Origin of the sequence: Nonomuraea sp. NPDC049625, assembly GCF_040675285.1 — a bacterium.
In the GTDB taxonomy this organism is placed as follows: Bacteria; Actinomycetota; Actinomycetes; order Streptosporangiales; family Streptosporangiaceae; genus Nonomuraea; species Nonomuraea angiospora_A.
Genome location: NZ_JBFAOQ010000023.1, coordinates 1 through 56,788 on the forward strand (window position 1 = coordinate 1; position 56,788 = coordinate 56,788).

Sequence of the window (56,788 nt, forward strand, 5' to 3'; positions counted from 1 at the left end):
TCCGACCCCAACGGCTTCCGTGATCACAGAGGGTGAAGTCCTACGGCACACCGGGGAGGAATACAGATCAATGGATCAATGAAGCCTGCCAGTGTGGCACCCGTAGCGATCTGGGTAGCAGCCCTTAGGACCGGAGGTCGTTGGACAGGTTGATCCGGATCTCCGTGTTGCGGTATCCGGCGCGTCCGAACGCGGCCGCCATCGGCGCGTTGCCCACGTCGGTGGTGGCGGTGATGCGAAGCTCTCCGTTGGCCGCGTGGATGCGGGTGATCTCGGCGAGTATCTCGTCCACGTAGCCGCGCCCCCGGAACTCCGGGACCACCCCGAGATACCCGACGTTCACGTTGTACGGCGTTGCCGAGGGGATCGCCATTCCCGCCACCTCGCCCTCGTGCGTATAGGCGATCCGCCACCACTCCCGCTTGCCCGGCGCCCTGAGATAGAAGTCCATTTCTTCGCGCGCGGTCGCGTCCACGCCCTTGGCTGCCAGGTTCGCACGAGTCTGGGCGTCCAGGCTGCCGTCGGCGATTCTCGTGAATACCGTCAGGAACTCCTCGTCGGAAGCCTCGGCGAACCGCAGCACGCCGCTCACCGGAGGCACCCCGTCGGCGGGTGCCCACTCGAACTGCAGCCGCTCCACTTCCCGGGTGAGGCCGGCCGCGTGTGCTGCCGCCCGCCGCCATTCCACTGCCATCGAGGTGGCCGGATCGTCGCGCCAGCCGCCGGCTGCCTTGATCGCGTACTGCACCGGCTGCGGGAATCCGGTCAGCGCGGCCCTGATCAGTTCGGCGGCGATGGCGGCGCGGTCGCCCATGGCGGGATCCACGTCGAGGCAGTCGAGCGCGACCGGGTGCGCACTGTCCTTCGGCCCCCACCACAGCGCCCGTCCCACGACCTGGTCGTCAACCTCGGCGATCCACGTCCATTCCGGCCGGTACATGTTCTCGGCCAGATCTGCGAGGTAACGGTCGGCGGGGATCCAGCCGACGGGCTCGGCCACGCTCCACCTGGTCACGTGGTCGAGGTCGGCCGGAACGGTAGGGCGGTAGGAGATCATCTGCATAAACTAAAGTCCTTTTGTCATCATTTGAGCCAAATATTCGGCCGTTCCTTGAAGCCCGGCGCCGCCCCGCTCAGGGGCGGCGCCCAGGCCCTGGGCAGGGCGATCATGTCGCCGTATGCGCGAGGATCGCCGTCGCCAGTTCCTCGTGCACCTCCACCGGCAGCGTATGCCCCATCCCCTCCACCATCATCAGCCGCGCCCCTGGGATCCGCTCCGCGATGAGCGCGCTGTGACCGGGTTTGGCGGGCTCGCAGGTGCCCTCGACGGCCAGGGTCGGCGCCTTGATCTGGTCCAGGACGCCCACCGGCTCGAAGTCCGGGTTCGCCGCCGCGGCCCGGCGGTGATTGGCCACGGCGGACAGATCGCGGGCCCGGTCGTAGATGTGTTCTTGCAGCAGGCGGGCGGCGTCCTCGTCGAAGGGCAACCCCGTCCCGTGCAGGACGCGCTGCTCGGCGATCATGAGGTCGATCTGCTCGCGCCGGCCGGCGGGCGGCGGGCTCGTGACCAGCGCACGGAAGAACTCGACGAACTCCGGCGCCGGCGGTGGCAGGCTGCCTTCGGGCTGCGGCTCGCCCATCAAGGCCCGCATGATCACCGCGCCTTCAGCGCCGCCGAGCGGCGAAGAGCCGATGACGGTGAGTGTGCGCACCCGCTCCGGCCGCTCCACCGCGATCAGCTGGCCGAGCAGCCCGCCCGCCGAGTGGCAGACCAGATGAGCGCTGTCCAGGCCATGCGCGTCCATCACCCGCAGTACGTCGTTCTTGATGTCGTCCCATGTATAAGGCTCCTTGTCGAAGTCGATGGTGTCCGAGCGGCCGGTGTCGCGGTGGTCGTATCGGATCACGCGCCGGCCACCGGCCGTCAGCCTGCCGATAAACGCGTCCGGCCACAGGACGCCCTGCGACATCGAACCCATGATCAGCAGGATCGGCGCGTCCGTGGCGGCGCCGAACTCTTCGCTCCAGATGTTGTTCTCAGGCATGTTCAAAGCATGTCCTGTCCCGCTACGGGTGCCTTCTGTAGAACTACTAGGGACGTCAGTTCAGTACGGGTGCCGACGCCTACCTTCGGATAGATCCTGTAGAGGTGATACTCGACCGTCCGCCAACGGGACAGAATCCAAGGTCTGTCTGGTCAGTGCTCCTGCGCGGCCCGTACTCGGGCGCTTATGTCCGAGCTGTGTACGCTCGCGTCTCCCCCGAGGCCCTGGCTCGCTGGCAGCAGGGCCGCGACCCCGCCGCGCGCCGCTGCTGACGGGGCGCAGGGCGAGCCCAACCCTGCACAAGGGTGTCAGAACTCCTCATTTCTGCGAGCACGACCCCACGAGCGGAAGGATGCTCTGGGAGCGAGGCAGTCACATATCGTCAGCGGCCAGAACCGAGGTCTGGCCGCTGACGCGATCCCCTAACGGTCGCTGATCATCATTGACGGTTATGCGCTGCCGGTCTTTGCCCGATCACGATGACTTTCGTGCAGGAGCGACCGCAGTTCGGCGGTGTCGATGATGTGGGCCAGTCTCGGGAAAACGCTGGTCATCAGGGTCTGGTGGACTTGTGGGTCCGGGTCGGTGACGCCGTCGGAGAGGACGTAGAGCCGGTAGTCGCGGTCGGCGGCATCAGCGACGGTGGACAGTACGACGCCGCTGGTGGTGATGCCGGCGATGACCAGGGTGGTGATTCCGCGATCCCGCAGTTGCCGGTCTAGGTCTGTCGTAGACAGCGCGCCGTAGCGGGTCTTGCGGACGGTGATGTCGCCGGGCTCCGGGGCAAGCTGATCGTGAAAGGCGCTGTCGGGCTCCTCGTGGTGCATGAGGTGCTGCTGGCCGAGGAAAGAGAAGGTCTTGTTGGCCGGTGGGATCGCCGCCCAGTCGGCTTCGGTGAATCCGACCCGCACGTAGGCGATGGCGGCGCCGTGCGCTCGCATGTCGGCGATGGCACCGGCCACTCGTGACAGGAGCGCTTCCGGGTTGGCCAGGCCGGGGAGCGAGGCCAGGATTCCCTGCTGGTAATCCATGATGAGCAGTGCGGCCGTCCGGGGGTCCAGCGCCGGGGGTGTGACGGTCATTTTTCTCTCCTTGGGTGATGAGGGGCGCCCTGGCACGCGAGATCGCGTGCCCGGGCCGACTACACGTTGGGCACGTGAGCCACGATGTGCCGCACCGCGACCCCATCGGCCACGGCGCGAAGGCCGTCACGCTCATCTCCGAGCTGTACGCGGAGGGGCGAACCGCTCCGAAGGGGCCGTGGCCCGATCGCGGTGACGGCTGTGGCGGCCCGTTAGGTGCGACTGGGTGTCGGCTTCGGCTCGGCGAGTGGCGCCGCGGCGCGCCGGGGAAGCAGCAGCGGGGTCGTCAGCAGGAGTACGCCGGCCAGGCCGATGGCCGTGCGCGGGCCGAGCAGGCCGCCCAGCACGCCCCAGGCGGCCGTCAGGAGCGCGGTCGAGGCCTTGGTCGTCACCGTCCAGGCGGACAGCGTGCGGGTGATCCGGTCGGGCGCGGTGCGATCGAGGCGGTAGGTGGCGTAGACGGGATTGAAGACCCCGCAGCAGAAGATCAGCCCGAGCTCGACGCCCATCACCAGCAGCAGCCCGCCGGTCCCCGGCCCCAGGAAGACCAGCCCGGCGGGCCATAGCGCGCGCAGCGTCCCGGCCACGACCAGGACCCGGTGCTGCCCGAACCGGGTGACGAGCGGCCGGGCCAGCCGCGCACCGAACAGCCCGCCGATCGCGGGCGCGGCGAAGGCGAGGCCGTACTGCCACGGTGTGAACCCGAGCCGGCCGAGCATCAGGACGGCCAGCAATGCGTCGGTGGCCATCAGCAGGCCGTTGAACAGGGCGGTGTTGAAGAACAGCGGCCGCAGCGTCGCGTCGGCGAGGATGTACCGCCATCCGTCGAGCAGGTCCCCGGCCCGCATGCGCGCGGCCTGCCTGCGCTCGGGCCTCGGCTCCTTGCCGCCCGCCGCGCGGATGCTCAGGGCCGAGAGCAGGTAGCTGACCGCGTCGGCCACCACCGTCACCACCGGACCGAGCAGCCCGATCGCGGCACCGCCCAGCGGCGGTCCGATGATGGTGGTCGTCCAGGTCGTGGACTCGAAGCGGGCGTTGGCGACGAGCAGGTCCTCGGCCGGCAGCAGCGTCTTCAGGTACGCGCCGGAGGCGGCGCGGAAGGTGATGTCGGCGGCCGCGACGACGACCGAGACCAGCAGGAGCTGGACGAAGGAGAGCACGCCGAGCGCGAACGCGGCGGGAATCGTCAGCAGCGCCGCGAACCGCACCAGGTCCATCCCGATCAGCACCGGCCGCTTGCGGCGGAACTCCACCCACGGGCCCAGCGGCACCGCCACGGCCGCGCCCACCAGAGCCCCCACCGAGGACAACGCCGCGATCTCGGCCGGCCCGGCGTGCAACACCTGGAGCGCGATCAGCGGGAACGCGCCGAAGGCGAGCCACGTGCCGAGCGCGCTGGTCCCGAACGCTCCCCAGAGCCACCCGAACTGCCGCCCCAACAGGTTCCCGCTGCGCATGCCCGCCGCTCCTCGCCACTCGCTCGCACAACTGATTTGTGATCGCAAGCATCAAAGCGCGCGCCGTACCAGGGGATCAAACAACTTCAGAGCCTTCAGCTACAACGAACGGTTGTATCTGTAGAGTGTGTCCGCATGGACCTCGACACCGTCCGGACCTTCGTCGCCGCCGCCGACGCGGGGCAATTCCAGGAGGCCGCCGCCGAGCTGGCGGTCACCCAGCAGGCCGTCTCCAAACGCATCGCCGCGCTGGAGCGCAACCTCGGCGTGCGGCTGTTCACCCGCACGCCGCGCGGCGCCGAGCTCACCATCGACGGGCAGGCGTTCCTGCCCCACGCCCGCGAGCTGCTGCGCGTCGCCGAGCGCGCGGTCGCCTCCGTGCGTACCGACAGCCGTCCGCTGCGCGTCGACATGATCGCCTCACGCAGCGCGGCATCGGGCCTGATGCGCGGCTTCCACCGCGCGCACCCCGAGATCGACCTCGACGTGGTGATGCTGTTCGACATCGAGACGGCCCTCGCCGCCATCCGGTCCGGTGCGATCGACGCGTCCTTCCGCGCCGTCGCCATGCCCGGCCGGCCACTTCCCGAGGACATCGAGTCCGTCCGGGTGCTCGACGAGCCGCTCCAGCTCCTCACCGGGCCCGCCCACGCGCTGGCGGGCGCCTGGTCGGTGACCCTGACCCAGCTCGCCGGGCACCGGATCTGGATGCCCGGCCTCGTCCCCGGAACCGAGTGGGCCGCCTACTACGACGATCTCGTCGCCGAGTTCGGCCTCACCATCGAGGCGACCGGCCCCAACTTCGGCTCCGACGCGCTCCTCGACACCATCGCCGACACCCCGGCCCTGGCCACCTTCATGGGCGAGCAGACCCGCCTCGTCTGGCCCGCCGGCCACGGCCTGCGCCGCATCCCAGTGGCCGACCCCACGCCCGTCTACCCGCACTCGCTCCTGTGGCACCGCGACAACCCCCACCCCGCGCTGGCCACCCTCCGCGCCCACCTCGCCGCCACAGCGGCCGGCCACGGCGCCGCCGGGACCTGGACGCCGGACTGGGCAATCCCGCGCTGAACGCCGCCTCGGCGGGCCGGACCGCCAAACCGAAATTCAGCACAGCTCGCCGCAGATGGTCTCACGCTGGCCCCGCAGATCATCGACACAGCCACCGGCACCCTGAATCGGCTGGCCGCCGACCCCGCAAGGGCCGGCCACGTCCGTGTCAATGCCGCGAGGGCACCGGCGAATATGAGCGACGGGCAAGGCCGCAATTTGCTGGCCCGCCTGGCCGTCGACCCAGCCCTGAACGGTGAGAGCCGCATCACGGCGGCATGGAAGCTGGCCGAGTTGGACGACCCGCGAGCGGCCGAAGTGTGGGCCGCGCTGGTCGGCGACCCTGCTCTGCACGGCACCACCCGGGCCACGGCAGCGCGCGAACTGGCCGAACTGGATGATGTACAGGATTCTGCCCACCTGGCCGCGCTGGCGACCCAACTCCGCCCTGGATGATCTTTACGGCATGGCGGCGGCAGAGGCACTGATCGAGCGGGCTGATCAGCGAGCTACCCAGCACAGCCTGCCCGGCCAGCACCCAGCTGACGAGATGCGGCACCTGACATATGGGCGCCGCTGGCGCACCCGAGCCATCGCCTGGATCATCAGGCGGACTGGCGGAGTCCCGCGGCGGTTTCTCGTAGAGAACGGCTCTTCCACGAGGTAATGAGGACGACGGTAAGTGCCCAGGCATTAAGGCTGGGCTTCTCCCGGAACCTGGCCGAAACCGAACCAGGTCCCCACCGCGAGCAAATCGACGCCGTTATCGGCACGATCGGCGTCTGGCTCATCCCCGGGCTACCCAGACCGAAATCCCGGGCCGTACCGAGGACTTCTCACGCGCTGTGACCCGCGGAAACGCTGATCCTTTGGGCCATATGACGCAATTCTCACCAGCGGGCCGTCAAATGCGCTCTCGCAGAACACGAGACGGCCCAGCGCTACCCCGACGCCGTCGAACAGGCCCACGCGGAGCACGTCGCCCGCCACGAAGGACTCCAGCTCAAGTAGCCGGTGCGAGTGCTCTTCCGCCTCGGCAGAAAAGCCACGTCACCGCAGGTCAGGGTTGGGTCCGTTGGATTCTGCTCTGTTGCTGCCGGGACCCCGGTACGTGATGCCGGTGATGGTCGGCCACCCCGACACCACTGGCGAGGGCCAGGCGCCGGCCTCGCGCTGAACGCACGCAAGAGGCCCGCCGGATGTCAGCGGCGGCGTCAGGACGGCGACAGCCCCATATCAGAGCGGTCGGCGATCGTAGGGGCATCGAAAGAACACCGCACAAGGAGCACATGATGCAGAAGTTCGACACCCCCGCCCCGATCGCCGCCGTCCTGCACATCCCCGCGGGACGCGTCCAGCTCATCGCCGCCGACCAGGCCGACACCACGGTCGAGATCCAGCCCACCAACCCCTCCAAGAGCCGTGACGTGAAGGCGGCCGAGGAGACCACGGTCGCCTACGCCGACGGCGTCCTGCGGATCGAGACCTCGGTGAAGAACCAGTACCTCGGCCCGTCCGGATCCATCGACGTGACCGTCAAGCTGCCCACCGGCTCCCGCATCGAGGCGAAGGCGGCCGCCGCCGAACTCCGGGCCCTCGGCCGCCTCGGCGAGGTCGCCTTCGACGGCGCGTACCGCCAGATCACGCTCGAGGAGATCGCGAGCCTGCGCCTGACCGCGACCGACGGCGACGTCGAGGTCGGCCGCCTGGCCGGCCCCGCGCAGATCAGCACCGCACGGGGCGACATCCGCATCGCCGAGGCCGCCGGCGGCAAGGTCGTGCTCCGCACCCAGTCCGGCGACATCGCGATCACCGCCGCGGCCGGCGTCTCGGCCGCGCTGGACGCCGGCACCGCCTACGGCCGCATCACCAACGCCCTCAAGAACAACGGCATCGCCGAACTCGACATCCACGCCACCACCTCCAACGGCGACATCACCGCCCGCAGCCTGTGACCCGCAGCCTCCCAAGGAGAGGCAGACCAAGCCCGCCGACGACGAACGGCCCCGGTCCATCCACGCGGACCGGGGCCGTTCCAGGCGCGGGTGCCAAGAACTCGGCTACCCTATGCGACCTGCACGTATTCGTGGATCAGTCCACCGAGACGGTCACGTCGGATGACCTTGCTGTCGCCCTCAACAGGATCGGGAAGGGCTCGCGGCGGAGCGGCCTCGCCCAGGGAGCGATGCTCATTGAAGTGGGCCTCGTAGGTCGCCAGCACGCGCCGTAAATGGCGGACGTTGACGATGAGGATCCGATCGAGGAGTTCTCGGCGCAGGCCGCCGATCCAGCGTTCGGCGAACGCGTTGGCCCGCGGAGCGCGAGGTGGCGGCTTGAGGACGCGGATGCCTGCGGCCGTGAAGACTTCGTCGAACATCGTGTCGCCACCTCCGACGCCGCAGCCGTGCAACGCGTGCTCCGCGACGCCCGCATCGAGGGTGGGACCCTGGCCACCACCGAGCTGGGCGAGGCCATCGACGGCCACACCTTCGTCCTGGTCGGCGCGCTGACCGCCCTGGCGGTGCTGATGGCGATCGTCGGCGTGCTCGACGTTGCCGCGTGCCTTCTCACTGCTGGCTCTCGGCCTCTGGGCCCTGACCGCCGTCGCCGGCTCGGCCCTGGCCGGAACGGCCCCCGCCCGCCGAGCCGCCCGGCTGACCATCCGCAAGGCCCTGGTCTACGTCTAAAGGAGTCCTGATGCGTAAGACGCTGTTCATCCTGCTCGCGCTCGCTGCCGTGATCGGTGGCCTGGCCGTGGCCGCTCATCAGCTGGACCTCTCGGCCCGAGCGTCGCGGCGTGGACGCTCACATCGGCTCAGGTCCATGGCGGCCGGACGTAGCAGGGCAAGGGCAGATGCGGGCCGGCAATACATCCGGCACATCCCCGGCCGACAGCCCGCAGCTGCCGTAGGACCAGCGAACGCAGTCACACCGACAGCCCGGCCCGTGCTTCATCGCCGTCCTGGCCGCCCTCAAGCGGACAAAGGTCACACTTGCGGGCTCTCCCGAGCCTGCAAGTGTGACCGGCGATCATCGCCGCGCAGCACCGCGGCATAGGTCCGGAAGTGTGGGCTCAGCCGTAGTAGTCGCGGATTTCCCAGAAGCGGGAGGGGTGGCCGTCGCAGGTGTACTGGACGGCCTCGATGTTGTTCTCGGTGCTGACGCCGCCGGCGATCGTGAGGCATTTGCCGGTCTGGACGTTCCGGAATTGGATGTGTTGGCCGACCTGATTGCCAAGCGCCCAGTAGCGCGAGGGGTGGGTGTCGCAGGTGTACTGGAGGGCGACGACGTTGTTCTCGGTGCTGACGCCGCCGGCGATCGTGAGGCATTTGCCGGTCTGGCGGTTCCTGACCTGCAGGTACGCGCTGGAGTAACCCCAGACGTCCCAGCGGCGGGAGGGGTGGCTGTCGCAGGTGTACTGGACGGCGTGGACGTTGTTCTCGGTGCTGACGCCGCCGGCGATGGTCAGGCACTTGCCGGTCTGCCAGTTCACGAGCTGGACGTTCGACGCCGCCCAGACGGCCGTGGACGAAGGCGCGGCGGATGCCGGAGTGGCGGTGGTCGCGCCGAGGGCGAGGAGGGGAGCGATGACGGCTGCCCTGCGAAGAATGTAGGACTTCATAGGACCCAGCGTGCGGGCGCAGGGCCGGCATGGCCTGAGTACCTCGTACTCAATGTGTGCCCTGGGGCGGGTTGCTCCGGAGAGGCTGTGGCTTGGGCAGGAACAGACGCGCGGCCAGGGCAAAGCCGGCAATGGAGATCCCGAAGGAGGGGCTCGCAACGCTGACCACCGCCAGGAGCCACGGTCTGCCTGCCGCTATGAAGACGGAACGTCCCCCCGTCCTGCCGGACAGGGGGACAATGGACCGCCGCGCGTCACACCGGGCGCTTGGCACCCGATTCGCCGTCGGCCAGCACCATGGCCCCTGGCGGTGATGGTTGTTGCGGCTTGCGGATCACGGTATCCGCATGCGCAGGAGTGATACCCAGCACCAGCACGGCGGCCATGCCGACGGCCGAAGCGGCGGCACGGCGAGTCCAGGTACGGGTCTTCATACGGCTCTCCCAGTCGGCCGATGATCACGACAGTACTGTCCACCAGCATCAGTGCCACATCCCCGCCCGTCCACCCCAGAAGGGCCGGGTGGCCACAAGCGGACAGGCCCTCGCACCCGCAGACGTTCACGACGGCTACGGGCTCGACACTGGATCAGCTGAGCGACGGCCGTCTCACCCTCGGCGTCGGACTCGGAAGCGACCGGTTCGGCGGCGAGCTGTCCAAGACCGGCGAGCAGCTCGACGACCGGCAGCGCGGGCGGATGCTCGACGAGTCCTTGGCGATCCTGGCCGCCGCCTGGTCCGGCGAGCCGGTGCGCCATCGCGGCGAGCACTACACCGTCGACGACATCACGTTCCTGCCGCGGCCGGTTCAGCGGCCCGGCGTGGCCACCCTCACCGAACTTCGATATCGCCATCAGCCTGCCCTCCGACGCCGACTTTGAAGCGGTACAGGGACGCCCGGACGGGTAACGGAGTCTACGGCGATGTCCGGTCCCCCGCTCTCAGCGCCCCGCTCGTAATGGAGCGGGGTCGGCAACGCCTGCCAGGTGCCGTCGGCCGGCCGGCGATGGAGCCGCAGAGGGCCCTCATCGCACGCACACCGATCCGGTGGCAGGCAACGCGCCGGTCACCAGGTAGGTGTCGATGCGTTCCGTCGCGCAGGCGGACCTCCGGTATGCGGTGTGGCCGTCGCCGTCGTTGATCAGCAGTCCCGAGCCCTGAATGCGTTCTGCAAGGCTGCGCGCCCAGCGGAGTGGAGTGGCGGGGTCGTGAGTGTTACCGATCACGAGAATCGGCGGCACGTTGCTGATCGTGCGTTGACGCCGCGAGTGAGCCGGAGGGATCGGCCAGCCTACACACCCCGCGGTCATGTCCCAGAATTCAGACGTGCCGAGCATATGAGGGGCTACGCTGCGGACCTGCCGCGTACGTTTGCGCATGTCGGCAAAGCTGTGGATCCCGGGATCGATGTCCTGGCAGAGGATCGACCGGTAGGCGGCTGTGCTCACCGGATCGTCCAGCGCTTGGGCCCGCATGGTCGCGAAGAGTTGGGCGTCGCCCTGCTCAGCCTGCGTGATCGCGGTTGCGAGGCCACCCGCGAACTCCGGAGTCATGGTGAGGAAGGCATACGCGGAGTAGCGCAGTTCCTCGGCGGTCAGGGGCCGGCCGCCCGATACGCCGATCGGCGCTCGCTCGGCCGCGGTGACCAGGCGGTCCCACACCTGGCTGACGTCGCGACCGTGCAGGGCGCACGTCGCGGTGCGGTCACACCAGGCGGTGAACCGGTCGAAGGAGTCCTCCACGGCCGTTGCGGCGTCGGTGACCAGCCGTGATGCGGGTATGGCCTGATCGACGGCACCGTCCAGTGCCATCGTGCGTACCCTGCCGGGGAACAGGCGGGCGTACTGTGCTCCGAGCATGCTGCCGTAGGATTTGCCGAAGAAGATGATCTTCGTCTCGCCGAGGGCGGCCCGCACCGCGTCGAAGTCGCGCGCGACGTTCGCCGTGTCCAGGTGTGCCGGCAACGGTCCGGTGGAGGTGAGGCAACTCCGGCCGGTGGCCGCGTTCCAGTCGACGAGCTGGTCGTATCCGGCCTTGTCCTTCGGGAACTGGCTGATCTCAGGATTGTGGACCGGCCGGCCGCATCGCAGCGCCGGGATGCTTTCCCCCACTCCACGCGGGTCTATGCCGATGATGTCGAAGCGGCGGCGTAGCTCTTCGGAGAAGGTGTCGGCGGCGTAGTCGCGCACCAGCAGAGCGGCGGGCACTCCCGGCCCGCCCGGGTTGTAGAAGAGGGTGCCCACCCGGGCCGAGGGATCCGTGGCCTTGCGGCGCACGACTGACAGCTTGATCCTGGCATCCGATGGGGCGTTCCAGTCGAGCGGCACTTCGACCACGCCGCACTCGGCTCCTGGCTGGTCCGCGCAGGCACGCCAGGACACGCCGGCTCTGCCGGAGTCCGAGGCGGAGGTTCTCCCAGAGGCCTGGGCCGAGGCGAACGCGCCGCTCGCCAGGACCGGTATAGCGACAGACACCACAATGCCGATCGTCATGTATCGCTTCACGACAGAGTATGGTTCCCGGCCGCTTCGATGAGGTCATCGACCGGAAGTACGATCCCGGTCGGCCGAACGGCTGAACCGGATACCGCCCTCGAAGAAGTCATACGCCGGCGCAGGATCGTGTCAGGGCGGATCAGCAGTGACCTCGCCTGCACACATGACGAGTGCAAAGGAGCTCTCCGCTGGGCAAATGGCCGCTTTATGTCCGGTAGATGCCCTGGTTCGCAGAGATCGCGAATCCCACAATCGTGCCGTGAACCTCCAGCGAATGATCCGGTTATTACACATCACAGCCCTCTCGTTCTTGATGGCCATCTCCTCGGCGGTGCTCTGGGCGGGGGCGACGCCGGCGTATGCGGTGCGGGGCGGGAGCCCGGTCGCCGACGGTACGTGGGGTTTCGTGGCGAAGGTGAACGTCGGCGAGAAGCACGCATGCACAGGAGCCCTGGTCAGCCCGCAGTGGGTCATCACGGCCACCAGTTGTTTCGCCGCTGAGGGGCAGCCCGTCAAGAGCGGGGCGCCTACGGAGGCCACGACGGTGACGGTCGGCAGGACGGACCTGTTCGGCTCGGGCGGGCGGGTGCTGCCCGTGGAGTGGATCCACCCGCACCATGACCGGGATGTCGTGCTGGTCCGGCTGTCGTTGCGGGTACTCGACGTGACACCTGTCGCGGTCAGCGCCACCGTTCCTGCCGCGGGGGACGCGCTACAGGTCGCCGGCTATGGCCGGACCGCTGAGGAGTGGGCGCCCAACCGGCTGCATGCCGCGCCGGTCACCGCCGGGGCCGTGGCCGCCGGCTCGTTCGGCTGGACCGGAGCGAGCGGCGGCGAGGCGAGCGCCTGTCAGGGCGACGCGGGTGCCCCGGTGTTCCGTACGGGCGGGAGCCGTCCGGAGCTCGTCGGGCTCAGCATCGGCGCGGGGCAGGGGGGCTGCCTCGGTGCGGCCGGCGACGGGCCGCGCGGCGCCGACGCGGTGCGGGTGGACGACCTGGCGAGCTGGATCAGCCTGGTCGCGGCCGAGCCCACCGCCACCTTCCGGACGTACGGCCCCAGTTCGACCGGGATCGGCGGCTACGACCTGAAGGACGCCCGCGACCAGGTGGTGGCGTTCGACTATGCACATTCGGGGAAGCTGGATCACCTGCTGTTGTACCGGCCGGGAGCCGGGATGGTCTCCATCGTCAAGCGGGGCGCGGACGGCACCTACGCGCCGGTCTACTCCTCGGCCGACGGTGGGATCGGCGGCTATGACCTGAAGAGCCCGGCGGACCGGATCACCGCGTTCGATTACGACGGCTCCGGGAAGCTCGATCATCTGGTGTTGTACCGGCCGGCGACCGGGATAGTGCACATTCTCAAGCACGGCAGTGGTGCCACGTTCACGCCGGTCTACTCCTCGGCCGACAGTGGGATCGGCGGCTATGACCTGAAGAGCCCGGCGGATCAGATCATCGCCTTCGATTACGAGGGCTCGGGGAAGCTCGATCATCTGCTGCTCTACCGTCCGGGCGGGCACACGGCCTGGATCCTCGAGCACGGCGCGGGCAACACGTTCAGAGCGGTGTTCCACAGCTCGACCGGCATCGGTGGCTATGACCTGCTGAACACGGCGGACCGGATCACCGCCTTCGATTACGAGGGCTCGGGGAAGCTGGATCATCTGGTGTTGTACCGGCCGGGGGCCGGGATGGTCTCCATCCTCAAGCGAGGCGCGGACGGCACCTACGCTCCGGTCTACTCCTCGGCCGCCGGCGGGATCGGTGGTTACGACCTGAAGGGCACGGCGGATCAGATCATCGCCTTCGATTACGAGAATTCGGGGAAGCTGGATCATCTGCTGCTCTACCGTCCGGGCTCGGAGACGGCCTGGGTCCTCCAACACGGCGCGGGCACCACGTTCAGAGCGGTGTTCCACAGCTCGACCGGCATCGGTGGCTATGACCTGAAGAGCACGAGGGACCGGATCATCGCCTTCGATTTCCAGAGGTCGGGCGGGCAGAGCCATCTGCTCCTCTACCGGCCGATGGACGGGATCGCGTGGGTCGTGGGCCGGGCCTATCCGCCTGGGCGGCCGATCCTGGAAACCGTGTGGCCCGTCATCCGCCCGGACTCCATCGTGGAGAACTTCGCCTATCCCGTGGACTTCCATCACGAGTTCGCAGGTACGTCCGGTCAGGACGACTGGGGTACGGACGAGGCCGAGGCGAAGAACTTCCAGCTGCTCTCCGGGAACGGCGGGATCATCTGGGTCTCGTGCACCGCGTCCCCGGAGAACGGGGTCGGCGTGATCAAGGTGTTCCCGGGCCTGTTGAACGGCCAGACCGAGGTCGGCGAGCCACACCTCGGCGTGACGGCGGTGTGCTTCAAGGTCATCGGACCCGCGGGATACGTGAAGCTCCGGATCCCGAACGTCTACGAGGTCCAGGGGGACAGCCGCTCACCGGGAGCCGGCCATGACGTGGACGCGACTGTTGTGAACGTGACGTCCGGCGCGGAGCGCACCAAGCGCGTCGAGCGGGACGAGAGCGAGCAGTTCGGACGTACGGACACCACCTGTGACGAGAACCACCCGGATTATCCGGACAACTGCCGAGAGACCCTCCTGGAACTGCGGGTCGTCAGCTGAGAACGGAACGGCCGACCGGCTTGTGACAGCCGGTCGGCCGTCCAGCCCATTCCTTTGGAAGCATCGACAGGACAGGTGGAGAGACTGCGATGAAGGCGATTCGCGCGTGGCGCGGCAGGGCTTTATGGCAGACGACGAGTGTTGTCGGCGCCGTGCTCTCGCTGCTTCTCGTGAGCAGCCCGATCGTCGAAGCACGGGCCGCGGCGGCGGAGGCGGACCCACCTCGCGCGCCGGCATGCGAACGCCAGGTGGTCCTGGAGGCCTGGGTCACGGGCGGTGTGAACGTCCGTCCGGCCGCGGAGGATGCGCTGCTCGGAGGGCAGGCGGAGATCTGCGCCTTCCTCGCCCAGCTTCCCCGGCTCGCGACGCAGGACGATCGTGAGCAGGTCGGCCGCATCAAGGCCCACGGAGGCCCCGAGGTGTCCGCCGCTGCCAACGCCGCCCTGGTCTCGGACAGCTCCGGTGCCGTGGTGGCGTTTCTCGACGGCGGCTGGGAGACCGCTCGGGAGATCGACCTGCGCGCCAGCGTGAACGAGATGAAGGCGGCCGGCGGACCGGAGGTCAAGGCTGCCGCGAACGAGGTGCTACGCAACGGGTCGCGTACGGCTTTGGGGCAGTTCATCGAGTCGGGATGGCGGCTGCCGTACAGGCTGGACCTGCGGGCGATCGTCAATCGTGCGATGGCTGACGGCGGCCCGGAGGTGCAGGCCGCGGCGAACCGGGCGCTCCAGGACGGCAGCCTGGACATGCAGGAACGATTCATCCAGATCGACTGGGGGGTGGCCCAGGCCCGGGACAACGAGAACCAGACCTTGGGCGATCTCCGGGCGAGCGCCACAGAGGCGACTCGCCGTGCGGCATTCGAGACGATCTCCGCGGTCGCGCAGGCGGAGCGCGCGAAGGCCGAGTCCCTGGCGGCCAAGAACGACGCGCTGGAGGCACAACGCCTCGCCTCGCTGGCTGGACAGGAGTCGGCGGAGGCCAAGCGTCAGGCCCAGCGTGCGGCTGAGGCGGCCGACCGCGCCGCGGTGGCATCCAGCGTCGCCGTACAGGCCGCGCGGGCGGCGGCGGACGCCGCGCGCGCGGCCGCCGGAGCCGCCGGACGCGCGGCGACCGCGGCGGCGCGGGCGCATACGAAGTCCGACGAGGCGTGGGCGGCCGCGTCGGCGGCGGAGCTGAACGCGACCGCCGCCGCCACGGCGGAGATGCACAACCGCATCATGCAGCAGATCGGTCCGCAGATCTCCGCCTGGATCTCGCCCATCAACCAGATCACCGCCGTGACGCAGCAGGCATATGCCGCGGTCGCCGCCGCCGATTCGGCGCGGGCGAACACCGAGGCCGCCGGACGCGCGGCCGAGGCCGCCGGCCGTTATGCGGGGGCAGCCAGCGCCGAGGCGCGGGCCGCGTTCGCCGCGGCCGCGCGGGCGGGAGCAAGCGCGGAACGGGCGAAGCGCGCCACCGCGGAAACGGTGCGTCAAGCGGACATCGCCCAGGACGCGGCCGGCAAGGCGCGAGATGCCGCGACGCGAGCGGTGTCCTATGCGGAGGCGGCGGCGAGCGCCGCGGCGAGCGCGGCCCAGCATGCGGGCAGCGCCGTCAACGCGGCCGAGCTGGCGACGCAGCACGCGAACAATGCCTACCGTGCGGCGGAGGACGCGTTGCAGGCGGCCGAGACCGCCCAAGCCGTCTACAAGTCGGCGCGCGAGGCAGACGCCGAACGGCTCAAGAACGAGCTCGAGCTCGAGTTGTCCTTCGCCCGGCACATCAGTGCGGAAGCCGCCAAGGCCAAGTTGCAGGACGCTCGCGGCTTCGGAGTGCCGATGGGCCGCTATCACACTCCGCAGATCGATGCGCTGATCGCCGAGGCCGCCGACACGCGGACCGATCCCGCACTGGCGGTCGGCAAGGCGCGGGAAGCGGCCCGATACTTCGCGACCGTGCCCGGTACGTGGACCAGTTCGGCGGCCATGTCCGCTCTCGGCGAGGACGATGACGTCCTCGTCCTCCAGTTCGTCAGGAGCGGGCTCGCAGCCGCCGAGGAGCAGGACGACCGCACAACGCTGACCGGTCTCATGGTCACCGGCACCCCGGCCATGAGAGCCGCTGCCCAGCACGCTCTCGATGGCGGGTGGCCCGGCGTCATCGCGTTCCTCAACGACCCGGACTACCCCGAGCGAGCCGCCGAACAGCGGGAGCAGGTCGGGCGGATCCTCGCCGACGCCCGCAGCGCCGGCAACGCCGAGACCGAGAAAGCGGCGAACACCGCCCTGCGCTCGGACGATCCGGACGCGCTCGAGAAGTTCCTGGAGGTGACGCACAACACCACGTACACGATCGACATCCGGTCGAGGGTCGGCGCGATCGCCGGGGATGACTCCTACGGCACCGAGGTGCGGAACGGCGCCCAGATCGCGCTCGCCGGCACGACGGCGATGCAGGTCGAGTTCCTGGAGGTGGATCGGCACCGTGCGGCCGAACGCGACTACGCCACGGCCACACACAACTACATCGCCACCTCCTTGATGATCGAGACCTCGCAGATCGCGGAGCGCGCCGTCGAGTTCGCGCGCACCGCGCAGGCCGCGGCGGCAGAGGCCCGCGGTGCGGCGGAGGAGGCCATCGGTTACGCGGACGACGCCGGCAAAGCCGCCGACCAGGCGCGGACGTACGCAACCGAGGCCGTCGCCCAGGCCCGCGACGCCGCCGCGTCCGCCGAACGAGCCGCGCAGGCCGTTCGCACCGCCGCCGCCGCGACCAAGCAGGCCCAGCAGTCGGCCGGGAAGGCGTCCCTCTCGGCCCGCTGGGCACGCGCCTCTGCTGCTTCGGCGGCAAAGGACGCGGCAAGCGCCTTCGCCGCCTACGACACCGCGTACAAGGCGCAGATCCTGGCCGGCCAGCGCGCGTCAGAAGCGGCTCGCATCGCTGCCGAGGTCTTCGAAGACTATCGGGAAGAGGCCAAGGCCCGGCTGAGCGAACTCAAGGCCGAGTGGTACGGACACTGCAAGTGGGGGCCCGAGGACGGCCTGCCGGGGTACAACGACTGCAACGCCTACGTCGAAAAGATTCTCAACGATCCCAAGGGGCCACTCCACGACCCGGACGGCTACGCCCAGGAACGGATCCAGCACTGCAGGAACCAGTTCGTCGGCAAGGCCCTGGACGCCTGCATGTCCGTCGTCCTGAGCCCGCTCTTCACCTTCGCGGCAAGGGGGATCTCCGACCGGGAGACCGAAACCCATCGCCTCGCCGAGGAGTACATGGCCCTGACCGGACTGGACCTGCTCAACGGCGCCTCCCAATGGTCGTTGGCGAACAAGTGCAAGAACGCCGCCAAGGGAGGCGTCGTGACCGGGGGGGAAGAAGTTCTCGGACTGCATCACCGGCGCCCTGGACCTGTCCGAAGATCCCGACTGGGACAAGTATTCGAGCCAGTGGAAGGGCACCTTCGTGGAGTCGCTCGTCCCGGAGGAGCTGCGGTTCGCCGAGTACAACTCGGAATGGGGAACGATGTACCTGCGCGAGCACCTGTCCGACCGGACCATTCTCTCGGCGATTCACGAGTCCGACCTGGCGACATCACTCCTGCGCATCCTTCCGATCGGATGCGTTCAGGACGGCGGGCAGTGCCCGTACGCGGATGCCGCGCAACAGCTCAGGAACGTGAGCGAGTCGATCAAGCTGGTGAACAACCAGGGCTATATCGTCGACGAGTCCGGGCGGGTGCTCGATGCGAGCGGACTGCCGATCGCGAGCCTGCCACCGATCGATGATCTCGAGAAATGGGCGAACTATACGGTCGAAAGCGGGCTGCACGACGACCTGGCGGCCCTCGAAGACCGTCTCGGCCTGCTGTACAGGCAGGAGTTCGGGCTGCCCATGGCGCCCCCGGCATGGCACCTCGAGACACAGCTCGCCTATCGCGTCGCCACGCGGGAGGTGAAGCTACGCGAGAACACGCTCCGGCTGGTCATGAACAACCGTGGCGGTGTCTGTGACGCGGTGCCGATCAACGGCACCGCACTCGACCAGCAGCGACAGGTCGTGGCCGGGTGCGTCCAAGCCATCAAGATGTTGCTTCCGGCCGGCACGACAATGATCATCCACTACCCCGACCCGGCGAATCCGGCAGAGCTGCTTGAGGTCACCGTGCGTGGCGTCGGCCGCTGGCTGGACTGAACCCGTCACCGCGCGTTGACCCGGTAGCGGGTCAACGCGCGGTCGTCGAGGCCGGTGGCCCGTGCGAAGGTCGGTCCCGGCCATGCCGGCATCCTCCACGAGCAGATCGACGGCGCCTGTCCGGTGCCAAAGCTCGCTCGTAGCGCCGGCCTTCAGAACGGGTGCTTCGCGCGCCTTCTCGGGGGCTGATGCTCCCATCGGAGCGGCTGCAACACGGGGGTTCCGTGTTGCAGCCGCTCTTTCCCAGGAAGGCGGGCGGAGCGCCGTCACCGGGCTCATGTCCTTCAGGTCTTTTGCTAAAGCTTCCCGGGACGGATCGCCACGTCATCGATCTGGAACGCGGGTCCGGCGGTGCTCGCGTTCCAGACAAAGGTCCAGTCGACGCGGGTCGTGCCTGCGGGCGCGGTGAACGTGCCGGCTGCTTCGGTCCAGGCGGTCTTCCGGGTCATGGAGATGGCGTCGGTACGCAGCACCGTGCCGGACTCGTCGCGCCACCGCACATTCCACGTGACGGCAGGCATGGTCGCCACGGCCTCCCGGTACCACAGCGACACCTGGTAGCTCGTACCGGCGACCACACCGCTGTATCCGGGGAAGTTGTCAAGCGCCACCGCGCTGCCAGACGCCTGGGCGCTGGTCATCTGCAGCGAGCCCGTGCCACCATGCGCGCCGCCGGTCTGGTGCGCCAGGCTGGCCCCGTACCACGGGGCGTAGGGCGCGACCGTCGAGCCGGACTCGAAGTCCTGCTCGGCGATCGCCGGCGGGACGGGCGTGCCGCCGTCGAACGTGCTGCCGGCGTCCTGGCCGTACTGGGGGCCGACCCACAGCCCGGGCACGATGCGATTGCCCATGTCGGTGACCCTGAACTGCCACGGTCCTGTGTAGGTGTTGTCGTGCCAGGAGTTGTGCGAGTCGTGGACGATCGACTGCTGGATCACGGCGCCCTTGTACGGGGACCAGTCCGGGTACGTACCCCAGTTGGACAGCAGGGCCATGTGCCCGCAGTACTGCGTCGGGCAGCCGCCGTTGACGGCGCTGGGGTCGAAGGCGAACGTGTTGTGGTGGATGTCGACGTTCTTCGTCCACCAGCGGCAGTTGGTGTAGAGCGGCTCACCGGCGATGGCAGGAGCCGAGCACTGTGAGGTGTTGGTCGGTCCGACGATCAGCGTGCAGTCGCCGGTCGTCGAGGCCGGGCTGTTGCAGAACCGGTCGGCGTTCGCCCATGCGGTGATCCCGCCCCAGTTGTTCTCGAGCCGGTTGCCGGTGATCTCGATCTTGCTGGTCCGCGCTTGCACGCGGGGCTCACCATCCGCCTCGGACAGGTAGATCGCCGCTTCGGGGAACGGGTCGCCCTTCGCTGCCCGCTCGGCGCCGGAGGCCCAGGCGTTGCGGCGGATGGTGTTGTTCCGGATCACGACGTTGTAGCTGATCTCGTAGAAGATCGCGAGCGACTCGTTGTCCTCGATGAGGTTGTCCTCGATGAGGAAGTCGTTGTTGTTGGTGTCCGCCCAGACCCCCGGCCCGTGGTTGCCGTGGACCCAGTTGCCGGTCACGTCGGCACCGTTCACCGCCCAGAACTTCATGCCACCGGTACATCCGCACCCAGGTTCCTGGTGCTCCCAGTCGTCGGTGTTGTTGCCGGTGAACTCGTTGTCCGCCACAACCAGGCCGGTGATGGTGTTGCCATCTTTGTACGCGTTCAGGCCGTACTGCCCGTTGTCCTTGAGGCAGTTGCCACGGATCTTGTTCGTGGCCCCGGCCATCAGCCCCGCGCCGGAGTTGTTGCGGATCGTGTTGTGCTCCACGACCCAGCCGTCGCCGGAGTCGTGGTTGACCACACCCTGATCGCGCGGCGCGACGAATCCGGTGATGGTCAGGTACCGGATCGTGACGCCGGTCGCCTGCTGAGTGAACGCGTACCGGTTCAGCCGCTGCCCGTCCAGTACCGCGCCGGGCGCGCCGATGAACGTCGCGCCGTTGCCGGGCATGATCTGGGCGTACTGGTCCGTGCCCAGCGTGTGTGTGCCGGTCTCGAAGTAGTACGTGGTGTTCGCCTGGCGTAAGTTCACGCCGCTGTTGTCGCCCGCAGGGACCACGACCGCGCCGGAGGGCGGTGTGGTCGGGCCGTTCAGCGACGAGCTGCCGCAGACCGCTGCCGTTGCCGTTGCCGTCGTCGTTGCCGTTGCCGTCGTCGTTGCCGTTGCCGTCGTCGAATCGGCTGCCGAATCGACCGCGTTGCCACTCGCCGGCGTCGCGCCGCCCATGACAACCGTGGCTAGGGCCACCAACGCCACTGGCCAGGTTCTTCGCATTCCTGTTCTCCTCCAGGTTTTGACAGCCTTGGCCGCACTCGACCGCCGGCCGTCGCCGCTGTAGACAGCGCTCGCGCCTACCCTCAAGATCAAACGCTGAGAGAGTACTGCAGGGCCGATGACGGCGTCCTGCCGATCAGGGACAGCGACAGACATCACTGTCCCTGTTTGAGCCCCGGGCGCGCCCTACCACTCCGACCTGCGGTGTCGAGTCATCAGCCGCGAGGTCGTCCGGGCACTGTCGTGATACAGGTGCGGCAGCACCGAGACGTAGGTGTCGGCGGTCAGCACGACGCCGTCATGCCTCAGCGTGCGCTGCACCACCTTGAGTCCCTCAGCCGCGAAGACGCCTCACCCCTGCAGACCTCCCAAGCCGAGCGCGCCGTTCCCGTTCAGGCCGACGATCCGGGTACGGGGCCAGAGCCGCGGGAGGCCAGGAAGGGTGCCGCCTGACCTGCGGAGTTGGCACCTCCGACCACGGTGACGGACTGCGACTCGCAATCGCGCGCGGCACTCGTGGCTCGCGCCTTTCTCCGGCCGGCATCCAGGGCGCCAATCGGCACACCATGAAGTTCGAGGGGTTCAAGCCGCCGCTGCTGTCGTCTCGACGCGCCGCGGCGGCACCGCATGACGGACGGTGATGGCGAACAGGAGGAGACCGGCGGCCGTCAGCACCAGGCCCGCCCATGCCGTCGAGAGGGTGCCGAGGCCCGCGCCGAGCGTGATCGAGCCACCGACGGCTCCCAGCGCGTTGGCCAGGTTGAGCGATGCGAGGTTGAGCGCCCCCATCAATGTGGGCGCCTCGGGGGCGTTCTTGGTGAGCAGCACCTGAATCGTCGGGATGGCGAGCATCATGGTCGCGCCGACTCCGAAAAGGGCAGGCATGAGCAGCCAGATCGTTTCGCCTGTCGCGGCGATCGCGATGAGGAACAGCAGGACGCTCCCGTAGCCCAGGACGAGACCCCGGTACGCATAGCGGTCAGCAAGGCGGCCACCGACCTGGTTACCCACCGCCATGCCGACGCCGAACACGGCGAGTGCCACGGGGATCAGCGATTCATCGGCCCGTGCCGCGTCCGTGACATAGGGACCGATGAAGGTGTAGACGGCGAAGATGCTGGAAATGCCGAGCGCGGCGACGACCATGATCACCCAGACCATCGGTCGGCGCAGGGCGCCCAGCTCTTGCGCGATGGGCCCGCCGTCGAGGTCGGAGGTGGCGGGCACCCAGAGGAGAATGGCCGCACCGGCGGCCAGGCCGATCACCGCGACCACGACGTACAGCGCCTGCCAGCCGGCCTGCTGCCCGACGAAGGTGCCGAGAGGCGAGCCGACGATCGTCGCGATGGTCAGGCCGGCCATGACGGTCGCGAACGCCTTTCCGCCCTTGCCCGGACCGTAGACGTAGGCGGCGACGACGGCGCCGGCACCGAAGTAGGCGCCCTGCACCGTGCCGGTGATGAACCGGGCCGCGATCAGCATGCCGACGTTCGCGGACAGCGCCGACAGCAGGTTCCCGACGATGAAGAGAAGGATGAGTGCCAGGAGTAACTGCTTGCGGTTCAGCCGGGCGGCCACGATCGTGATGACAGGGGACCCGATCATGACGCCGACCGCGTAGGCGGTCACGGCGTACGTCGCCTGCGGGATCGAGATGCCCATGTCCGCGGCGAAGAGCTGGATGATGCCGTTGCTGCCGAATTCACCCGTGCCGATGGCGAAGGTGCCGAGCGCGAGAGCGAGCAGAGTGAGCTTCGTGTTCCTGGTGGCGCAGTCCGGCGTGTGGCGCGCTTCCTCGGCTTCGCACTGCGCTCGATAGGCACTGTTGAGCACGGGGAGCCCTCCTTTCGGGCGAGTGTGGTGGTTCCGTGCGGCGATATGTCATAGGTCGGTCAGGCTCGGTGGCCCCTCGCGCGCGTCGTCATAGCGGATCAGCGCTGTTCCCGTGAAGTTACGCAGGATCACTTGATGAAGAGTGAACGATCACTGGATCCGTTCTCGAGCCGGTCCAAGGCGGATCACCGCCATCGACGTCTGAAACGTGGGTGCGAGCCGGCCTTCCCGAGCCCCCAGGACGCCGGCCCACACGGGCTTCGCCTCGTAGAGATCGGTCTACCAGCGGCCGCCCTTGTGGAGCTGGCCGCGGACCGCGCCATCGGGGAACTGGGAGGTGTGCAGGTTGGCGTACCAGTTCTTGGGCTTGTTCTTGATGTCCCTGAGCAGGCTGCTCTTGACGCGAACGGAGCCGGAAGCGGTGTTGCCGCGAATGCGGCCGTTGGACAGCAGGTCGATGACGACGGGGCTGTTCACGCCCGCCTTGCCCCGGTGGATGTGGAAGGCGGTCGGCCTGCCGGTGTTCCTCCACTGCACGAAGAAGTAGAAGCGGTCGCCGCTGATGCGGAACTTGGCGACGGCCACGCCGTTGGGGTCGTTGACCTTCTTGCCCCGTTCGGGCACCTCGTTCCGGCCGAGGAGCCCGGCGGCGAAGTAGTACTTGGGCGAACTGGTCGTCCGACTGTGCGCGGTCACCCTGGTGGTCTGGGACGCGGCGGCCGCGGGGGTGGCGATCATCGAGCCGGCGAACACCACGGCTACCGCCCCTGCCGCCGTCGCGCCCGCAAGCACGCGCATGGAAAGCGCGGGATTCCATTTTCCGTCCAGTTTCTGTCAAGTACGCCCGGGTGACATTGGACGCAAGATCCCCTCCGACGCGGCAAAGAACGGTTGCTCCGTGAACTCCGACTTCTTCGACGTGCCGGCGCGCTCCCACCTGCGCTTCGTCGGCACCCCGCTGGCAGGCCCCGAGGCCACGGCGGCTCTCGGCGGAGCCGGACCGGCGGGAGGACCGCCAGGCGCTCCTGGACGCCGTACGTCGGGACGGCTTCGCGACCGGCTATCGGGGACAGCGCATCGCCAAGTCCGGCCGCCGGTTCTGGATCGAGGACGTGACGATGTGGAACCTGGTGGACGGCGACGGCCTGCTCGTGGGCCAGGCGGCGGCCTTCCGACTCGGCCCGCTCAACGTGGCCGAGGTGGCCGAGATCGTTCGTGGCGGGACCGGCCAGTTGCCCGGTCCCGCCGCCGCGCGGCATCTACGCCCGCACCGCCGGCAACCCGTTCTTCGTCCGGGAGCTGTCCCGGCTGCTCGGTGGCATGGGCGTGCTCACCCATGACGCGGTGACCCGGACGGAGGCGCCGTCGACCGTGCGCGACGTGGTCCGCGACCGGATGGCCGGCCTCGACGACGGCGCCCGGGACCTGCGGGCCGACATCGAGGAGGGGTTCGGCCCGGTCGCCTCGCCCTACCGGGTGGCTGACCCGGTGGTGACCATCACGGCATTCACGAAGAGGGAGCCGCATGAGCTCTGAGGACGGCCTGCGCGCCACGTTCCGTCAATCGATCGTGGTGAACGTGATGGCCGCGGCGAAGTAGCACGGCTGGAGACGCGGGAGCGGATCACCTCACGTGATGCTCTGACCGCTTGAGCCGCCCTGGGAGACCGCGGCGAGGAAACCGCCGACGAACGCGTCGCCGAGCCCGATGGTCGTGGGCGCGGCGACGTCAAGCTCGAAACCGGGCAGGCAACGAACAACCCCGCCCATTCGGCGTTCCAGAGCCGCGGCGAACTCCACCGCCTCCGTTCGCCTCGGCCGGTTCTGCATGAGTTCGTACTGGTGGTTCGTGTACTCGTCGCCGTGGCAGTAGCGGGTGCTGGCGATCACGATGCCCTCGTTCAGTGGCTCCGCGTACTCGCCGGCTCTTTCGCCGAATGCCGCCGACCAGTACTTGGTGTGCACCACCAGGGTCTCCACGGGGATCAGGGCCTGCAGCGATTCGAGGGCACGTGCCACCTCCGTCACGGAAAGCAGGTTGACGGCGTAGCCCAGGTGCGACTGCATCTCGTCTTCGTTCAGCCCGTAAACGTCGATGACTTCCAGAAGCGCGTCGCGGACCCGTTGGCTGAGGCCCGGCTCGTGGAATCCGGCATCCTCGTAGTAGACGACCGCCTCGGCCGGAAGTTGTCGCATGTGGCTTCGCAGCGTGGAAAGACGCCGGTCGAGTGTTCGCCGGTCCCGTATCGCGTTGAATCCCGAGATCAGAAAGACCCGTGCGTCGCCGAGCAACGAGCCCAGCTCATCACTCAGCAGCATGGACTCGTTGTCCGGGTCGTTGACGTAGATCAGTCTGTTCGGAAACGGCGTGTCGATGTCGATGTCACCTGCCCGAACCCGCATGCCCTGGTCGTACTGCACGATCAGGTGGGGATAGAGCGTGTCCTGGTCGCCGCTGCAGATGTAGTCGCAGCTTGCCGGCAGCAGGCGGCGGACGATGTCGTTGAGGCTGACCAGGTGCAGGGTGGACGGTACGCCGAGCCGGCTCATCTCCATCGCCGCCCGAACGGAGGTCCCGCCCAGAGTCGTTCGTTTGGGGAACCGCCCGGCGAATGCGTCCAGGCATTCGGAGGAGGCGACGAAGTGCTCGCCTCCTCCGCCCTTTTTGAGGTAGGTGAGAATCGAGATGACCAGCTCACGCTCGTTGGTCACGGTGACCGACGAAGTCAGCTCGGCATCGCGGATCTGATACTCGCCGACCAGTTGCTCCAAGATCGACGAGGACAGCTTGAGTTCGTAGTCGACGCATCCCCCCAAGCCCAGGACCACACGGCTGGTCATGTCAGTAGAGAGATGCCTTGCCGGCCGCTTCGAAGAGGTCGATCTTCTGCCCGGCCACCACCTTCATCGCCTCGATGCACGGCGGCTGGATGGAGTTCGGCTCACGCAGGCCCTCATCGGCCAGGACCTCGCGCATCTTCAGGTGGTAGGCGGCCTTGATGTCACTGGAGATATTGATCTTGTTGATGCCGAGCTTGACCGACTCCGCGATCTCGTCGTCGGGATTGCCCGAGCCGCCGTGCAGCACCAGGGGGATCTTGACCCGGTCCTTGATCTCCTTCAGCAGGTCGAGCTTCAGCTCCGGCTTCAGGTTCTTCGGGTAGAGGCCGTGATAGGTGCCGATGGCCACGGCGAGGCTGTCCACCCCCGTCGCCTGCACGAAGGTCACGGCGTCCGCCGGGTCGGTGTAGATGATCGCGTCGCTGCCGTCTTCGGCCTCGCTGTCGGTCTTGCCGATCGTCCCCAGCTCCGCCTCGACCGACAGGCCGACCGCGTGCGCGGTCTCCGTGACCTTCTTGGAGATCGCGATGTTCTCCTCGAACGACTTCATCGAGGCATCGATCATCACCGAGGTGAAGCCGATCCGGATCGCGGTCAGCATCTCCTGATAGGTCGCGCCGTGGTCCCAGTGAATCGCGATCGGCACGGACGAGCGATGGGCCCGCTGGGTCATCGCGGCGATCACGTCCACTCCGATGTGCCGCACCTCGTCGGGGTGGATCCCGATGAAAAGCGGCGCGTTCTTCTCCTCGCTGATGTCCACGATGCCGTTGAACATGGCGTAGTCACTGATGTTGAAGGCGGGCACGGCGAAGTTTCTTTCATTCGCGACAGCCAAGAGCACCTTGCCGGTCGTCAGCATTGCTGTATTTCTCCTTCTGATCAATTGATTGTCACTCGGGACGGGGACGACGTTTCAGGACTTGACCGCGCCGGAGGTGAGGCCGCCGATGAATCGCCGCTGGAAGAGGAGGAACAACACGAGCACCGGGATGGACCCCAGGATGCTCATGGCCATCATCTGGTTCCACTCGTAGGAGTGCTGGCCCATCAGGAGCTGGATGCCGATGGGAACGGTTCGCATGTCGTCGGTACGCGTGAGCGTCAGCGCGAACAGGTATTCGTTCCACGAGATCATGAAGGTGTAGACGCCGACGGCGACCAGCCCGGGCACCGAAATGGGCACCAGGATCCGCCAGAGAGCCGTCCAGCTCGACGCCCCGTCCACCTTGACGGATTCATCCAGTTCTCGCGGCAGGGTGTTGAAGTACGCGGTCATCATGATAATCGCATAGGGCAAGGTGAACACCATATGCGTGAGGATGAGCCCCGGATAAGTATTGTACAGGCCGAGCGCCACCACGAGACCGAAATAGGGAATGACGAGTGTGATTGGCGGCACAGCCTGGACGGTGACGATCACGGCGTTGACGGATCGTTTCAGCGGGAAGTTGTAGCGGCTGAATCCATACGCCGCGAGAATCGCCACGAACAATGTCAGCACGGTCACCGACAGCGCGACGATGTAACTGTTGATGAAAAACCTCAACTGGGTCGCGTCGGCCAGGATCACTTTGTAGGCGTCGAACGAGAAGTTCTCGGTGATCAGCCGCGGCGGAACCTGGAAGACTTCGCCGTTGGTCTTGAACGACGTCGACAGCATCCACACGACCGGAAGGCCGGCGAAGGCCGCGCCGACGCACAGGCCTGCGAGCACGGCGATCTTCGCGCCGAGGCGCCGCCTTTTGCGGGTGAGCACGGTGATCACCTCTCCTTTTGCAGGCGAACGTAGAAGAAGGCCAGAACCATCGTGAGCAGCAGGACTATGACGGCGGCGGCGGACGCGGTGGCGAACTCGTAACTGCTGAAGGCCTGCTTGTAGGTGTACGTGCTGAGCATCTCGGTGGCATTCAGCGGGCCACCACCGGTGGTCATCCAGATGAGGGCGAACTGCTGGGAGGTCCAGATGAGATCGAGCACGGCCATGCTGAGGAGCACCGGTTTCAGCTGTGGCAGCGTCACGTTGCGAAACTGGCGGAAAGTGCTTGCGCCGTCGACGGAGGCCGCCTCGTACAGAACGGGCGAGATTCCCTGCAACCCGGCGAGGATGCTGATCATGAAGAAGGGGAAGCCGGCCCAGATGTTGATGAATGTCAACGCCCAGAGCGCCGTGTTCGGCTCGGAGAGCCAGCTCACTTCCTCGCGCATCACGCCGATCGTGGTCAGGATGTAGTTGACCACCCCGGACGGGTCCAGCATGAGCCGCCAGATGACCGCGATCACGGCGACCGTGAACAGCCAGGGCAGGATGTAGACGATGCGGAAGATGGCTTTCGTCACTCCGCCCAGCAACGGGGTGTTGAGCATCGTCGCGAAGGCCAGTCCCAGGCCGAGGTGAGCGACGGTGCTCACGGTGATGAAGATGAACGTGTTCTTCAGCGCTGCCAGGAAGTCGGGATCGGTGAGCACCGTGGCGTAGTTGGCGAGCCCGGCGAAGACCGGATTCTGCTCGACGATCACGTTGTCCTTGAACGAGTAGCTGACCACCATCGCGATGGGGATGATCATCAGTACAAAGATCAATATCAGCGTCGGCGAGAGATAGCCGTACGGGACGACACCCTGCACGGGGAAAGGCCGCGTCCTTCTCCGTCGGCCCGCAGAGGATTCCGATGCCGATTTTGCGGCTCCCGGGGAGGCCGCCGGATCGAGTTTCGCGGTTTCCATCGATGTCTCCTTGGTTCGGGGGCCGCGCCGCACGGTCGGCGCGGCCCACGAAGTACGGAAGGTCAGAGCACCGGTGCCCAGGCCTGTTGCGCCTTGTTGAGGGCGTCGTCGACACTTTGCTTGCCGGTGAGCGCGAGCTGCAGCTGCTCATCGAAGCTGCGCATGAGGTCTTCGGACTTCGGCAGCCCCACGAACTCGTTGGCGGGATAGCCCGCCTTGTAGATGTCGAAGGCCGTCTTGAACAGCGGGTCGCTCGTGCTGAAGTCAGGCTCGGCCGTCTTGTTGCCGGGGAAGCCGTTCGCCAGCGTGCTCAGCTGCGCATTCGCCTTCTTGTCCATCAAGAACTGGACCAGTTTGAACGCCTCGGCCTTGTGCTCCGAGGACTCGGCGACGCCGATGCCCCAGGACGCGTACGGGATGCCGCGCTTGCCGGTGTAGGCGTCCTCGGCCGGGATCGGCACGACCGTGAAGTCCAGCTTCGGATTGTTCTTCTTGATCAGCCCGATGTGCGCCAAGGAATCGATCACCATGCCGACCTGACCGGTGGAGAACTTCTCCACCTTGTCCTGCTCTTTCATGGTCAGCGCTCCGGGCGCGATGACGCCCGCGTCGTTCAGGCTCTTGACGTACTCCACGGTGCTCTTGACGCCGGGGCCGGTCAGGTCGGGCTTCCCGTCCTTGGTGAGCATGCTGCCGCCCGATGCCCACAGCCATGACATCACGTCGTTCTGGACGCCGTTGGGAACGGCGGTGTCGAGCGGCAGGGCCCAGCCCTTCACGTTGCCGCCGAGCGCGCTGACCTTCTTGGCCGCCTCCAAGAACTCCGTGCGCGTGCTCGGAGGCGTCTTGACCCCCGCCTTCGCGAGCAGATCATTGTTGACGAACAGAGGGTAGACGAAGTTGACCACGGGGATCATGTAGGTCTTCCCCTTGATCTGGATCTGGCTCGCGAGCTGGCTCGAGTCGTACTTCGCGGTCGTCATGAGCGCGGACAGGTCGGCGATGGCGCCCTGCTTGGCGAAGTCGCTCACCCATGCGCCGTCGAGGCCGACGACGTCAGGCAGCGTCCTCGACGCCGCTCCGGCCACCAGCTGCTGCTTCGTGGACGCGTACGGGCCGCTCAACAGCTTGACCTTGATGTTCGGGTTCTGCGCCGTGAATTCCGACATAAGCTTGTCGAACGATCCCGCCGGCAGCTCCGGCGCCCACCACTGCGCAAACTCCAGAGTGACGGTCCCGTCGCCGCTCGATCCCGCGCTCGCTCCCGAGCCGGAACCACACCCCACGGCCGTGGCGCCGATCATCGCCACCGCCATCACCCCGAGTAGTCGCCTCGTCCGGCCCTGCAACCGGGTGCTGCCTCCGGTCATCGCGACCTCCTTGCTGTACAGGTGTTACCGGTCTTTGCCGGTTTCCGCCACATTAACAACGCGTGTCGCTACCCCACAAGACCTAGTAACGCAAAAACCCGCTAGGAACCGCACAGTCCGGCATTCATGCGGAAGAGTCGTGCCGGATCACGGGACTTCCAGCGCCGGAATCCTCGGAGTAGGCGGCATCTCGCCTGAAAGAGGCAGCGTTGTGCGGTAGTCTGCAGTTCTAGGCCTGTATCACCCCTCTGTTGCGTTGATCAGTAACGCAACTACCGCAGAGATGGGAGGGTCAGTGACCCTTGACGAAGACGACCGGCAGCGTCGTCTACCTGCAGGACGTAAGGCCCAGCTGGCGGCATACGTCGCGGAGGCCGGGCAGGTCACGGTCAGCGCACTCGCAGAGCGCTTCGGCGTCTCCATCGACACGATCCGGCGGGACCTGGACCAGCTCAGCGCCGACGGTGTCCTGGTCCGCACCTATGGCGGAGCGGTCAGTCAGGCCACTCTATCTCGGGTCGACCGGGCCGTGGACGTGCGGCTCAAGATGGAAGAACGCGAGAAGGAGAAGATCGCGGTACTTGCCGCGTCGCTGGTCGAAGATGGGTCGATCATCATGATCAACGGCGGTACGACCACTCTCGCCGTGGCCCGGAACCTGCGCAACCATCGGGACCTGACCGTGGTGACGAACAGCCTGCTCGTACCCCCGGCGCTGCCACCCTCAGCCGTCCGCGACGTGTACGTCTTCGGCGGCGCGGTCCGCACTCTCACGCTGGCCACCATCGGCCCCGTCAGCTTCCGGGCGTCCGACGGAAGCGAGCTGGACATCAGCTGCGACCTGGCGTTGATCGGGGTCGGCGCCGTTTCGGCGGCCGGATACACGACGAGCAACCTCGCCGAGGCGGCGATGATGCGAGAGATGATCTCGCGGGCGGCGCGCGTGGCGATCCTGGCCGACTCGTCCAAGTTCGATCGCCGGCTCTTCGCCCAGGTGTCCGAGCTCGGGGGCGCCGACTTCCTCGTCACGGACTCCACGCCGCCGCCTGACCTTTTGGACGCGCTGACGGAGAACGGGGTAGAGCTGATCACGCCGGAAACCCACGAAGGCGCCCCCGAAGCCGGTCAAGATCCCCAGTAGATCGGGCGACGAGCAGGTGGCGGCCTGTCCGGGTGCCGATTCGCGTCATGGCCCCTCGAGAACGCCGGTCGACGGTCCCGGCGCCCATTACCGGTGCATGGGCCGGTAATGGGCGCCGACTGCCGAGCGGAGCCATGAGCGGATGGCCGCATGGATCAGGCGATCTCGATGTGGTCCAGCTCCGCCCAGCGCGCCTGGTACTGGAAGCGCAGGGTGTTCCATCCGGCGTTCAGCGTGAGCTGGGCAGGCACCTGCGTCCAGTTGTCCCAGCCGCGGTCGGGATAGCTCAGCGTGAACCGCGTGCCCCCGTTCACCGTCACCAGGTGCTGCGCGTCGCCGTACCCGGCGGCATAGGCCACGTACGCGGTGTAGGCCCCGGCGACCGGCGCGAACACCTGGACGTCGACCCAGCTGTCCGCATAGTCGATCTTTGCCACGACGGCCCCCTGTGACGCCCCGGCCGCGCCGGTCCGCACCTCGGCATGGTTGAGCGTGCCGCGCTCGGCCTCGTACCGCACCCGGCTGCCGCGTACGACCGGGTAGTCGTTGGCCCAGCCCAGCTCCGCGGTGTACATGTGGCGCGCGTTGCCCACCCAGCCGTGGAAGAAGACGCGGCTCCCGAGCACGTCGGTCCCGCCGGGGCCCTGAACGGCGCCGTCGAAGGTGGCCGTCGTCATCAGCGGCCGGTACGCCTTGGTGTAGGGCCCGGCGAGAGCCGGGGAAACGGCGTAGCCGGTGAAATAGCTGTTTCCGGCGTAGGAGCCGGCCGAGTAGAAGAGCACGTACTGGGAGGGCCGCTTGACGAGCACGGGAGCCTCGATCACCCCGGCTTCCTCGGAACGGTCGTTGCGGATGAGCTCGGTGCGGCCGCCGACGAAGGTGACGCCGTCCGCGCCGACCTGCTGCAGCCACAGAACGGTGGGCCGGCCGACGGCGTTGCCGTCGTTCTTGTAGACCAGGTACCGCTTGCCGTCGGTGTCGACGAAGCTCGACGGGTCGATGTCGCCGCCCTCGGCCGCGTTGCAGACGAGCGGTGAGCCGCTGGTCGGCTGGAAGGGGCCGAGGGGGTTCGCCGAGGTCGCGGCGCCGATGCACATGCGCCCGGTTGCGGTGCTGGGGCCGGTGAAGTACATCAGGTAGCGGCCGTCGGGAAGCTGGGAGACGTCGGGTGCCCAGAACCCGCCGTTTCCCGCCCAGGACGGTTTGGCGGGCAGCGCGTCCCCGCGCACGGTCCACGGGCCGGTGGCCGACGAGGCGCTGGCCACCTGGATGCGCCCGGCCGAGCTGCTGGTGGAGTAGGCGTAGAAGGTGGAGCCGGCCTGGATGACGTCCGGATCGGGGAAGTCGGCGCGAATCACTGCCGTCGGGGCCACGGCGGCCGCCGCCGGCTCCGCACCGGCCGCGGGTAGGCAGACCGCGGTCGCGGTGAACACGAGGAAGAGCCGGCCGAGCAGCCGCATGGGGACCTCCGATCATCCGTACTCACGGGTATAGGCCATTCCGGAGCCGCGGAGAAGAGATTTTTGGCATTCAGCCGGGGAGCCTGGCCTGGGCGGCGGTGGAGACCACCGTGTCCTTCTGGGCCGAGGTCATCAGGCCGGCCGTCACCCACTCCTCCGCGGTGCGGGTCACGGTGGACACGAACGCTCCCTGGCTCGCGAAGGGCGCGTTCTTCCAGACCGCGTCGAGGAACGTCACCGAATCCGCCCGCTCGCGGTTGGGCACGCCGGAGTCGATCCTGCCGAAGACGACGGTCGGCTCGACGCGCCGGAAGTAGGCGTGGTAGCGGTCGGTGTTGTTGATGTAGAGGGGGACGAGCGGCAGGCCGTTCGCCGTGAAGCTCATCGGCCCGGTGGACGTGACGGCGCGCGCGAGGTCCCCGGACAGGGTGAAGTCCCGGTAGAAGGAGAATTGGCGGTAGGTGGTCTGGTTGCTCTTGGCGACCATCGGCACCGGCCCGTAGGCGATGCTCTGGATGGTCGGGATGTCCAGCGCCTTCTCGATCCGCAGCGAGAACGGCATCATGATCCTCACCGTGTCGCCGCTCCGCCACTGCCGGTCGAGCGTGACGTACTCGCCGGGCTTGGCGTCGAGCTGCTGGTCGGTCGCGTTGACCAGCACCGTGAAGCCCTTTTCCACCCAGTACGGCACCCGCAGCTTCACCACCAGCCGGCCGTTGCCCGCAACCGTCAGCGTCGTCACCCCCGCGGGGTCGGCCGGATAGTTCGTGACCTGCCTGATCACGAAGCCCTTCTCCGCCCAGTTGAGCTCCGAGGCCATGTAGAGATTCACGTAGAGCGTCGAATCGTCGGCGGACCGGAAGTAGATCGAGTCCTGGAACTTGGTGTGGCTCTCCAGTCCGGTGCCGCCGCAGCAGGTGCCGAGGTTGCCGTAACTGCGCGCCGAACCCGCCCGCATCGGGATGAAGTAGGTCAGTAGCGGATTGGTGGTGCTGTCGGTGTTGCGGCGGGAGGCGAGGATCTGGCCGTAGAGTGCCCGTTCGTAATACTGCATGTATTTCGGGTCGGCGGTGTGGAAGAACAGGGCCCGGCTCAGCTTGAGCATGTTGTAGTTGCAGCAGGTCTCGGCGTTGTTGGCGCCCAGGGTGCCGACGATGACGTCGCGTGCGCCGAAGAGCTCGCCGTTGTCGGACGGACCGGCCAGGCCGCCGTCGGTGAACGTGCGGTGCGGGACGACCATGTCCCAGAAGTTCGCGGCCGCGTCGAAGTAGCGGCGTTCCTGGTTCTGGTCGAAGACGGACAGGTATCCGATGAACTGGGGGATGTGCTGGTTGGCGTGTTTCCGGTTGAGCGTGTCCTGCTTGTCGACGGTGGCCGCGAGGAGGGCGGTGTTGTCGAAGCACTTGGCCGTCGCGAGATACTCCGCCTTGCCGCTGAGGGCGTAGAGGTCGGCCATCACGATGTTCATGCCGTTGTACTCGCCGGCGATGTAGATGCCCCACATCCGGTCGAGCTGGGCTCGCGGAAGGTTGCCCAGCCTGCTGTGGACCCAGTCGCCCATCTTGAGCACGATCTCGAGCGCCTGCTCGTTGCCGGCGTACTGGTAGGCGTCGAGCAGCCCTCTCATGATCATGTGGCAGGTGTAGTACGGCGCCCAGATCGTGGGATAGGTCGCGTACTGCTCCAGCTGGATGAACTGCGTCTCGGGATAGGCGGCCAGGAAGCCGGGGTGGCTCGGCCCGCCGGGTTGCCCGACCTTCGCGGCCAGCGCGTTCTGGCACTCGCCCAGCGCGGTGACCATGTAGTCGACCTTGTTCTTGTAGAAGGCGTCGCCGGAGCCCGCGTAGGCCAGAGCGAGGGCGCTGAGGAAGTGCCCGCTGTAGTGACCGCGCAGATTACCGGTCGCGTCGTCCCAGCCGCCGGGCGGCTGCGCGCCCAGCGTGTCCAGACCGGCGTTGGCCCGGAAATTGGCCAGCATCCGGTCGGCCGAATAGGACCGCAGGAAGGTCAGGATCCGATCCCGGTTGGCGGTGAACAGGCTCGCGCCCAGCGTGACCGGGCTGTTCGCGAACGGCTTCACGATCCAGCTGCCGGGCACCGGGGGGTCGTTCTGCCGCAGCGGGGCCACCATGCGGGCCGCGGCCCGGGCCGTTCCGGTGGACGTCGCCAACGCGAGCGCGGACGGGGTGGCGACCGCTAACACCGCCAGTCGAAGGGCCTCGCGCCTGGGCACCATTTCTGACATCGCACTGTCCTCTTCGTCGCTCGGGATCCGATGGGAGGGCATGTGGGCCGCGGAATGGTAGCGCTAACATTTACGCTTCTGGAGCTGGTCCGCGTAGTCGATGGGGACTGTTACGTCGGCTCAGGTCGAAGGCGTCGCGCTTCTTTCCAGGCCCACATTTCGGGAGTGTTAACGACCTCATCGGGCTCGTCAAGAGACCGCGAGCGACATTGCGCCTGCCGAAAGCGGTGGCGGAGATCAGCGGCTGGAGCGCTCGAACGACGCGGCGCCGAGGCTGCGTACCGCGGCCGCCAGCGCCTCCACCCCTTCGGCGATCCGGCCTTCGGTCAGGTCGCCGTAGCCGAGGATCAGTCCCTGGCGTCCCGGTCCGGCCAGCCGGTACGGCCCGACGCCGGCGACGCGTACGCCGTGATCGGCGGCGGCCGCCACCACGTCCTCCTCCCCCATGCCGTCCGGGAGCCAGACCACGAGGTGCAGCCCGGCCGCCACCCCGGTGGGTTCGAAGCCGGGAAGAGACTCGGCGAGCCGGGTGAGCAGGACGTCGCGGCGGCGCCGGTAGAGGGGGCGCATCCGGCGCAGGTGGCGGTCGAGTTCGCCACCTACGAGGAAGTCGGCGAAGGCGAGCTGTTCGATGGCCGGTGAGCCGCGATCGGCCAGCAGCTTGGCCTCGGCGATCGCGCCGGACAGGTGCGCCGGCACCACGAGCCAGCCCAGGCGACGAGATCGGCGTCCGCGCGCTCCAGAGCGGACGGTTCGATGCCCTCGCCGGTCACCGGCAGGGGGACGACGTCGAGCCCGTGCAGGCCCGCGAGCAGCCGGATGTCGTCGGTCGACGGGTCCTCCACGGCGATCCGGCGCGCGCCGCGGCCGGCGAGCACGCCGATGATCAGCGCGGCCGCCTGCCCGTATCCGCTGGTGATGAGCACCTGCGAGGGATCGGCGGAAGTGCCGCGGACGCGGTTGAGGTAGTCGGCGACAGCTGTTCGCAGCTCGGGCAGGCCGTACCCGTCGAGGTAGTTGAGCCGGCTGTGCGGCGCGCTGGTCAGCACCCGCCTGAGCGAGCGCAGCCAGGCCTCGCGGGGGAAGCTGGCCGGGTCGATGCGACCGTACCCGAAGTCGATGTACGGGCCGGCGCTCCGCGGCGGCGGGGTCGCGGCGGCGGCCCGCCCGCGTACGGCGGCCACCCGCGTGTACGAGCCGGGGGTGCTGGTGAGGTAGCCCTCGGCGAGGAGCTGGTTGTAGGCCTCGACCACGACGCCGCGGGAGACGCCGATCTCGGTGGCGAGCCGGCGCGAGGAGGGTAGCGAGGCGCCGTGGCGCAGACGGCCCGTGCGGATGCCGTCGCGCAGGACCGCCTCGATCTGCCGGTGCAGCGGCGTGGCGCCGGTCCGGTCGAGCTCCACCAGCAGATCGTGCGCCAGGGTCGAGTTCACCGTGCTCACCCGTCGCAGCGTAGCGAGGCTCAACCTGCGGCGAAGGCGCCGACGGAAGCCGCGCACAACAGCAGCCCGGCGGCGTGCGCCAGGCTGGTCCGCTCCCGCAGCACCAGGGCGGCCAGGGCGACCGTGAAGGCGGGGTAGAGGGAAGTGATCACGGCCGAGACGGCGAGTGTCGCCTCGCGGGTGGACAAGGTGTACAGCACGGTCGAACACACGCCCAGGACGCCCGGCCAGACCGCCGCCCACGGCACCCGCGCCGCCCCGGCGGGCCGGCCGACGCCAACGGTCCGGCCGATTTCGACGGTCCTATCGGCTTCGGCGGTCCGGCCGGCTTCGGTGGTTCGGGCTGCGCCCCGGCGGCCGGCCAGCACGAAGGCGGCCAGGACGGCGACGGCGGACAGCTGGCTCGCGGCCACCGGCCACAGGCCCGCGGTGTCCCCGGCCCGGTCGAGGCAGACGAACAGGGCGGCGAACCCGAGCCCGGCCAGCAGCCCTTCAACGACCCCACCGCCGCCGCGCCGGCCCGGCTGCGCGGCGACCAGCCAGATCCCGGGGATGGCCAGGCCGACGCCGACAACCGAGAGCGAGGTGAACTCACCGCCGGACAGCAGGTCGACCGGGATGGACAGACCGGCCGCGCCGACGGCCGACAGCGGCCCGGCCACGTTCATCCGCCCCCGGGACAGCCCGCGGTAGAGAGCCAGCGTGCCGACCGCCCCGCCGAGCCCGGCGCCGATCCCCCATCCGATCGCCCCGCCGGTCCCCCATTCGATCGTGCCCATAGCGGGGCGGACGCTGACAGCAAGCGCGGCGGCCAGCCCGCCGATCGCGGCGGCGGACTGCCCGACAAGCCCGACCAGCGCGTAGTGGCTGCGGCGCGACAGCAGCCCGCCGAGAAAGTCCGAGGCGCCGTACAGGGCGGCGGCGGCCAGGGCGAGCAGGATCGCCGTCGGCATCAGTGCTCACCACCCGACGTGGTGGCGCCGTTCCAGGAGATCAGCCGCTGCCCAGCCAGGCTCAAGGGCGACTCCACACCGACGCCGTAGCCGACCGGCGGCGGGCTGATGTCCACGAGGGTCCGTCCCACGATCTCTTCCTCTCTCAGGGGCATCGCGTGCGTTGACCATGCTGCTGGCGGATTGGACGGAGTGAAAGGGCCGATTCCGGTCCCTGAGGGAGGTCCGATTTCGCCCCTGCCGGGGCGCCTGCGCCCGCGAAGCGTGTATTCGCCTGCCGCCCGGGCAGTGGAAGAACTCGTTCCTGGATAACGGAAAACCGTGTGCGTTCGTACGCACAGGAGGAGATGAATATGTCCCGGAAGGAAAAGGCCAAGGGCAAGGCCGAGGAGATCAAGGGCATGGCCAAGGAGCGTGTCGGCGATCTCACCGACAACGAGTCTCTGCAGGCCAGAGGCAAGGCAGAGAAGGCCAAGGCCAATCTGCGGCAGGCAAAGGAGAAGGCTAAGGACGCCTTCAAGAAATAGCGTTCGGCAACGGCGGCGGAAGCCCTTCTGGAATGGGCTTCCGCCGCCGTCCGCCGTCCGGCGACGGGTGAGCGGACCAGTTCAGCGTCCTCTGCGCACGTAGGCGCGGAGCGACAGCGGGACGAAGATCACCAGCAGCGCGGCCGACCAGAGCAGGACGGCGGTCACGGGATGCGCGAGTGGCCAGGCCACGTTTCCGGACGGGGCGCCCGGGTTGCCGAACAGCTCTCGTGAGGCGGCGGTGAGCGCGCTCACCGGGTTCCAGTCGGACAGGAAGCGCAGCCAGCCCGGCATGCCGCCGGTCGGGACGAACGCGTTCGACAGCATCGTGAACGGCAGGCCCAGCGGCACCATCGCGTCGGCGACCTGGTCGTTCTTCACCGCCAGGCCCACATAGACGCCCACCCAGCTCAGCGCGTACCGCAGCACGATCATCAGCAGGAACGCCTGGGCCGTGGGGATCAGGCCGCGGTGCGGCTGCCAGCCCACCAGCAGGCCCGTGCCCACCATGATGGCCAGCATCAGCAGGCCGGTCAGCAGGTCGGCGCCGGTCTGCCCGAACGGCACCGCCAAGCGCGCCATCGGCATGGAGCGGAACCGGTCCATCACACCGCGGGAGGCGTCGCCGGCCATCCGCGTCATGACCCCCAACCACGCGGAGAAGGTCACCATCGCGAACAGGCCGGGCATGAGGTACTCGCGGTAGTCGCCGCCGTCCGGCACCTGGATCGCGCTGCCGAAGACGTACCCGAACAGCACCACCATGATGACCGGGAAGACCAGCGCGGCGATGATCTGTCCGGGTTCTTGCCGCAGCCGTCCCAGCTCGCGGCCGACCAGGGTCAGCCCGTCGAGGAAGGTCCAGCGCAGGCGACCGAGTGGTGAGGTGAGGGCGGTCATCGGACGGACTCCTTGCGGTCGGTGAGGCGCAGGAACACCTCGTCGAGGGTGGGACGGCGCAGGCTCACGTCGGCGGCGGCGACTCCGGCGCGGTCGAGTTCGCGCACGATGCCGGCGAGCCGGAGGCCGCCGACGGGCAGGGCGACGCTGAGCCGATCGGCGCCCGTCGTCGTGGGATCGGTGCCGGTGAGGGTGTTCAGGACGGTCATCGCCGCGGGCATCGCGACGGGGTCTTCGAGGGTGACGTCGAGGCGGTCGCCGATCGTGGCCTTCAGCTCGTCGGGTGTGCCCGTGGCGATCACCTGTCCGTGGTCGACGACGGCGATGTCGTCGGCCAGCTGGTCGGCCTCGTCCAGGTACTGCGTGGTGAGCAGCACCGTGGTGCCGTCCGCCACCAGCTCGCGGACGTTGTCCCAGATCTCGCCGCGGCTGCGCGGGTCCAGGCCGGTGGTCGGCTCGTCCAGGAAGAGCACCTCGGGGCGCAGGATGAGGCTGGTGATCAGGTCGAGGCGGCGCCGCATGCCGCCGGAGTAGCCGGCGACCTGCCGATCGGCGGCGTCCATCAGACCGAAGCGTTCGAGCAGCTCGTCGGCCCGCCGGTGCGCCTCGCGCCGGGACAGGTGGGACAGGCGCCCGAACATGCGCAGGTTGCCACGGCCGGTGAGTTTCTCGTCCACGGCGGCGTACTGGCCCGCGAGCCCGATCCTGGCGCGCACCTTGCCGGCCTCGCGGACGACGTCGTATCCGGCGATGCGGGCGTGCCCGGCATCGGGATCGGACAAGGTCGCCAGGATGCGCACCGCGGTCGTCTTCCCCGCGCCGTTCGGCCCCAGCACGCCGCAGACCGTTCCTCTCGGGACGCTCAGGTTCAAACCCCGCAGGGCATGGGCGTCGCCGAAGGACTTGTGCAGCCCTTCGGCGACCACGATCGGATCAGGCATGACCCCTCCACTGGGTACGTTGTACGCGGTTACGGCGGTCACGCTAAACCACTGGGTACTATGTACGCAACAAGGAGGTCGAACGGTGACCGACGCCGAGTACGTGAGCATCTGGATGCGGCCCGAGCGCCCCGCCCGCGGGCCGAAACCGGTCTACAGCCGCGCGCAGATCACCGAGGCGGCCGTCCGGATCGCCGACGCCGAAGGGCTGGAGGCCGCCACCATGCGGCGGATCGCCGCCGAGATCGGCGCCGGCGCGATGTCCCTCTACCGGTACGTCCCGAGCCGCGACGACCTGGTCGAGCTCATGGCCGACCAGGTGATGGGCGAGATCGACGTCATGGGCATGCCCTCGGGCGACTGGCGCGCCGACCTGACCCGCTACGCCGACGGGCTGCGGGCCATGTGGCTGAGGCACCCGTGGATCTCCACCGTGCAGCGGTCACTCCCCAGCTTCGGCCCCAACCAGCTGCTCTTGATCGAACGGCTGATGGGAGTGCTCGACGCCTTCGTCTCCATCGACGAGAACCTCGGCCTCATCGCCATGCTGAACGGCTACATCGAGGGCACCGTCCGCGAGGAGATCAGCTCGGCCAGGGAATTCCGCCGCAGCGGGCTCAGCGAGTCGGAATGGATGGCGCGGAGCTACCCGTACATCGACCGGCTGGTGAAGAGCGGGGAGTACCCGATCTTCACCAAGATCGTGATGGAGGCGCGCCAGCCGCACCTGAGCCGCGACGACCAGCTCCGGTACGGGCTCCAGCGCGTCCTCGACTGCATCGCCGCGGCCCTCCCGCCAACGGCCGGGTCTCCGACGCCGGCGCACCAAGCGGACGGGCCAGGGCAGGCCGGTAGCCGACCATCCGAGAGGGAATAGACGCACAAGCCACGCGTGATCACCCGGCGCGGACGAGCTGGACGGGAGCGACGGCTCCGAGGGCGAGCAGGCGGTCGACCTCGTCCGGATCGACGGAAAGGCCGCGAATGGCGATGCGGGCCGATATGTACGTGCGTACATTGGATGTGTACGCTTGTACGTATGATGTCCGACTTCGATGACCGCTCGATGCGCGAACGGATGCTCGCCGGCGATCTCTACATCGCCGACGACCCCGAGCTGGCCGAGCACAACCTGCGAGCCATGGACCTGATGGACGCGTACAACGCGACGTCGGCCCGCGATCCGCGGGAGCGGCGCCGGCTGCTCACCGAGCTGCTGGGCGCGATCGGCGAGGGCACGGAGATCCGGCCGCCGCTGCGGGTCGACTACGGCAGCCACCTCCGCATCGGCGCCCGGTCGTTCGCCAACTTCGGCCTCGTCGCCCTGGACGTCGCGCCGATCGTCATCGGCGACGACGTGCAGATCGGCTCCTACGTGCAGCTCATGACGCCGACGCACCCGCTCGACCCGGAGCTCCGCCGCGCGAAGTGGGAGGCCGCCGAGCCGATCACCATCGGCGACAACGTGTGGCTGGGCAGCGGGGCGATCGTCCTGGGCGGCGTCACGATCGGGGAGAACACCGTGGTCGGCGCCGGCGCGGTGGTCACCCGGGATCTCCCGGCGAACGTCGTCGCGGTGGGCAATCCCGCCCGCGTGATCCGCACGATCGAGCCGGCCACGCCGTGAGCGGCCCCGCCACCCCGCGGCGGCCTCGCCGGCACGACCCCGGGCGGCGGGACCGGCTGATCGACGCGGCGCTCACCGTCATCGCCGAGCGCGGCGTCGCCGGGACGACGCACCGGGAGATCGCCCGCGCCGCGGACGTGCCGCTGGGCTCGATGACCTACCACTTCACGTCACTGGACGAGGTGCTCGCCGAGGCGTTCACCCGGCACGCCGACTCGGTGGCCCGCGTCTTCGACGAGCGCCTGAGCGCCGCAAGGGACCGCGACGCGGCGGCCGAGGCCGTCATCACGCTGGTCTCGGACGACCTGCTCGGCTCGCGGCACGACCTCGTCCTCACCGTGGAGCTGTACGTGGCCGCGGCGCGCAACCCGGCCCTGCGGGTCGTCACCCAGGCCTGGATGGCGCGCAGCCGCCGGGCGCTGGAGCGCCACTTCGACGCCACCACCGCCCGCGAGCTCGACGCGCTCATCGAAGGGCTCGTGCTGCACAGCGCCCTGTCGACCGACCCGATGACGCCCGAGCAGATCCGCCACGCCATCCACCGGTACCTGCGCTGATCCCCTCCGCCGCGCCTACGCGCCGCGCCTACGCGATCGGAACGCCGATGTCCGCTGCCCCTCCCACCACGCCCACCCGCCAGGCCCGCCTGGCCCGCGCCGCCGTCGCCGCGCTGTTCCTCACGAACGGCGCCGTGTTCTTCAACATCGTCCCGCGATACCCGCAGATCAAGGCCGAGCTCGGCCTGAGCAACGCCGTCTTCGGCACTGCCTTGGCCGCGCACCCGATCGGCGCGCTGCTGGCCGGGCTGCTCGCCGGAGCCGCCATCCGCCGCTTCCGCTCCGCGCGCGTGGCGTCGCTGGGGATCGTGGTGACCACTGTCGCGACGCTGTTCATCCCCCTGGTGCCGAACTGGGTCGCGTTCGGCGGCGTGCTGTTCGTCGTGGGCGCTCTCGACGCGATCGTCGACGTCGCGCAGAACGCCCACGGCCTGCGGGTGCAACGTCTGTACGGCCGGTCCATCGTCAACTCGCTGCACGGCGTGTGGAGCATCGGCGCGGTCCTGGGCGGCCTGATGGGCTCGGCCGCCGCCGGCCTCGACATGCCCCTCGCGGTCCACCTGGGCATCTCCGCGACGCTGTTCAGCGTGACCGCCCTCGTCGCCTACCGGTTCCTGCTCCCCGGCCCGGAGGACGCCGAACGCTCTGCCGAGGCCCAGGACGGCCACCCGGCCCGTGCCGAGACCCAGGACGGCCGGCCGGCCCGCCGTGCCGGCCGGCGCTCGTTCACCGGCGCCGCCGTACGGATGCTTGCCGCGCTCGGCGTGCTGGCCGCGTGCGGCACCCTCATCGAGGACGCCGGCGCGTCCTGGGGCGCCCTCTACCTCAGCGGCGACCTGCGCACCGACGCCGCCACCGCCGGTCTGGCCGTCGTGGCCCTCCAGGTCGCCATGACCGTCGGCCGCCTCACCGGCGACCGCGTCGTGGACCGCTTCGGGCAGCGTACGGTCGTGCGTTCCGGAGGGGCGCTGGCCGCGGTCGGCATGGGCGCCGCCCTGGCCATGCCGTCGGTTCCGACCGCGCTGGCCGGCTTCGCCCTCGCCGGGCTCGGCGTCGCCACCCTCGTCCCGGCCGCCATGCACACCGCCGACGAACTGCCCGGCCTGCCCGCCGGCGCCGGACTGACCATCGTCAGCTGGCTGCTGCGCGGAGGGTTCCTGCTGTCGCCTCCCCTCGTCGGGTTCGTCGCCGACCTCACCAGCCTGCGCGTCGGCCTGCTCTCCGTCGTCCTGGCCGGCGCCGTCACGTTCGTCCTGGCCCGCGTCCTGGTGAACCGCACCCCCGCCTGAACCGCCGCGCCCGCCGCCGTTGACACGTCTCCGAAAGGAGATCTACGATCTCATCGAATCGATTCGCTAACATCCCGAAACACACCTTGTTATACCTGCACCCCAGCATGCCGAATCGATTCCCTTCGTGGCCCTCCCCCCATCCCTCGAAGGAGCCACCCAAGATGAAGACCACCCCACGCCGCGCATTGGCCGCGATGCTCATCGCCGTCACCCTCCAGGCCGTCCCGGCGCCGGCGCAGGCCGCGGACGAATCCATCAGCGTCGACTTCTCCGTGGCCGGCGGCGCACCGGCCTACCGCGCGTCCGGCTGGATCTACGGCATGACGGAGAACGCGTCAGGACCGGCGGACCACTTCTTCCGCGACGTGAAGTTCCGGTACATGCGGGCCGGCGGCGCGCAACTCGGCTCGCCGGGCGGCTGGGTCTCGGGCGCCTACGACCGCAGGTGGAACGCGACGCTGGCCCAGGCCCGCCGGACGATCGCGCTCGGCGGCCAGTTCATCATCCTCCCCCACGACCTGTGGGGAGCCGACGGGTATCCGATCTCGCGCTTCCCCGGCGACAACGGCGACTGGTCCGACTACGACGCCTTCCTCACCCGCCTGATCAACGACGTGCGGGCCGCCGGGATCACCGTGCAGTGGGACATCTGGAACGAGCCCAACCTCTCCCTGTTCTGGAACCGCCCGCAGGCCCAGTACTTCGAGCTGTGGCGCCGCAGCTACCAGCGCATCCGCGCCGCGTTCCCCGGCCACCTGATCGTCGGCCCCAGCTGCGCCTGCGTGCCCTCCACCACGCACCCCTTCTGGAACGCCTACCTCGACTTCGTCCGCGCCAACAACGTCGTCCCCGACATCGTCAGCTGGCACTCCCTCCCCGGCGACCCGGTGGCCAACGTGGCGGCCGCCAACGCCACGCTCGACGCGCGCGGCATCCCGCATCCGCGGCCGTACCAGATCAACGAGTACGCCGCGTCCAACGAGCAGAACCCGGGAGACGGCGCGTGGTACATCGCCCGGCTGGAGCGGGCGGGCGCCGACGGGCTGCGCGCGAACTGGGCCAGTGCCGGCAACCTGCACAACGATCTGGCGAGCTTGCTCATTCGCAACAGCGCGGGGCAGCACCTGCCCAAGGGCGAGTGGTGGGTCTACCGCTTCTACGGCTCCCAGACCGGCCAGATCGTCTCGGTGACCCCGAGCACGTCCTACGACGCCTTCGCCACCAGGACGGCCGGCGCGGCCAAGATCCTCGTGGGCGGCGGCGGGACGACCGGCAACGTCGCCGTCGGTCTCCGGCGGCTCGACGCCACCAGCGGCATCGTGCAGAACAACCAGGTCCGCGCGGTCGTCCAGCGCATCCCGTTCAACGGCGGCGGCGCGGTCCAGGGGCCGATCACCGTGCAGAACACGGTCCTGACGCTGTCCGGCAACGCCGCCACGCTGAACCTGCCGCACACCAACGCCGACGACACGTTCACCATCACCCTGCTGCCGCCGTCGGACGGCGGCTTCCAGTCCGTCGCCGTCGCGCAACACTCCCAGCAGTGCCTGGACAACACCGACCTCGGCACGGCCGACGGCAACGTGCAGCAGCAGTTCTACTGCGAGGGCGGCGACCAGCAGCTGTGGAACTTCCGGCCGGTCGCCGGCGTGGCGAACACCTACACGCTGGTCAACCAGCAGAGCGGGAAGTGCCTCGACGTGAACGCTTCCTCCACGGCCGACGGCGCGCCGGTGCGCCAGTGGACGTGCGCCGGCGGAGCCCAGAACCAGCAGTTCACCTTGCGCAGGGTCACCTACGCGGGCAACGATCCCCGGGACCACCAGCTCGTCGCCCGCCACAGCGGCAAGTGCGTCGACGTCAGCACCATCTCGACCGCGCCCAGGGCTCCCGTCCACCAGTGGACCTGCAACCCGGCCGGCCAGGCCAGTCCGCTCAACCAGACCTGGCGGCTCTGGGGCCGCTGAGCGTCACGTCCTGCGCCTCTCGTGGGCGGCGGCCAGGTGGAGGTAGGCGCTGGCCGTCCAGGTGTAGGCGCGATCGCGCAGTCCCTCGCCGGTGCGGGCGTCGAAGTTCTCGGCGAACCCCGACGCCTCGCACAGCGCGCGGAAGCGGGCGCTGATCTCGTCGGCCAGGTCCGGGTAACCGGCGCGGCGCAGCCCGTCCTCGATCAGTACGGTCGAGGGCGCCCAGATGGGGCCGCGCCAGTAGCCGTCGTCCAGGTAGTGCGGCGAGCCGGGCAGCTCGGTGGCGGGCCCGAACGCGGTCAGGTGCCGCTCGATCCGGGCGGCCAGCGCCGCCCGGACGGGGTGCGGCAGCTCCTCCCCCAGCACGATCGGCATGAGGTCGAGCAGGCTGGAGCTGGACCAGGTACGCCCCGAGAGCGCGCCCCGGGCGACGAACTTCTCGCCGTCCCACAGCTCGGCCAGGAGCGCGTCGCGCATCCGGTCGGCCTGCGTACTCCACCGGGCGGACGTGCCCGGATCGGGGGCCAGGCGGGCCAGCTCGCGCAGCTGCAGCACGAGGAACGCGGCCAGGTCGGCGGTCTCGACGACGCGCTCGGGGTCGAAGGTGGTGGCGTTGTCCCAGCCGCTGTCGTTGCCGTGCTGGTAGTGCGGCAGCGTCCGGCCCGGGGCGCGCCGGGCGTCGAGCCAGAACGTGGTCCAGCGTTCCAGCAGCCGGTAGGTCTCGGCCGGGTCGGGCGGTGGAGGGAGGTGGCGCAGGGCCCAGCCGTGGATGGGGGGCTTGACGAAGTTGTAGAGGATCTCGGAGTGGGTGACGGAGTCGGGCAGCGCGCCGGCGGCGTCCTGGTGGTCGAAGGGCAGGTGGTACTGGTCCCAGGCCAGGCCGGGCAACCCTTCGCCGAGGGCGATGGCGTTGAAGCAGTGGTCCCAGCTCCAGACCTTGTCCATCCAGTGCTTGGACATGAGCACGGCGGGCCGGGTGACGAACCCGGCGGGGCGTACGGTGGCCGACCACAGCACGTAGGCGGCCAGTTCGGCGGCGGGCGTGCGATCGCCGCGCCAGGGCGCGACCGCCGCGGCGAACGCGTCGAACTCGGCCCGCGCGGCCTTCACCACCTGCTCGAAGGCGTGGCCGCTCAGGTAGGGGGCGCGGGCGGTCTCGTACTCCTCGATGGCGATCTCCCATTCGCCGCCGAGGACGAGACCGCGTTCGGCGCTGCCCAGCGTCTGCGCGCCGAGGTGCTCGGCCTGCCCGGCGAGGAGGGTGATCCGGTAGCGGCGGCCGGTCTGGTAGACGGTGAAGACGTACGATCCGTCGACGGGGTCCCGGTAGAAGTACGGGCCGCTGAACGGCGTCAGGACCGGGTCGGCGGCCAGCAGGCGGAGCCCGAGGCCGCGGCCGCGCACGCGTACGGTGTCGGCGCTCTCGTAGGCGAGGTCGATCCGGCCGCCGCCACCGCTCCAGGTGAGCTGGTGCGGGGTGGCGGTGACGGCGGTCTCGGCGGTGGGGATCAGCCGCAGGATCGCGTGCATGCCGGTCTGGTGCGAGACCAGGTGCACGTCCTCGGCGTAGGTCTTCTCCGCCACCACGGGCGAGAAGCCGAACCAGGATCCGCGGTAGCTGAACGGGATTTCCCGCAGGGAGAACACCGGGCCTGAAGCGGCGACGGTCATGAAGCGAGGGTCCCTTCTCAATCTTTGACGGCGCCCGCGGTGACGCCGGCGGCGACGTAGCGCTGGGCGACGACGAGCAGGATCGTGGCCGGAACGGAGGCGATCACGGCGGTTGCCATGATGGCGTTCCACTCCTGGTTGTTGTTGCCGATGTAGTGGTAGATGCCGAGGGTGATGGGCTGGTGGTCGCCGCCCTGGTCGAGGGTGGAGGCGAAGATGAAGTCCGACCACGCCCACAGGAAGGCGAACAGCGACACCGTGATGAGCGAGTTGCGGCTGACGGGCAGCACGATCGAGACGAACGTACGCACCACCCCGGCGCCGTCGGTGCGGGCGGCCTGCAGCAGCTCCTCGGGGATGCCGGACATGAACGTGGTGAGGATCAGCACCGCGAACGGCACGGCGAGGGTGGAGTCTGCCACGATCAGCCCGGGAACGGTGTTGAGCACGCCGGTGGACAGGAAGACGGCGTAGAAGCCCATCGCCATGATGATCCCGGGGATCATCTGCGCGACGAGCAGCACGAAGCTCAGCGCTCCGCCGCCGCGCGGGCGCAGCTTGGCCAGCGAGTACGCCGCCGGCGCCGCGAGCAGCAGGGTCAGCGCCACCGTCCCCAGCCCGACGACCAGGCTCACCCCCAGATAGGGCAGCTGCTGGTCCAGCACCGTCCGGTAGCCGTCCAGGGTGCCGTCGACCGGGAACCAGTTCGGCGGGCTCTTGCGCATGTCCTGGTCACGGGTGAACGACACGTTGATCATCCAGTAGACCGGGAACAGCATCACGGCGGTCAGCACCAGCCCGATCGCGGTCTTGAGGCGCCTCATGCCAGGGCCTGCCTGCGCTGCGCGCGGATGTAGACCAGCCCGAAGACCAGCGCCGTCAGGATGAGCAGGTTGCCCACGGCGGCGCCGGGTCCGAAGGCGGGCACCAGGTTGCCGAACCCGAGCCGGTAGGACCAGGTCGCGAACGTGGTCGAGGCCCCGCTCGGCCCGCCCTTGGTCATGATCCAGATGATGTCGAACACCTTCAGCGTGTAGACCAGGCCGAGCAGCAGCGTGATCGCCGACACCGGCCGCAGCAGCGGGAACGTCACCTTCCAGAACCGCTGCCACCCGCCCGCCCCGTCCAGCGCGGCGGCCTCGTAGATGGCCGGCGGGATCGCCTGCAGCCCGGAGTAGAGGACGACGAGGTTGAACGGGATGCCGATCCAGATGTTGGCGATGATGACCGACCAGAGCGACCAGTCCGGCGAGGTCAGCCAGTTGACCGGCCCGATCCCGAACCAGTCCAGGACGGCGTTGACCACGCCGGAGTCGCTGTTGAGCATCCACGACCACGTCGAGGCCGACACGATCAGCGGCAGCAGCCACGGCACCAGGAACAGCCCCCTGAGCGTGGCGGACAGCCGGAAGTTCTTCAGGAAGAACAGCGCCAGCGCGAGCCCGATGACGAACTGGAAGGCCAGCGAGACCAGCGTGAACACCACCGTGTGCCACAGCGCGGGCCCGAAGGTCGCGTCCGCGAAGACCTTGGCGTAGTTGGCGAACCCGGCGAACGGGGCGTCGCCCTGCACGAACGAGCGCACCGTGTAATTACGTAGGCTCAGCTCGGCGTTGCGGTAGAGCGGATAGGCGTAGAAGGCCAGCAGGTAGAGCACGACCGGGGCGAGGAAGGCCCAGGCCGCCCACTGGCCCGACCGCGCGCGTGCCGCCCGGTGACCGTGGGCCGTCGTCCGGGCGGAACGCACGGGTTCCTGTATGACTCGGCTCATGCCGGCTACTGGGTCGCGCTCGCCGCGGCCGCCTGGGCCGCCGTCATCGCCTCCTGCGGGGACTTGGACCCGCTCAGCGCCGCCTGCACCGCGCCCCACATCGGCTCCGAAATCTTCGGGTACTTGGTGCCCAGGTCGTCGCTGGTGCGGCCCTTGGCCGCCTTGACCGCGTCCACCCACACCTTCAGCTCGGGGTCGGCCGCCACCTGCTTGGCCTGCACCGCGTCGGTGGGCGCGACGTAGGACAGGGTGGTGGTCGTGGCGAGCGAGTTGTCGGTGCTGGTCAGGCAGGTCACGAGCTTCTGCGAGGTGGCGTAGCGGCCGGTGTCGGACTGGACCGGGACGCTGACGAACTCGCCGCCGGTGGGCGCGGGCGCGGTGCCGCCTGCCTTGCCGGGGACCGGGATGATGCCGTACTCGAAACCGGTCTTCTTGGCGTTGGCGAGCTGCCAGGTGCCGTTCTCGGCGAAGGCGAAGTCGCCGGTGGCGAACTCCTGCCAGCTCGTCGTCTGGGTGTTGTTGATGACCGAGTTGGGGGCGTACCCCTTCTTCAGCCAGTCGCTCCACAGCGCCACGGCCGAGACGCCCTCGGGCGAGTCGAGCTTGGTGAGAGCGGCGCCGGAGCCCCAGAACCAGGGCAGGAACTGGAAGCTGCCCTCCTCGGTGCCGATCGCCGAGAAGGTGATGCCCTTCTTCCCGGCCGCCTTCACCTTCTCCAGCGCCGCCGTCAGCGAGGGCCAGTCCTTCACCGCGGCGACGTCCACCCCGGCCTTCTTCAGGACGTCCTTGTTGTAGTACAGGGCCAGGGTGTTGGCGCCGATCGGGACACCGTAGGTCTTGCCGCCGCTCTGACCTGCGGCCAGCAGGTTCGGCGCGATCGCGGAGACGTCGAGCTTGTTCTGCTCGGTGGTCGTCAGGACGCCGGCCTCGGCCAGCGTCGAGACCACCGGGTTGTCCACGATCAGCACGTCCGGCGCGTTGCCCTGCTGGGCCGCCAGCAGCGCCTTGTTCGTCAGGTCGCTGGTGTCGTAGCCGGTGCGCTCGACCTTGACCCCGGCGTCGGTGCCGCACTTGTCCAGCAGCTTCACCCACTCCGAGCTCTTGTCGTACTGCGGGTACGGGTCCCAGATCGTGTACGTCCCGCCCCCGGTGGCCTGACCGGCGGTCGCCGGGCCGCCGTCGGACGATGACGAGCAGGCGACCAGCCCGCCCACGGCGGCCAGGACCGCCAGACTCGCGCCGGCCGCACGCCGGCTCCTTGCCGCTGATCTCATTGAGCTGACCTCCGCTGACACGCGTGACGAGGTTGTTTCGGGATGAAGTCGAATCGATTCGCCGAATCGGTTCGACCGAAGATAGGCCCGCTCCGCCGTAGGCGTCAATGGGCGGAGAGGTCGCGACGGAGTGCACGTCATGAACCGGTTCGACCTACGATGGTCGCCGACCGGCGGAATCGGACGAGGAGCACGGGTGAACATCGGAGAGATCGCCAAGCGGGCGGGCGTGTCGCGCAGCACCGTCTCGTACGCGCTCACCGGCAAGCGCCCGGTGTCGGAGGAGACCAAGCGCCGCATCCTGACGGTCATCGACGAGCTGGGCTACCGGCCCAACGCCTCGGCCAGGGCGCTGAAGGAGGGCCGCACCCGCACGATCGGCCTGGTCATCCCGCCGGCCAGCCAGCGGCTGACCGACATGCAGCTCGGCTTCGTGGCCAGCGTGGTCGACGCCGCCGCCCGCGCCGACCTGGACGTCCTGCTGTCGCCTTCCGGCGGCGAGCACGACCGCTCCTTCGAGCGCGTCGTCACCGGCCGGCGCGTGGACGGCGTCATCCTCATGGAGATCCGGCTGGAGGACGACCGGGTCGCCCGGCTGCAGGAGCTCGGCCTGCCGTTCGTCGGCATCGGCCGCACCCGGCACCCGGAGGACATGTCCTGGGTGGACATCGACTACGAGACGCTGATCGCCAAGTGCGTCCACCACCTGGCCGACCTCGGCCACCGGCAGCTTGCGCTGGTCAACCGCAACGCCGAGCTGGTCGCGGCCGGCTACGGCCCCGGCCACCGGGCGCAGGCCGGCTTCGACCGCGCCATCGCCGAACGCGGCCTGCGCGGCGTGCGGGTCTGCTGCGCCGACGACGCCCAGGCCGGGCAGGCCTGCCTGCAGCAGCTCCTCGCCGAGCACCCGGGGCTGACCGCCGTCGCCACCATCAACGAGGCGGCGGTGTCCGGCATGTACCGGGGGCTGGCCGAAGCTGGCCTGAGCGTGCCCGGCGACTTCTCCATCGCCGGTGTCGCGGCCCAGCACTGGGCCGAGAACCTGCACCCGCCGCTCACCGCCGCCGACGTCCCGGCCGACGAGATGGGGGCCCGCGCCGTCGAGCTGCTCATCCAGCGCGTCGCCGACCCCGGCACCCCGCAGCGCCACCTGCTGGTGGCCCCGCCCATCTCGCTGCGCGGCACCACCGGCCCCGCCCGCCCGCGCGGCTGATCGGTCCAGAGCCGCCGTCCGCGTGACGGCGGCGTGCCATCCACGTTTCCGGCTCTTGACCGCCGTGCCGGGAGACGCTTATGGTCCAGTCGAATCGATTCGACCCCCTCCCCGAACGGGAAAGACGCATGGCTCAACCCTCATCCCGGCAGGGGAAGCGCCTCGAAGACGTGGTCCTGCCACAGGCGGCGCGAGGTCTCCTCGGGGTACGCGGCGACCGACGGAACCGTGTCGAAGATCCGGGTCAGGCGCTGTTCGGAGTCGTACGCGGGCCAGCCCGGGTCGCCCGAGGTCACGAAGGACGTCCAGGCCGTGCGGATCTGCGCCGTCAGCTCGCGGGCCTCGGCGGTGTGCTCGGGGCCGATGGCCGCCGGGCCCAGGTGGGCGTCGTAGGTGCCGAACAGCAGCGGGCCGTCCAGGCCGTGGCAGGCGCGCATCACCCCGCCGTTGCCCGGGGACTGCCAGGCCAGCTCGTACAGGTGGGCCCTGCCGCCCCCGGCCGCCTGCGCCTCGGCCAGGCGCAGCGTCGGCATGCGGAACAGCCAGTCGGTCTGCACGAGTTCGTGGAGCTCCTCGGCGGACGCGCCGGGGAACGCCGTGCGGTAGGCGCGCTCGCCGTCCTCGCCGGGGCCGAAGCGGCGCAGCGTCTCCCCCGCCTGCTCCTCGGTGATCTTGCCGAGCTGTCCGGAGAAGAGGAGGAACGTGCGGAACTCGTCGCGGGTGTGGCCGATGATCAGCTCCACGTCCCGTCCCGCGCCGCCCGCCAGCGCCTGCCAGGGGGCGGCCGGCAGCACCTCGCCGTCGACCACGGGCGAGAAGGCGGTGAGCGTGTGCGCGAACGAGCCCCAGCGGTCCTCGTACTGCCGCATCTTCGACTCCAGGGCATGCCCCATCGCCGGCAGCTCCCGCGGATCCACGCCCGACAGGTCCCCGGCCGTCGGGCGCAGGCCCGCCTCGGCGGCGATCGCCGCCGCGACATCCCGGGCCAGGGCGTCGGAGAAGAACGTGCCCGGCAGGCTCTGCCCGACGGCGCGCCGGAACAGGCCGGCCGCGCTCGGCATGACCATCAGCGCGGCGATGGACCCGGCGCCGGCCGAATCACCGAGGACGGTCACCTGGCCGGGGTCGCCGCCGAACGCCGTGATGTTCTCCCGCACCCACTCCAGGGCGGCGACCTGGTCGAGCAGGGCCCGGTTGGCGGGCGCGCCGTCGATATGGGCGAAGCCCTCGACGCCGAGGCGGTAGTTCAGCGACACGAAGACCACGTCGCCGTCGCGGGCGATGTGCCGGGCGTCGTAGCCGGGGCTGCCGGAGAAGCCGTGCTTGTAGGCGCCGCCGTGGATCCACACCATCACCGGGCGGCGGGCCGCCGGGTCTGGGTCGGGCGTCCAGACGTTGACCGTCAGCCAGTCGTCGCCCGTACCCTTGAAGAGGTCACCGCCGCCGCGGCCGGCAATGCTCGCGTCCTGCGGGGCCGGCGGGCCGAAGGTGAACGCCTCCCGTACGCCGTCCCAGCCGCGCACGCGCCGCGGCGCCTGGAAGCGGGCCGCGCCGATCGGGGGCTCGGCGTACGGGATGCCGCGGAAGACGGCCAGCCCGTCCTCCGTGCGGCCGCGCACCACGCCGGCGGTGGTACGGACCTCGGGCTCCTCGGCTGCGGACATGGCGGCTCCTTTGCCTAAATCGACTGATTTAACTGTTGTCCATTTTTTAACACATGTCTAGAGTTGCGGGGGTGCAGGATCGACAAGACCGCCGGGTGCGCCGCTCCCGTGCCGCCCTCATGGCCGCCGCCGTACGCCTGGTCTCCGAGCGCGGCACCACGGCCCTTCCCGTCGGCGAGCTCTCCGACGCCGCGGACGTCAGCCGGCAACTGGTGTACCTGCAGTTCGGGGACCGTGACGCGCTCCTCGTGGCGGCCGCGACCGACCTGGTCGAACGGGAGCTCCTCCCCGAGGCCGGGGACGAGGGCGCGCCGCCTCGCGCGCGCATGCTGGCGATGGCCCGGCACTTCGCCCGGCACCGGCCCTTCTACCGCGCGATGCTCACCGGATCCTGCGCGTTCCCGATGACCCGGGACCTGAACAGGCTGTTCGGCTCGCTCATCACCGTGACGGGCCTGCGCGAGGTGTTCGGCGACCTCGACGACGCCACGGCGCAGGACCTGGCCGCGCTGATCGCGGGCGGGACCGGCACGATCGTCAACGACTGGCTGATCGACGCCGACGACCCCCTCGACCCCGGCGAACTGGCCGATCGCCTGCTGCGCCTCTCGACCACCCTCGCCCGCACCCCCGGAGGTCGCCCGCGATGAACCTGAACAGCCATCTCGTCCAGCGCCTGCTGCGCCTGCCCCCGCCCCTCACCAGGGACCTGACGATCGAGCGCGACCTGCGCGTGCCGATGCGCGACGGAGCCGTCCTGCTGGCCGACCGCTGGGCGCCCAAGTCTGGCGGCGACGGCCTGCCGACCGCGCTCATCCGCGCCCCCTACGGCCGGGCCGGCCTGACCGCCGGCCCGATGGCCCGCCCGCTGGCCGAACGGGGCTTCCAGGTGCTGATCCAGAGCACCCGCGGGACCTTCGGCTCCGAGGGCGCCTTCGACCCGCTGCGCCGCGAGCGCGAGGACGGCCTCGACACCCTCGACTGGGTGATCCGGCAGCCGTGGTTCGGCGAGTCGATGATCCTTTACGGCTCCAGCTACCTCGGCTTCGTCCAGTGGGCGGTCGCCGACGCCCTACCGCCCCAGGTCAAGGCCATGATCCCCGGGGTCTCCGAATCGGCGCTCACCCTGGACTTCCTGCGCGGGGACGCCTTCTCCCTGGAGACCCCGTTCGTCTGGGGCGTCCAGGTTGCCGGCCAGGAACGCCCGCTCGCCATGCCGCGCCAGCTGCTCCGGGCGAAGAAGGTCCGGCGTGCCCTGCGCACGCTGCCGCTGGCCCAGGCCGACACCGCCGCCCTGGGCCACCACGACGACTACATCCAGAACATCCTCGCCCACGACGCCGGCAGCCCGTTCTGGCAGGGCCTGGACCACCGGCACCGGGTCCCGGACATCCAGGTGCCGGTGAGCAGCGTCGGCGGCTGGTACGACATCTTCCTGCCCGGCCAGCTCCGCGACCACCGGGCCATGCAGGACGCCGGGCACCCCCTCGCCCGCCTCACCGTCGGCCCCTGGGCCCACATCTCCATGGGTGTCGGGCAGACGGCCGCCGCCGAGGCCCTCGACTTCGGCCTGGCGCTGGCCCGGGGCGAGGAGCCGGCCGAGCGCGCCCCGGTACGCCTGTTCGTCATGGGCGAGGAGAAGTGGCGCGACTTCCCGTCCTGGCCGCCGCCGGGATACGAGCCCCGGCGCTTCCATCTCCAGCCCGGCGGCGCCCTGTCCACCGAGGCTCCCGCCGGCTCGTCCCCCGACGGCTACCGCTACGACCCGGCCGACCCCACCCCGGCCCTCGGCGGCGTCCGCATGGCCTTCGGTGAGCAGGCCGGCCGCGTCGACAACGCCGCCCTGGAGGCCCGGCCCGACGTCCTCACGTACACGACGTCCGTACTGGAGGAGGACGCCGAGGTCGTCGGCGAGGTGAGCGCCGAGATCTTCTTCCGCTCCAGCCTGCCCCACGCCGACGTCTTCGTCCGGCTGTGCGACGTCGACGCCGACGGCCGCTCCACCAACGTCTGCGACGGCCTGATCAGCCTCACCGGCGCCGACGAGATCACCCCCGCCACGGTGACCCTGTGGCCGACCGCGTACCGCTTCAGGCGCGGCCACCGCATCCGCGTCCAGGTCTCCAGCGGCGCCTTTCCCCGCTACAACCGCAACCCCGGCACCGGCGAGCCCCGGGCCACCGCCACCACCCTCCGCACCGCCGACCAGCAGGTCTTCCACGACCCGCAACACCCGTCGGCGGTGCTCCTCCCCGTGCGCCGAACGCGCCGTCAGGCGAGTTCGTACGTCCAGCCGGAGGCGAGGGAGGAGGAGACCCGCACCTCGCCACCGGAGCGGGTGACGGTGAACCGGGCGGGCTCGCCGGAGGCGTGATCGGTGACGGTGAGGGTGGTCTCCCCGTCCGGCCCCGGGTAGACGCGCAGGGTCAGGCCGTCGAGATAGTCGTAGTCCGGCCGGTCGTCCCTGGCGCCGACGGGCAGGACGGCGCCTTCGCGCACGTAGATCGGCATCGAGGTGAAGCCGTGCCGCTCGGTGCGCCAGCGCCCGCCCTCGACGCGCTCCCCCGTCAGGTAGTTCGTCCACGTGCCGTCGGGCAGGTAGAGCTCCACCGTCCCGTCGGGGGTGAAGACGGGCGCGACGAGCAGGTCCGGGCCGAGCATGTACTGGGTGTCGAGGTGGGCGGCGTTGCGGTCGCCGGGGAACTCCATCGCCATGGGCCGCATCACGGGTGTCCCGCTCTCGTGCGCCTGGACGCCCGCCTGGAACAGGTACGGCATCAGGCGCAGCTTGAGCTTCGTGAACAGCCGGGTCACCTCCACGGCCTCCTCGTCGAAGGCCCACGGAACGCGGTAGGAGGTGGAGCCGTGCAGCCGCGAATGGGAGGACATGAGCCCGAAGGCGACCCAGCGCTTGAACACGCCGGGGTCGGGAGTGCCCTCGAAGCCGCCGATGTCGTGGCTCCAGAAGGAGAACCCGGAGAACGCGAGCGACAGGCCGCCGCGCAGGCTCTCCGCCATGGACCCGTACGTCGATCCCGAGTCGCCGCCCCAGTGCACCGGCAGCCGCTGGCCGCCCGCGGTCGCCGACCGCGCGAACAGCACCGCCTCACCCCGGCCCCGGCGCTCTTCGAGCACCTCGAACACCGCCGTGTTGTAGAGGTGCGTGTAGAGGTTGTGCATGCGTTCGGGGGTGGAGCCGTCGAAGTAGGCGACGTCGAGCGGGATGCGCTCCCCGAAGTCGGTCTTGAACGCGTCGACCCCCTGGTCCTGCAGCGCGCGCAGCTTCGACTGGAACCAGCGGGTCGCGTCGGGGTCGGTGAAGTCGACGAGTCCCATGCCGGCCTGCCACAGGTCCCACTGCAAGACCGACCCGTCCGGGCGCTTCAGGAGGAAGCCCCGCTCAGCGGCCTCGGCGAACAGCGGTGAGCGCTGGGCGATGTACGGATTGATCCACACGCAGACGCGCAGGTCCTTGGCGTGCAGGCGGGCCAGCATGCCCTCGGGGTCGGGGAAGACCCGCGGGTCCCACTGGAAGTCGCACCAGTTGAACTCGCGCATCCAGAAGCAGTCGAAGTGGAAGACCGACAGCGGCAGGTCGCGCTCGGCCATGCCGTCGATGAACGAGGTCACCGTCTGCTCGTCGTAGTCGGTGGTGAACGAGGTCGACAGCCACAGGCCGTAGGACCAGGCGGGCAGGCGCGCGGGGCGGCCGGTGAGCGCGGTGTAGCGTTCCAGGATCTGCTTGGGGGTGGGCCCGTAGATCACGAAGTATTCGAGGCTCTCCCCCGCGACCGAGAACTGCACGCGTTGCACCGTCTCCGACCCGATCTCGTACGAGACGTGCCCCGGGTGGTTCACGAAGACGCCGTATCCGCGGTTGGTGAGGTAGAACGGCACGTTCTTGTAGGCCTGCTCCGAGGAGGTCCCGCCGTCGGCGTTCCAGATCTCCACCGTCTGGCCGTTCTTGACCAGCGGCCCGAAGCGCTCCCCCAGCCCGTAGACCACCTCGCCCACGTCCAGCGCGAGCTGCTGGGCGAGGTGGACGGAGGCGCGGGCGCCGCCGACCGGCGCCGGATCGACCTGCGCGTCCCCGGCGAGCCGGAAGTAGCCGATGGACTTGTGACCGCTGGAGGTCAGCGGGCGCCCGTCCGCGTGGAACGACAGGTTCCAGGGGGCTCCGGGTGCCATGGTCGCGCTCAGCGTGCCGCTGGTGAGGGTCGTCGATTCGTCCGTTTTGACGATTCCGTGGCCGTCCTCCGCGCCGACGAGGTCAAAGCCGCGGCCGTCGCTCGTGTGGTGGTCGATGCGGACGCGGATGACGTTCGCCAGCGGTGACGACAGCCTCAGCGAGAGGACCGGCCGGTTGAGGGTGTCGCCGCGGCGGTGGATGACGGTGGTGGGCGCGGTCACGGTGAACGCGCCCTCCTCGGTGGCGATGTCGTACGCCTCGGCCGCGTACAGCGCGGTGACGCCGGGGCGCAGCTGCCAGAGCCCGTCGG

At 69.3% G+C, this 56,788-nt stretch carries 50 protein-coding genes and 1 pseudogene (1 of these 51 cut by a window edge); 20 read left to right on the plus strand and 31 right to left on the minus strand.

Translation table 11 applies throughout. The features are described from left to right. Window positions 1-124 precede the first annotated feature (124 nt). From AB0J87_RS55760 to AB0J87_RS55775, 4 genes are all read right to left on the minus strand, one after another. A complete protein-coding gene (locus tag AB0J87_RS55760; protein WP_363982463.1) occupies window positions 125-1,057 on the minus strand; it encodes a GNAT family N-acetyltransferase in 933 nt (310 codons plus the stop codon). Between the two features lie 109 nt (window positions 1,058-1,166). Continuing rightward, window positions 1,167-2,045: an alpha/beta fold hydrolase gene (locus AB0J87_RS55765; RefSeq protein WP_363982466.1), complete on the minus strand. Its 879-nt coding sequence runs from the start codon at window positions 2,043-2,045 to the stop codon at window positions 1,167-1,169. 449 nt (window positions 2,046-2,494) lie between these two features. Further along, complete coding sequence (locus tag AB0J87_RS55770) at window positions 2,495-3,127, minus strand: cysteine hydrolase (RefSeq protein WP_363982469.1); 633 nt, start codon at window positions 3,125-3,127, stop codon at window positions 2,495-2,497. Window positions 3,128-3,339: 212 nt separating this feature from the next. Further along, complete coding sequence (locus tag AB0J87_RS55775) at window positions 3,340-4,584, minus strand: MFS transporter (RefSeq protein WP_363982472.1); 1,245 nt, start codon at window positions 4,582-4,584, stop codon at window positions 3,340-3,342. 135 nt (window positions 4,585-4,719) lie between these two features. On the opposite strand from AB0J87_RS55775, the gene AB0J87_RS55780 reads away from it, so the two are divergent. The 3 genes from AB0J87_RS55780 (at window position 4,720) to AB0J87_RS55790 (ending at window position 7,589) form a co-directional block, all read left to right on the plus strand. Continuing rightward, complete coding sequence (locus AB0J87_RS55780; RefSeq protein WP_363982475.1) at window positions 4,720-5,655, plus strand: LysR family transcriptional regulator; 936 nt, start codon at window positions 4,720-4,722, stop codon at window positions 5,653-5,655. Window positions 5,656-5,829: 174 nt separating this feature from the next. Next, a complete protein-coding gene (locus tag AB0J87_RS55785) occupies window positions 5,830-6,090 on the plus strand; it encodes a hypothetical protein (protein WP_363982478.1) in 261 nt (86 codons plus the stop codon). Between the two features lie 836 nt (window positions 6,091-6,926). Continuing rightward, the gene (locus AB0J87_RS55790; RefSeq protein WP_363982860.1) at window positions 6,927-7,589 is read left to right on the plus strand and encodes a DUF4097 family beta strand repeat-containing protein; all 663 of its coding nucleotides are present in this window, start codon (window positions 6,927-6,929) and stop codon (window positions 7,587-7,589) included. Window positions 7,590-7,699: 110 nt separating this feature from the next. On the opposite strand, the gene AB0J87_RS55795 is transcribed toward AB0J87_RS55790, so the two are convergent. The 3 genes from AB0J87_RS55795 to AB0J87_RS55805 all read right to left on the minus strand — a co-directional run bounded on the left by AB0J87_RS55795 (window position 7,700) and on the right by AB0J87_RS55805 (window position 9,690). Continuing rightward, a complete protein-coding gene (locus AB0J87_RS55795; protein ID WP_363982863.1) occupies window positions 7,700-8,296 on the minus strand; it encodes an integrase core domain-containing protein in 597 nt (198 codons plus the stop codon). Window positions 8,297-8,707: 411 nt separating this feature from the next. Further along, window positions 8,708-9,256: an RICIN domain-containing protein gene (locus AB0J87_RS55800; protein ID WP_363982481.1), complete on the minus strand. Its 549-nt coding sequence runs from the start codon at window positions 9,254-9,256 to the stop codon at window positions 8,708-8,710. A gap of 254 nt (window positions 9,257-9,510) precedes the next feature. Beyond that, entirely contained in the window at window positions 9,511-9,690 is a 180-nt protein-coding gene (locus tag AB0J87_RS55805) for a hypothetical protein (RefSeq protein WP_350732874.1), read from the minus strand. 20 nt (window positions 9,691-9,710) lie between these two features. Here AB0J87_RS55805 and AB0J87_RS55810 point away from each other — a divergent pair, with 20 nt between their 5' ends. Beyond that, window positions 9,711-10,136, plus strand: a complete 426-nt coding sequence (locus tag AB0J87_RS55810) for an LLM class flavin-dependent oxidoreductase (protein ID WP_363982484.1) — start codon at window positions 9,711-9,713, stop codon at window positions 10,134-10,136. A gap of 144 nt (window positions 10,137-10,280) precedes the next feature. Here the strand turns inward: AB0J87_RS55810 and AB0J87_RS55815 are convergent, their stop codons facing one another. Further along, complete coding sequence (locus AB0J87_RS55815; protein WP_363982487.1) at window positions 10,281-11,591, minus strand: alpha/beta hydrolase; 1,311 nt, start codon at window positions 11,589-11,591, stop codon at window positions 10,281-10,283. Window positions 11,592-12,009: 418 nt separating this feature from the next. Here AB0J87_RS55815 and AB0J87_RS55820 point away from each other — a divergent pair, with 418 nt between their 5' ends. The 3 genes from AB0J87_RS55820 (at window position 12,010) to AB0J87_RS55830 (ending at window position 18,561) form a co-directional block, all read left to right on the plus strand. Then, window positions 12,010-14,382 (plus strand): trypsin-like serine protease, encoded by a 2,373-nt coding sequence (locus tag AB0J87_RS55820; RefSeq protein ID WP_363982490.1) that lies wholly within the window; start codon window positions 12,010-12,012, stop codon window positions 14,380-14,382. 89 nt (window positions 14,383-14,471) lie between these two features. Further along, on the plus strand, window positions 14,472-18,155 hold the full coding sequence (locus AB0J87_RS55825; RefSeq protein ID WP_363982493.1) for an ALF repeat-containing protein: 3,684 nt from the start codon (window positions 14,472-14,474) through the stop codon (window positions 18,153-18,155). Further along, window positions 18,046-18,561, plus strand: a complete 516-nt coding sequence (locus AB0J87_RS55830) for a DddA-like double-stranded DNA deaminase toxin (protein ID WP_363982496.1) — start codon at window positions 18,046-18,048, stop codon at window positions 18,559-18,561. The genes AB0J87_RS55825 and AB0J87_RS55830 overlap by 110 nt, the downstream gene beginning before the upstream one ends. A 296-nt stretch (window positions 18,562-18,857) precedes the next feature. Here AB0J87_RS55830 and AB0J87_RS55835 read toward each other — a convergent pair whose 3' ends face one another. Then, window positions 18,858-20,630 carry a right-handed parallel beta-helix repeat-containing protein gene (locus AB0J87_RS55835; protein WP_363982499.1) on the minus strand — a complete coding sequence of 591 codons (1,773 nt, stop codon included), beginning with the start codon at window positions 20,628-20,630 and terminating at the stop codon, window positions 18,858-18,860. Between AB0J87_RS55835 and AB0J87_RS55840 the strand changes: the two genes are divergently transcribed. Continuing rightward, window positions 20,608-20,937: a hypothetical protein gene (locus tag AB0J87_RS55840; RefSeq protein ID WP_363982502.1), complete on the plus strand. Its 330-nt coding sequence runs from the start codon at window positions 20,608-20,610 to the stop codon at window positions 20,935-20,937. The genes AB0J87_RS55835 and AB0J87_RS55840 overlap by 23 nt on opposite strands. A 122-nt stretch (window positions 20,938-21,059) precedes the next feature. Here AB0J87_RS55840 and AB0J87_RS55845 read toward each other — a convergent pair whose 3' ends face one another. The 3 genes from AB0J87_RS55845 to AB0J87_RS55855 form a co-directional block, all read right to left on the minus strand. Continuing rightward, window positions 21,060-21,194: a hypothetical protein gene (locus AB0J87_RS55845; RefSeq protein WP_363982505.1), complete on the minus strand. Its 135-nt coding sequence runs from the start codon at window positions 21,192-21,194 to the stop codon at window positions 21,060-21,062. A gap of 261 nt (window positions 21,195-21,455) precedes the next feature. Continuing rightward, the gene (locus AB0J87_RS55850) at window positions 21,456-22,706 is read right to left on the minus strand and encodes an MFS transporter (RefSeq protein WP_363982508.1); all 1,251 of its coding nucleotides are present in this window, start codon (window positions 22,704-22,706) and stop codon (window positions 21,456-21,458) included. A gap of 279 nt (window positions 22,707-22,985) precedes the next feature. Next, window positions 22,986-23,504 carry a CHRD domain-containing protein gene (locus AB0J87_RS55855; protein WP_363982511.1) on the minus strand — a complete coding sequence of 173 codons (519 nt, stop codon included), beginning with the start codon at window positions 23,502-23,504 and terminating at the stop codon, window positions 22,986-22,988. A 188-nt stretch (window positions 23,505-23,692) separates the two neighbouring features. Here AB0J87_RS55855 and AB0J87_RS55860 point away from each other — a divergent pair. Both AB0J87_RS55860 and AB0J87_RS55865 read left to right on the plus strand, forming a co-directional pair. Continuing rightward, a pseudogene (locus AB0J87_RS55860) lies at window positions 23,693-23,869 on the plus strand (MEKHLA domain-containing protein); the annotation flags it as partial. A gap of 52 nt (window positions 23,870-23,921) precedes the next feature. Further along, on the plus strand, window positions 23,922-24,242 hold the full coding sequence (locus AB0J87_RS55865) for a hypothetical protein (RefSeq protein WP_363982514.1): 321 nt from the start codon (window positions 23,922-23,924) through the stop codon (window positions 24,240-24,242). Window positions 24,243-24,335: 93 nt separating this feature from the next. Here the strand turns inward: AB0J87_RS55865 and AB0J87_RS55870 are convergent, their stop codons facing one another. From AB0J87_RS55870 to AB0J87_RS55890, 5 genes are all read right to left on the minus strand, one after another. Continuing rightward, window positions 24,336-25,547: an ADP-dependent glucokinase/phosphofructokinase gene (locus AB0J87_RS55870; RefSeq protein ID WP_363982517.1), complete on the minus strand. Its 1,212-nt coding sequence runs from the start codon at window positions 25,545-25,547 to the stop codon at window positions 24,336-24,338. 1 nt (window position 25,548) lies between these two features. Continuing rightward, window positions 25,549-26,409, minus strand: coding sequence for a ketose-bisphosphate aldolase (locus tag AB0J87_RS55875; protein ID WP_363982520.1), 861 nt, complete (start codon window positions 26,407-26,409; stop codon window positions 25,549-25,551). A gap of 54 nt (window positions 26,410-26,463) precedes the next feature. Then, entirely contained in the window at window positions 26,464-27,315 is an 852-nt protein-coding gene (locus tag AB0J87_RS55880) for a carbohydrate ABC transporter permease (protein WP_350732893.1), read from the minus strand. Further along, window positions 27,312-28,274 (minus strand): sugar ABC transporter permease, encoded by a 963-nt coding sequence (locus AB0J87_RS55885; RefSeq protein ID WP_363982524.1) that lies wholly within the window; start codon window positions 28,272-28,274, stop codon window positions 27,312-27,314. Before AB0J87_RS55885 ends, AB0J87_RS55880 begins: the two co-directional genes overlap by 4 nt. 62 nt (window positions 28,275-28,336) lie before the next feature. Further along, the gene (locus tag AB0J87_RS55890; RefSeq protein ID WP_363982527.1) at window positions 28,337-29,644 is read right to left on the minus strand and encodes a sugar ABC transporter substrate-binding protein; all 1,308 of its coding nucleotides are present in this window, start codon (window positions 29,642-29,644) and stop codon (window positions 28,337-28,339) included. Window positions 29,645-29,939: 295 nt separating this feature from the next. On the opposite strand from AB0J87_RS55890, the gene AB0J87_RS55895 reads away from it, so the two are divergent. Continuing rightward, window positions 29,940-30,785: a DeoR/GlpR family DNA-binding transcription regulator gene (locus AB0J87_RS55895; RefSeq protein ID WP_363982530.1), complete on the plus strand. Its 846-nt coding sequence runs from the start codon at window positions 29,940-29,942 to the stop codon at window positions 30,783-30,785. Between the two features lie 155 nt (window positions 30,786-30,940). Here AB0J87_RS55895 and AB0J87_RS55900 read toward each other — a convergent pair whose 3' ends face one another. The 6 genes from AB0J87_RS55900 to AB0J87_RS55925 form a co-directional block, all read right to left on the minus strand. After that, window positions 30,941-32,245 (minus strand): family 43 glycosylhydrolase, encoded by a 1,305-nt coding sequence (locus AB0J87_RS55900; RefSeq protein ID WP_363982533.1) that lies wholly within the window; start codon window positions 32,243-32,245, stop codon window positions 30,941-30,943. A 70-nt stretch (window positions 32,246-32,315) separates the two neighbouring features. Next, the gene (locus AB0J87_RS55905; protein WP_363982536.1) at window positions 32,316-34,490 is read right to left on the minus strand and encodes a beta-L-arabinofuranosidase domain-containing protein; all 2,175 of its coding nucleotides are present in this window, start codon (window positions 34,488-34,490) and stop codon (window positions 32,316-32,318) included. Between the two features lie 237 nt (window positions 34,491-34,727). Beyond that, window positions 34,728-35,189, minus strand: coding sequence for a hypothetical protein (locus AB0J87_RS55910; RefSeq protein ID WP_363982539.1), 462 nt, complete (start codon window positions 35,187-35,189; stop codon window positions 34,728-34,730). Continuing rightward, on the minus strand, window positions 35,090-35,932 hold the full coding sequence (locus tag AB0J87_RS55915; RefSeq protein ID WP_363982542.1) for a PLP-dependent aminotransferase family protein: 843 nt from the start codon (window positions 35,930-35,932) through the stop codon (window positions 35,090-35,092). Before AB0J87_RS55915 ends, AB0J87_RS55910 begins: the two co-directional genes overlap by 100 nt. Window positions 35,933-35,952: 20 nt before the next feature. Then, entirely contained in the window at window positions 35,953-36,885 is a 933-nt protein-coding gene (locus tag AB0J87_RS55920) for an EamA family transporter (RefSeq protein WP_363982545.1), read from the minus strand. Beyond that, complete coding sequence (locus AB0J87_RS55925) at window positions 36,885-37,016, minus strand: hypothetical protein (RefSeq protein ID WP_363982548.1); 132 nt, start codon at window positions 37,014-37,016, stop codon at window positions 36,885-36,887. Before AB0J87_RS55925 ends, AB0J87_RS55920 begins: the two co-directional genes overlap by 1 nt. A 222-nt stretch (window positions 37,017-37,238) precedes the next feature. Between AB0J87_RS55925 and AB0J87_RS55930 the strand changes: the two genes are divergently transcribed. Continuing rightward, the gene (locus AB0J87_RS55930) at window positions 37,239-37,412 is read left to right on the plus strand and encodes a CsbD family protein (protein WP_363982551.1); all 174 of its coding nucleotides are present in this window, start codon (window positions 37,239-37,241) and stop codon (window positions 37,410-37,412) included. A gap of 81 nt (window positions 37,413-37,493) precedes the next feature. Here AB0J87_RS55930 and AB0J87_RS55935 read toward each other — a convergent pair whose 3' ends face one another. Together AB0J87_RS55935 and AB0J87_RS55940 are read right to left on the minus strand one after the other, a co-directional pair. Then, complete coding sequence (locus AB0J87_RS55935; protein WP_363982554.1) at window positions 37,494-38,312, minus strand: ABC transporter permease; 819 nt, start codon at window positions 38,310-38,312, stop codon at window positions 37,494-37,496. Continuing rightward, window positions 38,309-39,253, minus strand: a complete 945-nt coding sequence (locus AB0J87_RS55940) for an ATP-binding cassette domain-containing protein (protein ID WP_363982557.1) — start codon at window positions 39,251-39,253, stop codon at window positions 38,309-38,311. The genes AB0J87_RS55935 and AB0J87_RS55940 overlap by 4 nt, the downstream gene beginning before the upstream one ends. A gap of 85 nt (window positions 39,254-39,338) precedes the next feature. Here AB0J87_RS55940 and AB0J87_RS55945 point away from each other — a divergent pair, with 85 nt between their 5' ends. The 5 genes from AB0J87_RS55945 to AB0J87_RS55965 all read left to right on the plus strand — a co-directional run bounded on the left by AB0J87_RS55945 (window position 39,339) and on the right by AB0J87_RS55965 (window position 44,696). Continuing rightward, window positions 39,339-40,130 carry a TetR/AcrR family transcriptional regulator gene (locus AB0J87_RS55945; protein WP_363982560.1) on the plus strand — a complete coding sequence of 264 codons (792 nt, stop codon included), beginning with the start codon at window positions 39,339-39,341 and terminating at the stop codon, window positions 40,128-40,130. Window positions 40,131-40,295: 165 nt separating this feature from the next. Further along, a complete protein-coding gene (locus AB0J87_RS55950) occupies window positions 40,296-40,880 on the plus strand; it encodes a sugar O-acetyltransferase (protein WP_363982866.1) in 585 nt (194 codons plus the stop codon). Next, on the plus strand, window positions 40,877-41,437 hold the full coding sequence (locus AB0J87_RS55955) for a TetR family transcriptional regulator (RefSeq protein WP_355208685.1): 561 nt from the start codon (window positions 40,877-40,879) through the stop codon (window positions 41,435-41,437). The genes AB0J87_RS55950 and AB0J87_RS55955 overlap by 4 nt, the downstream gene beginning before the upstream one ends. 47 nt (window positions 41,438-41,484) lie before the next feature. Continuing rightward, window positions 41,485-42,726: an MFS transporter gene (locus tag AB0J87_RS55960; RefSeq protein ID WP_363982564.1), complete on the plus strand. Its 1,242-nt coding sequence runs from the start codon at window positions 41,485-41,487 to the stop codon at window positions 42,724-42,726. Between the two features lie 164 nt (window positions 42,727-42,890). Beyond that, window positions 42,891-44,696, plus strand: a complete 1,806-nt coding sequence (locus AB0J87_RS55965) for an RICIN domain-containing protein (RefSeq protein ID WP_363982567.1) — start codon at window positions 42,891-42,893, stop codon at window positions 44,694-44,696. A 3-nt stretch (window positions 44,697-44,699) separates the two neighbouring features. Here AB0J87_RS55965 and AB0J87_RS55970 read toward each other — a convergent pair whose 3' ends face one another. The 4 genes from AB0J87_RS55970 to AB0J87_RS55985 are packed head-to-tail and all read right to left on the minus strand — an operon-like array spanning window position 44,700 to window position 49,412. Next, entirely contained in the window at window positions 44,700-46,367 is a 1,668-nt protein-coding gene (locus tag AB0J87_RS55970) for a hypothetical protein (RefSeq protein WP_363982570.1), read from the minus strand. A gap of 17 nt (window positions 46,368-46,384) precedes the next feature. Continuing rightward, complete coding sequence (locus AB0J87_RS55975) at window positions 46,385-47,191, minus strand: carbohydrate ABC transporter permease (RefSeq protein ID WP_355208673.1); 807 nt, start codon at window positions 47,189-47,191, stop codon at window positions 46,385-46,387. After that, window positions 47,188-48,114, minus strand: a complete 927-nt coding sequence (locus AB0J87_RS55980; protein ID WP_355208670.1) for a sugar ABC transporter permease — start codon at window positions 48,112-48,114, stop codon at window positions 47,188-47,190. The genes AB0J87_RS55975 and AB0J87_RS55980 overlap by 4 nt, the downstream gene beginning before the upstream one ends. Before the next feature lie 29 nt (window positions 48,115-48,143). Next, a complete protein-coding gene (locus tag AB0J87_RS55985) occupies window positions 48,144-49,412 on the minus strand; it encodes a sugar ABC transporter substrate-binding protein (protein ID WP_363982575.1) in 1,269 nt (422 codons plus the stop codon). 196 nt (window positions 49,413-49,608) lie between these two features. Here AB0J87_RS55985 and AB0J87_RS55990 point away from each other — a divergent pair, with 196 nt between their 5' ends. Continuing rightward, window positions 49,609-50,625 carry a LacI family DNA-binding transcriptional regulator gene (locus AB0J87_RS55990; protein ID WP_363982578.1) on the plus strand — a complete coding sequence of 339 codons (1,017 nt, stop codon included), beginning with the start codon at window positions 49,609-49,611 and terminating at the stop codon, window positions 50,623-50,625. 140 nt (window positions 50,626-50,765) lie between these two features. Here the strand turns inward: AB0J87_RS55990 and AB0J87_RS55995 are convergent, their stop codons facing one another. Then, window positions 50,766-52,289 carry a carboxylesterase family protein gene (locus AB0J87_RS55995; RefSeq protein ID WP_363982581.1) on the minus strand — a complete coding sequence of 508 codons (1,524 nt, stop codon included), beginning with the start codon at window positions 52,287-52,289 and terminating at the stop codon, window positions 50,766-50,768. A gap of 71 nt (window positions 52,290-52,360) precedes the next feature. Here AB0J87_RS55995 and AB0J87_RS56000 point away from each other — a divergent pair, with 71 nt between their 5' ends. Together AB0J87_RS56000 and AB0J87_RS56005 are read left to right on the plus strand one after the other, a co-directional pair. Beyond that, entirely contained in the window at window positions 52,361-52,939 is a 579-nt protein-coding gene (locus tag AB0J87_RS56000) for a helix-turn-helix domain-containing protein (RefSeq protein WP_363982583.1), read from the plus strand. Then, window positions 52,936-54,663 (plus strand): CocE/NonD family hydrolase, encoded by a 1,728-nt coding sequence (locus AB0J87_RS56005; protein WP_363982586.1) that lies wholly within the window; start codon window positions 52,936-52,938, stop codon window positions 54,661-54,663. Before AB0J87_RS56000 ends, AB0J87_RS56005 begins: the two co-directional genes overlap by 4 nt. Here AB0J87_RS56005 and yicI read toward each other — a convergent pair. Then, window positions 54,561-56,788, minus strand: the 3' portion of a protein-coding gene (yicI, locus tag AB0J87_RS56010) for an alpha-xylosidase (protein WP_363982589.1). The gene runs 10 nt beyond the window's last position; only the last 2,228 of its 2,238 coding nucleotides appear in the window; its start codon lies beyond the right edge, outside the window; its stop codon occupies window positions 54,561-54,563. The two genes, AB0J87_RS56005 and yicI, sit on opposite strands and share 103 nt — an antisense overlap.

What these genes read in the sequence shown, in the direction of transcription:
- AB0J87_RS55975 (WP_355208673.1), bottom strand. Translation starts at nt 47,191, where the DNA reads ATGAGGCGCCTCAAGACCGCGATCGGGCTGGTGCTGACCGCCGTGATG.
- AB0J87_RS55995 (WP_363982581.1), bottom strand. Translation starts at nt 52,289, where the DNA reads ATGTCCGCAGCCGAGGAGCCCGAGGTCCGTACCACCGCCGGCGTGGTG.
- AB0J87_RS55970 (WP_363982570.1), bottom strand. Translation starts at nt 46,367, where the DNA reads ATGACCGTCGCCGCTTCAGGCCCGGTGTTCTCCCTGCGGGAAATCCCG.
- AB0J87_RS55775 (WP_363982472.1), bottom strand. Translation starts at nt 4,584, where the DNA reads ATGCGCAGCGGGAACCTGTTGGGGCGGCAGTTCGGGTGGCTCTGGGGA.
- AB0J87_RS55805 (WP_350732874.1), bottom strand. Translation starts at nt 9,690, where the DNA reads ATGAAGACCCGTACCTGGACTCGCCGTGCCGCCGCTTCGGCCGTCGGC.
- AB0J87_RS56005 (WP_363982586.1), top strand. Translation starts at nt 52,936, where the DNA reads ATGAACCTGAACAGCCATCTCGTCCAGCGCCTGCTGCGCCTGCCCCCG.
- AB0J87_RS55875 (WP_363982520.1), bottom strand. Translation starts at nt 26,409, where the DNA reads ATGCTGACGACCGGCAAGGTGCTCTTGGCTGTCGCGAATGAAAGAAAC.
- AB0J87_RS55900 (WP_363982533.1), bottom strand. Translation starts at nt 32,245, where the DNA reads ATGCGGCTGCTCGGCCGGCTCTTCCTCGTGTTCACCGCGACCGCGGTC.
- AB0J87_RS55935 (WP_363982554.1), bottom strand. Translation starts at nt 38,312, where the DNA reads ATGACCGCCCTCACCTCACCACTCGGTCGCCTGCGCTGGACCTTCCTC.
- AB0J87_RS55930 (WP_363982551.1), top strand. Translation starts at nt 37,239, where the DNA reads ATGTCCCGGAAGGAAAAGGCCAAGGGCAAGGCCGAGGAGATCAAGGGC.
- AB0J87_RS55950 (WP_363982866.1), top strand. Translation starts at nt 40,296, where the DNA reads ATGTCCGACTTCGATGACCGCTCGATGCGCGAACGGATGCTCGCCGGC.
- AB0J87_RS55800 (WP_363982481.1), bottom strand. Translation starts at nt 9,256, where the DNA reads ATGAAGTCCTACATTCTTCGCAGGGCAGCCGTCATCGCTCCCCTCCTC.
- AB0J87_RS55780 (WP_363982475.1), top strand. Translation starts at nt 4,720, where the DNA reads ATGGACCTCGACACCGTCCGGACCTTCGTCGCCGCCGCCGACGCGGGG.
- AB0J87_RS55885 (WP_363982524.1), bottom strand. Translation starts at nt 28,274, where the DNA reads ATGGAAACCGCGAAACTCGATCCGGCGGCCTCCCCGGGAGCCGCAAAA.
- AB0J87_RS55770 (WP_363982469.1), bottom strand. Translation starts at nt 3,127, where the DNA reads ATGACCGTCACACCCCCGGCGCTGGACCCCCGGACGGCCGCACTGCTC.
- AB0J87_RS55825 (WP_363982493.1), top strand. Translation starts at nt 14,472, where the DNA reads ATGAAGGCGATTCGCGCGTGGCGCGGCAGGGCTTTATGGCAGACGACG.
- AB0J87_RS55905 (WP_363982536.1), bottom strand. Translation starts at nt 34,490, where the DNA reads ATGTCAGAAATGGTGCCCAGGCGCGAGGCCCTTCGACTGGCGGTGTTA.
- AB0J87_RS55760 (WP_363982463.1), bottom strand. Translation starts at nt 1,057, where the DNA reads ATGATCTCCTACCGCCCTACCGTTCCGGCCGACCTCGACCACGTGACC.
- AB0J87_RS55790 (WP_363982860.1), top strand. Translation starts at nt 6,927, where the DNA reads ATGCAGAAGTTCGACACCCCCGCCCCGATCGCCGCCGTCCTGCACATC.
- AB0J87_RS55985 (WP_363982575.1), bottom strand. Translation starts at nt 49,412, where the DNA reads ATGAGATCAGCGGCAAGGAGCCGGCGTGCGGCCGGCGCGAGTCTGGCG.
- AB0J87_RS55890 (WP_363982527.1), bottom strand. Translation starts at nt 29,644, where the DNA reads ATGACCGGAGGCAGCACCCGGTTGCAGGGCCGGACGAGGCGACTACTC.
- AB0J87_RS55810 (WP_363982484.1), top strand. Translation starts at nt 9,711, where the DNA reads ATGATCACGACAGTACTGTCCACCAGCATCAGTGCCACATCCCCGCCC.
- AB0J87_RS55960 (WP_363982564.1), top strand. Translation starts at nt 41,485, where the DNA reads ATGTCCGCTGCCCCTCCCACCACGCCCACCCGCCAGGCCCGCCTGGCC.
- AB0J87_RS55855 (WP_363982511.1), bottom strand. Translation starts at nt 23,504, where the DNA reads ATGCGCGTGCTTGCGGGCGCGACGGCGGCAGGGGCGGTAGCCGTGGTG.
- AB0J87_RS55765 (WP_363982466.1), bottom strand. Translation starts at nt 2,045, where the DNA reads ATGCCTGAGAACAACATCTGGAGCGAAGAGTTCGGCGCCGCCACGGAC.
- AB0J87_RS55785 (WP_363982478.1), top strand. Translation starts at nt 5,830, where the DNA reads ATGAGCGACGGGCAAGGCCGCAATTTGCTGGCCCGCCTGGCCGTCGAC.
- AB0J87_RS55920 (WP_363982545.1), bottom strand. Translation starts at nt 36,885, where the DNA reads ATGCCGACGGCGATCCTGCTCGCCCTGGCCGCCGCCGCCCTGTACGGC.
- AB0J87_RS55965 (WP_363982567.1), top strand. Translation starts at nt 42,891, where the DNA reads ATGAAGACCACCCCACGCCGCGCATTGGCCGCGATGCTCATCGCCGTC.
- AB0J87_RS55870 (WP_363982517.1), bottom strand. Translation starts at nt 25,547, where the DNA reads ATGACCAGCCGTGTGGTCCTGGGCTTGGGGGGATGCGTCGACTACGAA.
- AB0J87_RS55940 (WP_363982557.1), bottom strand. Translation starts at nt 39,253, where the DNA reads ATGCCTGATCCGATCGTGGTCGCCGAAGGGCTGCACAAGTCCTTCGGC.
- AB0J87_RS55795 (WP_363982863.1), bottom strand. Translation starts at nt 8,296, where the DNA reads ATGGTCAGCCGGGCGGCTCGGCGGGCGGGGGCCGTTCCGGCCAGGGCC.